The 56,536-nt window shown below is 71.1% G+C and carries 48 protein-coding genes (2 of these 48 running past the window's edge); 17 read left to right on the top strand and 31 right to left on the bottom strand.

Going from position 1 to position 56,536, the window contains the following annotated elements:
- Window positions 1–635, bottom strand: the 5' end (the start) of a protein-coding gene (locus tag O4J56_RS02335; RefSeq protein ID WP_270683436.1) for a PQQ-binding-like beta-propeller repeat protein. Its footprint begins 1,276 nt before the window's first position; the window shows 635 of its 1,911 coding nt (coding positions 1–635); the start codon lies at window positions 633–635; its stop codon lies beyond the left edge, outside the window.
- A gap of 211 nt (window positions 636–846) precedes the next feature.
- Between O4J56_RS02335 and O4J56_RS02340 the strand changes: the two genes are divergently transcribed.
- Window positions 847–2,157: a hypothetical protein gene (locus O4J56_RS02340; RefSeq protein WP_270683372.1), complete on the top strand. Its 1,311-nt coding sequence runs from the start codon at window positions 847–849 to the stop codon at window positions 2,155–2,157.
- 305 nt (window positions 2,158–2,462) lie between these two features.
- Here O4J56_RS02340 and O4J56_RS02345 read toward each other — a convergent pair whose 3' ends face one another.
- The 5 genes from O4J56_RS02345 to O4J56_RS02365 all read right to left on the bottom strand — a co-directional run bounded on the left by O4J56_RS02345 (window position 2,463) and on the right by O4J56_RS02365 (window position 9,631).
- A complete protein-coding gene (locus O4J56_RS02345; protein ID WP_270683373.1) occupies window positions 2,463–3,401 on the bottom strand; it encodes a type IV toxin-antitoxin system AbiEi family antitoxin domain-containing protein in 939 nt (312 codons plus the stop codon).
- 159 nt (window positions 3,402–3,560) lie between these two features.
- Window positions 3,561–5,492, bottom strand: coding sequence for an outer membrane protein assembly factor BamB family protein (locus O4J56_RS02350; protein WP_270683374.1), 1,932 nt, complete (start codon window positions 5,490–5,492; stop codon window positions 3,561–3,563).
- 690 nt (window positions 5,493–6,182) lie between these two features.
- On the bottom strand, window positions 6,183–6,716 hold the full coding sequence (locus tag O4J56_RS02355; protein WP_270683375.1) for a hypothetical protein: 534 nt from the start codon (window positions 6,714–6,716) through the stop codon (window positions 6,183–6,185).
- Window positions 6,704–9,277, bottom strand: coding sequence for a TPR repeat region-containing protein (locus tag O4J56_RS02360; protein WP_270683376.1), 2,574 nt, complete (start codon window positions 9,275–9,277; stop codon window positions 6,704–6,706). Before O4J56_RS02360 ends, O4J56_RS02355 begins: the two co-directional genes overlap by 13 nt.
- A 27-nt stretch (window positions 9,278–9,304) precedes the next feature.
- A complete protein-coding gene (locus O4J56_RS02365) occupies window positions 9,305–9,631 on the bottom strand; it encodes a hypothetical protein (protein WP_270683377.1) in 327 nt (108 codons plus the stop codon).
- 394 nt (window positions 9,632–10,025) lie between these two features.
- Between O4J56_RS02365 and O4J56_RS02370 the strand changes: the two genes are divergently transcribed.
- Complete coding sequence (locus O4J56_RS02370) at window positions 10,026–11,204, top strand: class I SAM-dependent methyltransferase (protein ID WP_270683378.1); 1,179 nt, start codon at window positions 10,026–10,028, stop codon at window positions 11,202–11,204.
- A gap of 120 nt (window positions 11,205–11,324) precedes the next feature.
- Here O4J56_RS02370 and O4J56_RS02375 read toward each other — a convergent pair whose 3' ends face one another.
- Window positions 11,325–11,696, bottom strand: a complete 372-nt coding sequence (locus O4J56_RS02375; RefSeq protein ID WP_270683379.1) for a hypothetical protein — start codon at window positions 11,694–11,696, stop codon at window positions 11,325–11,327.
- 280 nt (window positions 11,697–11,976) lie between these two features.
- On the opposite strand from O4J56_RS02375, the gene O4J56_RS02380 reads away from it, so the two are divergent.
- Both O4J56_RS02380 and O4J56_RS02385 read left to right on the top strand, forming a co-directional pair.
- Complete coding sequence (locus O4J56_RS02380) at window positions 11,977–12,678, top strand: L-2-amino-thiazoline-4-carboxylic acid hydrolase (protein ID WP_270683380.1); 702 nt, start codon at window positions 11,977–11,979, stop codon at window positions 12,676–12,678.
- 472 nt (window positions 12,679–13,150) lie between these two features.
- Window positions 13,151–14,074: an RNA polymerase sigma-70 factor gene (locus O4J56_RS02385; RefSeq protein ID WP_270683381.1), complete on the top strand. Its 924-nt coding sequence runs from the start codon at window positions 13,151–13,153 to the stop codon at window positions 14,072–14,074.
- Window positions 14,075–14,140: 66 nt separating this feature from the next.
- On the opposite strand, the gene O4J56_RS02390 is transcribed toward O4J56_RS02385, so the two are convergent.
- The 6 genes from O4J56_RS02390 to O4J56_RS02415 all read right to left on the bottom strand — a co-directional run bounded on the left by O4J56_RS02390 (window position 14,141) and on the right by O4J56_RS02415 (window position 21,314).
- Window positions 14,141–16,612 (bottom strand): DUF7933 domain-containing protein, encoded by a 2,472-nt coding sequence (locus tag O4J56_RS02390; protein WP_270683382.1) that lies wholly within the window; start codon window positions 16,610–16,612, stop codon window positions 14,141–14,143.
- 81 nt (window positions 16,613–16,693) lie between these two features.
- A complete protein-coding gene (locus tag O4J56_RS02395; protein WP_270683383.1) occupies window positions 16,694–18,688 on the bottom strand; it encodes a hypothetical protein in 1,995 nt (664 codons plus the stop codon).
- Between the two features lie 114 nt (window positions 18,689–18,802).
- Window positions 18,803–19,186, bottom strand: a complete 384-nt coding sequence (locus O4J56_RS02400) for a DoxX family protein (protein WP_270683384.1) — start codon at window positions 19,184–19,186, stop codon at window positions 18,803–18,805.
- An 87-nt stretch (window positions 19,187–19,273) separates the two neighbouring features.
- On the bottom strand, window positions 19,274–20,209 hold the full coding sequence (locus O4J56_RS02405) for a zeta toxin family protein (RefSeq protein WP_270683385.1): 936 nt from the start codon (window positions 20,207–20,209) through the stop codon (window positions 19,274–19,276).
- Between the two features lie 77 nt (window positions 20,210–20,286).
- Window positions 20,287–20,868, bottom strand: coding sequence for an SMI1/KNR4 family protein (locus tag O4J56_RS02410; protein ID WP_270683386.1), 582 nt, complete (start codon window positions 20,866–20,868; stop codon window positions 20,287–20,289).
- Between the two features lie 8 nt (window positions 20,869–20,876).
- Window positions 20,877–21,314 carry a MerR family transcriptional regulator gene (locus O4J56_RS02415; RefSeq protein ID WP_270683387.1) on the bottom strand — a complete coding sequence of 146 codons (438 nt, stop codon included), beginning with the start codon at window positions 21,312–21,314 and terminating at the stop codon, window positions 20,877–20,879.
- Between the two features lie 54 nt (window positions 21,315–21,368).
- Between O4J56_RS02415 and O4J56_RS02420 the strand changes: the two genes are divergently transcribed.
- Window positions 21,369–22,346, top strand: coding sequence for an oxidoreductase (locus tag O4J56_RS02420; protein ID WP_270683388.1), 978 nt, complete (start codon window positions 21,369–21,371; stop codon window positions 22,344–22,346).
- A 72-nt stretch (window positions 22,347–22,418) separates the two neighbouring features.
- Here O4J56_RS02420 and O4J56_RS02425 read toward each other — a convergent pair whose 3' ends face one another.
- On the bottom strand, window positions 22,419–23,189 hold the full coding sequence (locus O4J56_RS02425) for an enoyl-CoA hydratase/isomerase family protein (protein WP_270683389.1): 771 nt from the start codon (window positions 23,187–23,189) through the stop codon (window positions 22,419–22,421).
- The gene (locus tag O4J56_RS02430) at window positions 23,182–24,117 is read right to left on the bottom strand and encodes a LysR family transcriptional regulator (protein WP_270683390.1); all 936 of its coding nucleotides are present in this window, start codon (window positions 24,115–24,117) and stop codon (window positions 23,182–23,184) included. The genes O4J56_RS02425 and O4J56_RS02430 overlap by 8 nt, the downstream gene beginning before the upstream one ends.
- 70 nt (window positions 24,118–24,187) lie before the next feature.
- Between O4J56_RS02430 and O4J56_RS02435 the strand changes: the two genes are divergently transcribed.
- From O4J56_RS02435 to O4J56_RS02445, 3 genes are all read left to right on the top strand, one after another.
- Complete coding sequence (locus O4J56_RS02435) at window positions 24,188–25,135, top strand: NAD-dependent epimerase/dehydratase family protein (RefSeq protein WP_270683391.1); 948 nt, start codon at window positions 24,188–24,190, stop codon at window positions 25,133–25,135.
- A gap of 48 nt (window positions 25,136–25,183) precedes the next feature.
- Window positions 25,184–26,053: an aldo/keto reductase gene (locus O4J56_RS02440; RefSeq protein ID WP_270683392.1), complete on the top strand. Its 870-nt coding sequence runs from the start codon at window positions 25,184–25,186 to the stop codon at window positions 26,051–26,053.
- Window positions 26,054–26,178: 125 nt separating this feature from the next.
- On the top strand, window positions 26,179–28,497 hold the full coding sequence (locus O4J56_RS02445) for a rhamnogalacturonan lyase (protein ID WP_456299791.1): 2,319 nt from the start codon (window positions 26,179–26,181) through the stop codon (window positions 28,495–28,497).
- A gap of 163 nt (window positions 28,498–28,660) precedes the next feature.
- Here O4J56_RS02445 and O4J56_RS02450 read toward each other — a convergent pair whose 3' ends face one another.
- From O4J56_RS02450 to O4J56_RS02480, 7 genes are all read right to left on the bottom strand, one after another.
- Entirely contained in the window at window positions 28,661–30,313 is a 1,653-nt protein-coding gene (locus O4J56_RS02450) for a serine/threonine-protein kinase (protein WP_270683393.1), read from the bottom strand.
- Complete coding sequence (locus tag O4J56_RS02455; RefSeq protein ID WP_270683394.1) at window positions 30,310–32,136, bottom strand: serine/threonine-protein kinase; 1,827 nt, start codon at window positions 32,134–32,136, stop codon at window positions 30,310–30,312. Before O4J56_RS02455 ends, O4J56_RS02450 begins: the two co-directional genes overlap by 4 nt.
- 178 nt (window positions 32,137–32,314) lie before the next feature.
- Window positions 32,315–32,923 (bottom strand): CGNR zinc finger domain-containing protein, encoded by a 609-nt coding sequence (locus O4J56_RS02460; RefSeq protein WP_270683395.1) that lies wholly within the window; start codon window positions 32,921–32,923, stop codon window positions 32,315–32,317.
- Between the two features lie 62 nt (window positions 32,924–32,985).
- Window positions 32,986–33,918 carry a type IV toxin-antitoxin system AbiEi family antitoxin domain-containing protein gene (locus tag O4J56_RS02465; protein WP_270683396.1) on the bottom strand — a complete coding sequence of 311 codons (933 nt, stop codon included), beginning with the start codon at window positions 33,916–33,918 and terminating at the stop codon, window positions 32,986–32,988.
- 72 nt (window positions 33,919–33,990) lie between these two features.
- On the bottom strand, window positions 33,991–34,323 hold the full coding sequence (locus tag O4J56_RS02470; RefSeq protein WP_270683397.1) for a 50S ribosomal protein L7/L12: 333 nt from the start codon (window positions 34,321–34,323) through the stop codon (window positions 33,991–33,993).
- Between the two features lie 30 nt (window positions 34,324–34,353).
- Window positions 34,354–36,141: an ABC transporter ATP-binding protein gene (locus tag O4J56_RS02475; protein WP_270683398.1), complete on the bottom strand. Its 1,788-nt coding sequence runs from the start codon at window positions 36,139–36,141 to the stop codon at window positions 34,354–34,356.
- A complete protein-coding gene (locus tag O4J56_RS02480; protein WP_270683399.1) occupies window positions 36,138–37,958 on the bottom strand; it encodes an ABC transporter ATP-binding protein in 1,821 nt (606 codons plus the stop codon). Before O4J56_RS02480 ends, O4J56_RS02475 begins: the two co-directional genes overlap by 4 nt.
- A 78-nt stretch (window positions 37,959–38,036) precedes the next feature.
- On the opposite strand from O4J56_RS02480, the gene O4J56_RS02485 reads away from it, so the two are divergent.
- The 3 genes from O4J56_RS02485 (at window position 38,037) to O4J56_RS02495 (ending at window position 40,240) form a co-directional block, all read left to right on the top strand.
- Window positions 38,037–38,735, top strand: a complete 699-nt coding sequence (locus O4J56_RS02485) for a TetR/AcrR family transcriptional regulator (RefSeq protein ID WP_270683400.1) — start codon at window positions 38,037–38,039, stop codon at window positions 38,733–38,735.
- Between the two features lie 84 nt (window positions 38,736–38,819).
- Complete coding sequence (locus tag O4J56_RS02490; RefSeq protein WP_270683401.1) at window positions 38,820–39,614, top strand: hypothetical protein; 795 nt, start codon at window positions 38,820–38,822, stop codon at window positions 39,612–39,614.
- Between the two features lie 80 nt (window positions 39,615–39,694).
- The gene (locus O4J56_RS02495) at window positions 39,695–40,240 is read left to right on the top strand and encodes a hypothetical protein (protein ID WP_270683402.1); all 546 of its coding nucleotides are present in this window, start codon (window positions 39,695–39,697) and stop codon (window positions 40,238–40,240) included.
- Here the strand turns inward: O4J56_RS02495 and O4J56_RS02500 are convergent.
- The gene (locus O4J56_RS02500; RefSeq protein ID WP_270683403.1) at window positions 40,200–40,868 is read right to left on the bottom strand and encodes a TetR/AcrR family transcriptional regulator; all 669 of its coding nucleotides are present in this window, start codon (window positions 40,866–40,868) and stop codon (window positions 40,200–40,202) included. The two genes, O4J56_RS02495 and O4J56_RS02500, sit on opposite strands and share 41 nt — an antisense overlap.
- Window positions 40,869–40,942: 74 nt before the next feature.
- Here O4J56_RS02500 and O4J56_RS02505 point away from each other — a divergent pair, with 74 nt between their 5' ends.
- Window positions 40,943–42,490, top strand: coding sequence for a serine hydrolase domain-containing protein (locus O4J56_RS02505; RefSeq protein ID WP_270683404.1), 1,548 nt, complete (start codon window positions 40,943–40,945; stop codon window positions 42,488–42,490).
- Here O4J56_RS02505 and O4J56_RS02510 read toward each other — a convergent pair.
- Window positions 42,432–43,004: a CocE/NonD family hydrolase gene (locus O4J56_RS02510; RefSeq protein ID WP_270683405.1), complete on the bottom strand. Its 573-nt coding sequence runs from the start codon at window positions 43,002–43,004 to the stop codon at window positions 42,432–42,434. The genes O4J56_RS02505 and O4J56_RS02510 overlap by 59 nt on opposite strands.
- 160 nt (window positions 43,005–43,164) lie before the next feature.
- On the opposite strand from O4J56_RS02510, the gene O4J56_RS02515 reads away from it, so the two are divergent.
- The 3 genes from O4J56_RS02515 to O4J56_RS02525 all read left to right on the top strand — a co-directional run bounded on the left by O4J56_RS02515 (window position 43,165) and on the right by O4J56_RS02525 (window position 46,799).
- Window positions 43,165–44,064: a TIGR03619 family F420-dependent LLM class oxidoreductase gene (locus O4J56_RS02515; RefSeq protein ID WP_270683406.1), complete on the top strand. Its 900-nt coding sequence runs from the start codon at window positions 43,165–43,167 to the stop codon at window positions 44,062–44,064.
- Window positions 44,065–44,355: 291 nt separating this feature from the next.
- Window positions 44,356–45,573 (top strand): DUF2786 domain-containing protein, encoded by a 1,218-nt coding sequence (locus O4J56_RS02520; RefSeq protein WP_270683407.1) that lies wholly within the window; start codon window positions 44,356–44,358, stop codon window positions 45,571–45,573.
- A 137-nt stretch (window positions 45,574–45,710) separates the two neighbouring features.
- The gene (locus tag O4J56_RS02525; RefSeq protein WP_270683408.1) at window positions 45,711–46,799 is read left to right on the top strand and encodes a DUF2293 domain-containing protein; all 1,089 of its coding nucleotides are present in this window, start codon (window positions 45,711–45,713) and stop codon (window positions 46,797–46,799) included.
- Here the strand turns inward: O4J56_RS02525 and O4J56_RS02530 are convergent.
- Both O4J56_RS02530 and O4J56_RS02535 read right to left on the bottom strand, forming a co-directional pair.
- Window positions 46,771–48,165 (bottom strand): MFS transporter, encoded by a 1,395-nt coding sequence (locus tag O4J56_RS02530; protein WP_270683409.1) that lies wholly within the window; start codon window positions 48,163–48,165, stop codon window positions 46,771–46,773. The genes O4J56_RS02525 and O4J56_RS02530 overlap by 29 nt on opposite strands.
- A 612-nt stretch (window positions 48,166–48,777) precedes the next feature.
- The gene (locus O4J56_RS02535; RefSeq protein WP_270683410.1) at window positions 48,778–49,962 is read right to left on the bottom strand and encodes a hypothetical protein; all 1,185 of its coding nucleotides are present in this window, start codon (window positions 49,960–49,962) and stop codon (window positions 48,778–48,780) included.
- 188 nt (window positions 49,963–50,150) lie between these two features.
- Between O4J56_RS02535 and O4J56_RS02540 the strand changes: the two genes are divergently transcribed.
- Window positions 50,151–51,431, top strand: a complete 1,281-nt coding sequence (locus O4J56_RS02540; RefSeq protein ID WP_270683411.1) for an alpha/beta hydrolase family protein — start codon at window positions 50,151–50,153, stop codon at window positions 51,429–51,431.
- A 44-nt stretch (window positions 51,432–51,475) separates the two neighbouring features.
- Here O4J56_RS02540 and O4J56_RS02545 read toward each other — a convergent pair whose 3' ends face one another.
- Both O4J56_RS02545 and O4J56_RS02550 read right to left on the bottom strand, forming a co-directional pair.
- Entirely contained in the window at window positions 51,476–53,278 is a 1,803-nt protein-coding gene (locus O4J56_RS02545) for a hypothetical protein (protein WP_270683412.1), read from the bottom strand.
- Between the two features lie 137 nt (window positions 53,279–53,415).
- On the bottom strand, window positions 53,416–54,225 hold the full coding sequence (locus O4J56_RS02550) for a hypothetical protein (protein WP_270683413.1): 810 nt from the start codon (window positions 54,223–54,225) through the stop codon (window positions 53,416–53,418).
- Window positions 54,226–54,416: 191 nt separating this feature from the next.
- On the opposite strand from O4J56_RS02550, the gene O4J56_RS02555 reads away from it, so the two are divergent.
- A complete protein-coding gene (locus O4J56_RS02555) occupies window positions 54,417–54,833 on the top strand; it encodes a DUF6578 domain-containing protein (protein ID WP_270683414.1) in 417 nt (138 codons plus the stop codon).
- A 242-nt stretch (window positions 54,834–55,075) separates the two neighbouring features.
- On the opposite strand, the gene O4J56_RS02560 is transcribed toward O4J56_RS02555, so the two are convergent.
- The 3 genes in view from O4J56_RS02560 to O4J56_RS02570 are tightly spaced (each overlapping or abutting the next) and all read right to left on the bottom strand, a layout consistent with a single transcriptional unit that may run on beyond the window.
- Window positions 55,076–55,489: a RidA family protein gene (locus O4J56_RS02560; RefSeq protein ID WP_270683415.1), complete on the bottom strand. Its 414-nt coding sequence runs from the start codon at window positions 55,487–55,489 to the stop codon at window positions 55,076–55,078.
- Window positions 55,486–56,289, bottom strand: coding sequence for an IclR family transcriptional regulator (locus O4J56_RS02565; RefSeq protein ID WP_270683416.1), 804 nt, complete (start codon window positions 56,287–56,289; stop codon window positions 55,486–55,488). Before O4J56_RS02565 ends, O4J56_RS02560 begins: the two co-directional genes overlap by 4 nt.
- On the bottom strand, window positions 56,286–56,536 hold the 3' end of the coding sequence (locus tag O4J56_RS02570) for a sugar kinase (protein ID WP_270683417.1). Its footprint extends 766 nt past the window's final position; the window shows 251 of its 1,017 coding nt (coding positions 767–1,017); its start codon lies off the right edge, out of view — the gene reads right to left on this strand; its stop codon occupies window positions 56,286–56,288. The genes O4J56_RS02565 and O4J56_RS02570 overlap by 4 nt, the downstream gene beginning before the upstream one ends.

The following is a 56,536-nucleotide window of genomic DNA, read 5'->3' on the forward strand; positions in this document are numbered from 1 at the left end:
GGCGCCTCCCATGACCAGCCGACCTGGTTGACTTCGGTCGGCACCGCGGGGCCCACTTCCGGGACGGGGGCCGCCGCCACGTAGTCCACAGGCTGGTGCAGAGCAGCGGTGCGGAGCGCGATCTCAGCGGCCACGGCCAGGGCCAGGCCCACCGCGAGGAGCGGCAGGAAGCGTCGTGGCGCCCGGACCTGCGGCCGGTGGGGGGACGCCGCCGCGAGGAGCTCGCCCAGCATCATCACTGTGGGCGCGGCCCAGATGGACACTCTGATGGGGACGGCGGAGTACTCCTCGCCGGAGGGCGCGGTCGCCCAGAACGCGTCCGTGGGGAACCCGCTGTAGGAGGCGTACAGCGAGAGCAGGGCCACCACGCCGAGCAGCACCGCGTGCGACCAGCGCCCGTCCGGCGGCCCCTTGGCCGCTTCCTTACTCCACCTGGGTGTCACCAGTGCAGCGATCGCCCCGAGGAGCACCGCCGCCCACCAGGAGGGGAGCCCGGCAGCGGTCGTCGGCCCGTCGCTGCCCATGGCGCCGAGCCGGAACAGTGCCACGACGGCCAGGAGGACGCCGCCTGTGAGTAGGCCCCAGCCGATGGTCCCGAGCGCATCCGGAATCGGGCGAGTCCTGGTCGGCGACACTGTGTACAACCATCTCCTGAGCAAGCCCCAGTACCCGCAGGCCAGCAGCCATGCCCGGAATGGGGGGATCCGTCATGTGCGTAGCTGAGACGGTAACAGCACGTCGGGATACCAGTGCACGCAGGTGCCCGTGCAAGCGTGGTCAGGATGAAGGAGAGGCGGATCTGGCGCCCTTGGTGAGGAAGCTCGGCCTCGGCCTGTCGTGGCAACCGTGGGCGGCAACACCTATGGAGTGGAGAGGTATTCATCCTGCGTGGTGAACAGGATGGCCCCTCCTGATCAACAAAAGTGGAACCCAGCATGGGAGTGTGAGTTGGCAATACTACGAAAAAGATATGTGCTCCCAGCACTTGCGATCCTTGTGGTTGTCGCTGTGGTGGGGGGCGGCTTGTGGTACACGCGCGAGCGTGCGCCCGTGGTGCAACCCAGCGAACGCGCATCCGTTTTTGGTGCGGCAGGCCAGTACTCTGCCGACAATCTTAAGGATGTACTAGCTGCCGTCACGGCGGAAGAAGGCCGGGAACCCGATCGGTTCCTGGTGTCTTCGGGAAACCTGATCGCTGTGTACCCGGATCACTTGTCTGCGTACACGTTGGCGCGTGGGCGTGAGCAATGGTCTGTCGATGTTCCTAGCGGACCATCGGGTGTAGAACTCACGGCTCCACAAGAAGGGCAATCTGATGAAGATCACCAGCGGTTGGTGATGTCGTATACGCAGGCATCCCTGTTCAGGCAAGAACGTCGCTACATGGTAATGGATGTCGAATCCGGTGAACTGGTGTCGGACCAGGCGTTTCCTTCTGAAGCGGTGAGGATTGTCGGAACGCTTGGGGATTCTGTTGCGTTCATAGACGGATCTGCTAGTCAGGTGACCGTATCTGCCCTGTCAGAGGAGCGTGAGGGCTGGACCTCCAGTATGCCTTCTACTTGCACATTGAAGGACATGCCATCAGATGTATGGGAGTCCGCTTCCAACACCGAGACCATGGTGTTGCCCTACGAATGCGGCGGCAATGATGGCTTGATTGCGTTCGACGAAAATGGAGGTGTGCAATGGACGTACCAGGTCGATGACCTGAGCGATATGAAGGTCCGCATGGTCGATCAAAACGACATCGCGCGTTCAGAGTCTGACCCGATTTCAACAGTGGTTGACGAAGCTGGAGGGGTCTTCCTTGATATAAAGCAAGGGGAGAGTTTTACTCCTTCCCCATGGGGGAGCTTGGGCATGGAGAGGTTCGATGAGGTCGTGGACTCGCCAGTGCACGAAGATGAGTCGGATGCGAGCATCATTGTTTTAGGGAGTCGTCAGGAGATCGATCTTAGAAGTACATTGGAATCCGCAAACCGGGCACTGGAGAACGGGTGCGTGGAGGCGGGTAAGTTCCAGGATGATCTGTTCGTTGAAATCGACGGAGAAGAGAGGCTCGCGCTGACTGCTGATGAGGTTCAGCGCGAAAAGCTGTCGCCTCCGACGGCCTACATGGACGCCGTCATTAAATCATTGGAAGCATCGATATGATCATTCCGAGTAAGTCGACCTCAAGGCGGCTAGACGGCGAGCCGCTTCTGGTAGGCCGATGAGCGCTGGCGCTTGGCGAGGGGGGAGACCCCGGATTTCTCTCCGCCCTGTGTAAGAATCGACCCACCCGATGGAAGGAACCCTCGTGGTCATGCGCTCGACACGAGGGCTTTTCTACCAGGTGGGGGCTGACCTCGTCACTCTTGAGTGGTGAAATCGACACCTGATCTGCTTAAAAGCGTCGATTTCACGACGCTGGATTGGGTACGGGGGCTGCTGGTTCGGCTGCCGGCCGTGCCGAGACCTCATTGCGGGTTCAGGGCGTTCGCGATGGTCGCCACGATGGTGTTCGGGGAGGAGAGGTCCTTCCAAGAGAAGCGCAGCAGCTTGAGCCCGGGATAGGCGGCGAGCAGGGCGTTCTGCCGGTGCTGGTCATGAAAGAGCCCCGAGGGCCCCGCGTGGGAGTTGGCGCCGTCTGCTTCGACAAGGACCGGGCCCGTGTCCCACCAGAGGTCACCGAAGATGTTCTGCCCGCCGGGCAGCAGCAGAGGGTGCTGGAGGTCGTCGGGCGGTAGCCCGGCGTCGACGCACACCAGCCGGATTCGGGTTTCCAATGGGCTCTGTGCACGCCCGTCGGCAAGGCGCCACCACGGTGCGGTGCGGCGCTGGCCCATCCGCCCCTTGTTGGCCGCCTCGAGAGCGGGGAGCCGGTCGGCTCGGACCAGGCCGAGGTTGATGGCCGAGTCCATCAGAGATACGGCGATGTCCCGGTCGGTGCAGAGGACGGTGTCCCGGAGAGTGCGTTCGGGAGACGTCACCCGTACGCCGTCCTTGGACATGACGTCTTCGGGATCGAGCGTGCCTCGGAGCACCTGGACACCCGACATGTCACGCCGGCTGTGGGAGGTGGGGCGCCATACGACCAGAGTGTCTTGCTCACGGTAGGGGACGCCTTGGATCCCCCAGAGAAGCGCAGCGGTACGGCCGGCGAGGACCGTTCCAGGGCCCATGGACAGTTGCAACGCGTGCGCCCGCAGGAGGTACGACGACCGCAGGGAGACCAGCGCCGGAACGAGATAGACGCCATGGAGGCCGAAGGCCCTCGTAAGGTTGCCGCGCCTGAGATGGTGGCGGATCGCGGCCTCCTCAAGCCCGCACTCGCGGAGCTGTGCAGCCCGCACCAGCCCGTTCTGCTGAGCGGCCATGCTACGGACGCGGTCGAACCCTGTCGTGCTGTCACCCATGGAGCCAATATCGCCGGTCGCGCCTGTCGTGGGTAGGGCGTCGCAGCCGACTGTGGATGGGCTAGTAGTCAGGCGCGGCCGAGGGGTCGCACGCCGGCGGTGGGCACGGTCATCCCGGCCCCTGCTGCTCTGCCTCCCGATGCATGAGGGCCGCCTGCGTCAGGCCACCAGTCCGTACACGACCATCGGCTCGGTATCCGCGACGTAAGCGACCACCGCGCCCGGAACCGGGACTACCTGTGCGCGGTCCTCCCAAACGCCGGTAGCCCGTCTAGTGTCCGGGTGTACCGGGCCGAGTTCGATCCAGTCGACGTCGGTAACGTCGGAGCCGAAGGGCAAGGTGGCGAAGGAAAGCGCGCGTGAATCCCCTATCGATCCGCGGTGTCGGGACATGATTGAGATCGAATCGCCAAGAAGTGTGGCCGTTTCAAGCTCCCTGAAAAACAAGCTGTCGCTGGATGCGCGAATGGTTTCAATGGCACTCCCAGTATGTGGCTCCAGTTGGAATACCTCCGAAAGTTCGCGATCGAATACGCTACCGGTCTGAATGATAGTGAATTCGGAGTCGGAATAAACTAGGCGCTCGAATGATCGGTCGTGGGCAGTGAACTCTGCCAAGTCTCCAGGTAGTTCGGTGATAGGCGTGCCGTCCTTCGGATCCAGAATGATGGGAGGTGCGGTCAGGGAGCCCAAGGTGATCACAGTGTCACCTTCCCTGCTGGGCGCCGGGTGTGAGGCGGCGAGCCGAAAAATGTTCATTGGACTTCCCTGGGAGCCTTCCCAAGTGTGCTTCCAGGTCGTCCGCCCAGTGTCCGCGTCCTTAGCGACGACCTCAAGGGTGAACTCGCCTTCCTGTCTATCGAATTGATTCCAGGGGTTGCGCCTCCAAGCGTCGGCATCAGGGTCTACGTTCAGACATCCATAAAGGAAGACGACCCGGTTCTCTGCCACGAGATAATTCCTGTCGGCCGCCCATTGGTCATCCGGGGCGCAGGTGCGTCCGTCGCTGGACGGGAGTTTGAATCTCCACAGCTCTTCTCCCGTCTCCGCTGAGCGGGCACTCCATCGGAGCGACTTTCCATCCTCACTGCCGACGAACAGTCGCATGTCCGACGTTCTGCCCTTGAAGTCGAATCCGGCGTCTTCAGGGGCCGCATCGGCGACCCATCCTCCCAGTGTCGATTCTCGGGTGATCTCGCCAGTCGTGGTCGAGATCTCCGTGATGGTCTGGTCGCCGGACGGCTGCCCGTTCGGAAGGCTTGCGACGACGCCCGTGGCTCCGTCGTCGATCACCGAGACCTCTACAATGTCGCTGTAGGGCTTCCGGTAGTGCCACAACTCGTCACCGGTCGTGCCGTCTAGGGAGACAATTCCGTCTTCGAAAATAAGGAGCGGGCCGGATGGTCCGGGCTGCACAGACTCCAATCGGGCGCCCGTAGGCGCCTTCCATGACCAGCCGACCTTGTTTGCTTCGGTCGGTACCTCGAGCCCGTCGTCTTCAGGAGCGACTGTGCCGATCACATAGTCTACTGGCTCGTAAAGAGCGGCTGTACGGAGCACGAATTCAGCAGCGATGACGAGGACAAGCCCTGCCGAGAAGAGTGGCAGAAAGCGCAGTGGAGCCCTGACTCGCGGCCGTCGAGTGGAGGCAGCTGTGAGGACGGCGCCCAGGAAGATCACCACAGCGGCCCCCCATACGGACACTCTGATGGGGGCTGGGGAGTATGCCTCACTGGACGTGGCGGTCGCCCAAAAAGTATTTGCCGGGAACGCGGCGTAGCTCACATATAGCGAGGACATCCCCACCACCGCGAATAACAGCGTGTGTGCCCACCGCTGGTGTCCCTTTGATTGAGTCCCGGCCTGCTCCTCGCCCCACCTTGGCGTGATCAAAGCTGCGAGTGTTCCGAGTGCCACCGTGACCCACCATGAAGGTAGCTCGGTGACTGTCTCTAGCGCGTCGTTGCCCATGGCGCCAAGCCGGAATACCGCAACGACGGCCAGGAGGACGCCGCCTGTAAGTAGTCCCAGGCCGATGCTCCCGAGCGCATCCAGAATCGGGCGAGTCCTGGTCAACGGCACTCTGTACATCCTTGCTCCTAAGCGAACCCCGTACCTGCAGGCCAAGCAGTCATGCCCGGAATGGGGGATCCGTCATGTTCGTGGCAGAGACGGTAACAGTACGTCCGGATACCAACGCACGCAGGTGCCCGTGCAAGCGTGGTCAGGATGAAGGAGAGGCGGATCTGGCGCCCTTGGTGAGGAAGCTCGGCCTCGGCCTGTCTTGGCAGCCGTGGGCGGCAGCATCTGTGGAGTGGGGCAGCATTCCTCCTGCGTGGTGGAATCGACACCTGATCTGCTTAAAAGCGTCGATTCTGCGACGCCGGATGGGTTACTTGGGCCGCCGGTTCGGGTGCCGCCCGGGCTGAGAGCTCATTGCGGGTCTAGAGCGGTCGCGATGGTCGCCACGATGGTGTTCGGGGAGGGGAGGACCTTCCAAGAGAAGCGCAGTAGCCTGAGCCCGGGATAGGCGGCAAGCAGGGCGTTCTGCCGGTGCTGGTCATGAAGGACTCCCGAGGGCCCCGCGTGGGAGTCGGTGCCGTCGGCTTCGAACAAGGAGCAGGCATGTGTCCCACGATAGGTCGCTGAACACGGTTCGCTGGGGGAGCGCAGGGGAGAACCGGTGGGCGGACACCTAAACGGACACCCAACTCGACCATGGCGGACCGCTCAGACTTGTTTCTGTAAGACGTACTCATTCCCTCATGTAGAAGTCCAACGTCAACAGTCATTTATAAACTGATAATAGTCGTCTCTGTACTCTTCGAGTGTGTTGTATTTTCCGAAAGATTCGTCCAAATATGACTCCATGATCTCATGGGGAGAGATCTCCGTCCCGCAATGATTCATGGTGTAGGCATACTCGAAATCCGACAAGGCGCTCTTTGTCTCGTCGTATTTCGGGGCGTCGTTCACCCAAGAGTCTGGATCCTGAGGATTTAGAGTATCATTCACAGTTAGTTCTCCTTTTTCTTTCTGGATGATTCCGCGACTGCTCAAGATGTCGAAATTGCGCTCCCCGAGAGATTTTAGAAATTCTTCGCTGGCGTCTTCTTTGCGCTGTTCTGATTGTATCTTCAATGACGTCAACTGGAGTTGAGTGTAAACGTCGCCTTGTTGGATGCTGTCGCCTCTGTTCTCTCCTGTTCGGTCCGGAGGGTCTTCATTACCCATCGGTCCCCCGGAGCAGCCGAATACGAGCATAGTCGAGAGCACGGGTGCGAGTACTTTCAGGCTTCGGATCACCACGACCATCCACTCTGTGCGTCCTTCTTCTCTTTGTACTCTTCGTCGCTTACTCCGTACTTATCCTGGACGTCCTCCTTCTTCCTGTCAAAATTATCCAGGTACTGGTCAGAATAATGCCTTCCGCTGTTTGTGAAACTTCCTGCTCCTGAGTCTGGTACCTCTACCTTGACCTGAACCAAGTTGAGAGACCGGTTGATAGCCCTGTCCACGTCTTCGCGTTCCTCGGCATCTAGTTCCTGCAACTTGTTTTCGCTGAGCTCAACGTGCAGTTCGCCATCGCTGTCAGGGACGAGAATCCCTGCATCCTTGAGAGTCTCTCGGTCTTTCTCCGACATGCGTTCAATATTTTCGCTGTCGCTTTCGATTGCAGTATCAAGGACTATCAGATCAGATTGCGTCTTCATTCCTTGTCGATCAAAAATGTTCGTTTCACGCTCTGACTGGTGAGGAGCTTCCTCAACGACAGCGTCTACGATGTCCCCTGTTGCGAAGTTAATAGCCCACTTCACGCCCATACCGATAGGAGGGTAAAGTGAGGCGGTGTCTGCTACTACATTCGGCCCCATCGCAACCAGATTATCCTTTCGTTCCTTCGCCTCATCAAGATCCATATTCCGGTCCAATGCGTCATTTTGCAGAGCTGTCTCCATCATTCCGTTGAGGCGTCCCACTCTTTCACCTGCGATTCCAGGCTCCCCGCTGGCTGCACCGATGTCCATCATGATGGTTGAGTACTTGTTTGCGGTGTCCACGGTCTTGGCAGCAGTTTCAGTATCCCCCATGAGGAATTGCATGAAATCGATTGAGTTTTGTTCCTCCATTGCAATTCTAATTTGCGGGTCACCATCATATCCTTCGGAGTGTTCGAAGGCGACATCTCCCTGCCCTGTAGGAAATGCAAAACTGTCCACATACCTGACAAAAATATCACCGAGGCTAGAGGCCACTTCAGGATTGAGTGCAGTAAAGGATGCGTTCTCGTAGGTGATAGGGCCGTCAGGGGTTTGTTCTGTTACAGTTTCACCGGTGCTCACCAATTTCGCGAACATGTCTTTGCTTGTTATCTGTTCAACCAGTCCTGCGGCTGCCTCTCCAGCTCTCTCCCGCACACTAGGAAGATCACTCAGTGCGTCTTCAGAGATCCAGTCTGTAAGCCCCGAGACAGCGGCACCTTCGTCCTCCCAGGCATAGGTGAACAACCCTTCAAGCACGTCCTTGGTATCCGTCTCGTACGTCCCTCCTTCTCCGGTAAGGATTGCGTGGTTAGCTGATTTATTCCTGGTCGATACGTCTACGAGACTCTCGAGTTGTTCCTCCGAGGGAGCATGGAATTCTGGCCAAGCAGGACTTCCTGGATTATTGTCATTCATTAGTGTGTCAATGTTGGCTCCGACAGTCGCCGTGAGTTCTCGAGAGAACTTGGCGCCGCCTTGTGTTTCATCATTAGACTCGCCAAGAATCACGCTCAAGTTGCGCATATCTTCGCGCCAGTACTGCTCACCATGAACAAAGGCGAGATCTTCAGCACCTTCTTTCTCCAGATAATAAGATGATTGTGGCCCGTACAGCGCGTTCGCCACAGAATCAGGAACGTACTTGAAGTTTCCACCCAGTGTCTCGTCCGAAAGGACGAGGAGGCCTGTACCTATTCCTTCGATGAACCCCTGCCACTTATCGTCAATTTGTCCAGATTCGTCGATAGCGCCCATGGCGCTAAGGCGCTCTGGGATACTAAGGACTCCTTCTGAATAGCCTGTTCCCTCGTTAGCCGCGGTCCGTGGATCGGAATCAAGTTTTTCCAGTTCTTCGAAGAAAGACTGGAGGAAACCAATCTCCTTCTCGGAAAGATTGTCGCCGCGCTTTGCTAGCACAAGAGCGCGCGCATTAACGGCATTAAGTGCTGCAACAATCTCGTAATACCGATCGTCGATCACTTTGCCATCTTCGTCAAGGTATTTCTCCATCTCCTTCCCCATCTTTTTTCCGTCGCTGGCATCCACTGGTATCGGCATTTCTGCCCCCAGTACGTTATAGGGGAGCCATCCGATTCCTCCTTCCGCGACCAGGACCTTCATTGCTGATTCTGTGGGGCCTTGTCTTAGGAGATTCGAGCAGCCATCAGAATCTTCCACAAGGCCAGCCCACGCTTTTCCCGCACGCCCGTTTAGCTCGCGTATCTCTGCATTGTATTTGATTATTTTATCAACGTCGCTTGTCTTACCAGAGGCACCTAGGTAGCGAGTTTTGGCGTCCTCTGCCTCTGCTTTGAGATTGCTGATCGCAGTCTTATAGTCCTCCAAATGGGAGGACCATTTGTTCGCCACACCCCCAGCGTGAATAACGGCCATTGCGGCGCTCTGCCATTTCGAGGCGTTGTAAATTCCCGCCGTTTTGATTTCGGATGCGATCATGTCGGTGAACTCTGCGGCGGTGTCTGAAAATTTAGTGCCGACATCTTCCCCGGATCCGGTTATCGTGCCGAGGAGCTCGAGTATTTCATCTGCTGCAGATTTTGCGTCTTCCGAAGTGGCGTCAGGAGACTTGTAGTGAAATGATAGGAGATGCATCGTAAATCCCTTCCGTTGCTAACCGTTTTACGTGTTTACGCTGCGGCTAAGCAATCCAGCGATTCCTGAATAGTCCGCGTGTGCCTCTTCGTCTACAGTTTGAATATCGCTGGTCGATTGGTCGACGCCAAAGGCGATGGACATCGCATGCTCCTCCATGCTCTTCAACGTATTATCCCATTCTTCGGAATATCTTTCATATCCTTCAACGCCCGGAGTTTTTCCCATTTTGTCTTTGGCGTTCAACATCGCTTCGGTAAATTTTGCGGTGACTCCACTCAATTCTTCTGCTGTTTGTTTTGCGAGTTGATTCTTGTACGCCGCTTCGGCTACATTGGCGCCTATCTCATCCATTTCTTCGCCTCTAAGTCTGCTTGGTGTGGGCTCCTGGGGGCAGGGAGGCGGCTTCCTCCCTTGGAAGGGTAAAACTACACCCGGTGGGTAACCGATCGCTGACAGGGAGCCTGGTCGGTCCGCTTCCGGCCACTACCGAAGTGGAGAGACCACAGGGAGAAGACGAACGAGAGCAGGTGGGTGCGCTCCGCCTGTGTAAGAATCAACCCACCCGACGGAAGGAACCCCCGTGGTCATGGGCTTGGTGCTCTGCAGGCACCGCTCCCGTGCTTCGGTGCGGGGGACTCCCTTCCCGGGTGGGGGCTGACCTCCTCTAGCCCCCTGTCGTACTCCCGACCCCTGCATCGAAGCGCTGCTGGTCACCGGCATCTTCGATCGCGCTCTGGAGTACCTCATGGCCACCGTCACCTGGAACGAGCACGGGACCTCCTTCACCGCCCTCTGGCGGTCCGAGAGCTCCGCCCCTGCCCCCTCCCGTATCGTCGTCGCCTCTGACCGGACCACCGTGGATGCCGCCTACCGGCTCCTCCGGGCCGACATCGGGGTCCTCTGGCCCGGTGACTACGAGGGCGGGCGCCGGCTCCTCCAAGGGCTCGACCGGCGTCACCAACGGGAGGTGCAGAAGCGGTCACATAAGGGGAGGGGCGGGAAGAAGGGCACGGCGGCCCTCTTCCATGAGCACCGCACCGCCCGCGCCGACCGTGCTCGGCTACTCGGGCGGCTGCTCGTCGTCTTGGAGCCCGACTACACCCTCGGCCTGCGCCGCGCTCCGGACGTGCGGGCGGCGTGTGCGCATGCCTACGGGGACGGGAACACCGGTGCCCCCGAGCGGACGTGCGTGTCGCTGTCGGAGCTCATAGGTGTGCTCAGCGCGTATGAATGGCACCTGAAGGGCGTCGACATCCCCCAACTTGACGCGCGCATCCACCCGGCCTACAGCGTCTTCTCGCCCACGCGGAGCGAATACGTCGACCTCGTCGCCCAGGCCCCCTTCCCTGAGGGCATGGAGCATCCGGTCGTGTTCGACCTCGGCACCGGCACCGGCGTCCTCGCCGCCCTCCTCGCCCGGCGGGGCGCGCGGCAGGTGGTCGCGACCGACATCAACCCCCGCGCCGTCGCCTGCGCGCGCGCCAATGTGCAGCGCCTCGGGCTGGACGATCGAGTCGACGTGGTCGAAGCCGACCCCTGGCCGGAAGGGCACGCCGATGTCGTCGTCTGCAACCCGCCATGGCTCCCGGGCCTGCCCAGCTCGGACCTGGACCGCGCCGTCTACGACCCGGACTCCGCGATGCTGCACCGCTTCCTGACGGGCCTCGCCGACCACGTGGCCCCGATGGGGGAGGGCTGGCTCGTCCTGTCCGACTTCGCCGAGCACGTCGGGCTGAGAACCCGTGATGAACTGCTCGGCGCCATCGAGGGCGCGGGGCTCCGTGTCGCGGACCGCATCGACACGGTCCCGAACCACCCGCGCGCCGGCGACACCGCCGACCCCCTCCACGACGCCCGGCGCCGCGAGGTCACCTCCCTGTGGCGGCTGGTCCTGGACGGGGCCCCAAGGGCGACCGGGGGCTGAGCCGGCTGAGGGCTGGTCCGGAGGAAGCGGCTGAACCAACTGAGCCGGAACCCCGGCGCGGGATCGACACCTCCGTCGCGGGCCGCGAATTCAGGGTGCCGAGTTGTCATGGGGGGCCGTTCACCGGCCGATCACCGCTTCCGGTGAAGCCAGCCACGACTCCAAGGTGGCGATGAACTCCTCCAGGTCGTCCGTCTCATGCCCGATCCCCAGGTCGTCGAAGGTGTGGGCGAAGAACACCAGGCGGAAAAGGGTCCGGTACCACCCCGCATCCAGGTGGATCCGCTCCTCCTCGTCCGGCGCGGTCGGGCGGCTGGCCCAGAAGAGGTCTTCGCTGTCATTGACCTCGTACCGGCCCGACGGGAGGCGGCGGGCATCGACGGAGTTCTGGTGGATGGTCCACCACGATGGGATCCGCAGCGGGATCCACGTCCAGCGCTCGGTGATGGCGGCGGCCAGGTATGACCCCGGCGGCAGTTCGAAGTAGGGCATCCGGGGACGCTAATCCACCCGCGTCAGAGGGCTCAATCGAATTTCGGGGCGCCACCGGAGTACCGCGCGAGCAACGGGGTCGAGCGCGGGACTGACGCGAATGGACACTAGCGCCCCGTGCGTGGCACACTCCCGGCGACAGATCACATCAGCCTGTCAGCGCCCGGTCGGTGGTGGAGCGCGCTGGCGTGCTCGCTCGGTGCGGGCGCGGCCAGTCACTCCGGCGTCGAACCCGGACCGCGGTCGTGTGCGTGCCGAGCCCGTACACGGAAGGACCGCCATGTCCACCGACCGATCCGACAGTTCCGCCCCCTCCACCGGACCCGACCCGTTCGGGCTCGACGGTGACGCCTACGTCCCCGATCCCGACCGGGACACGGCGCTGCTGCTGGACGCCTTCTACCGGCGCCTCGGCGAGGAACTGGACGACCACTCCCTGACCGCCTCCATGCAGGCGCGCCAGGACGAACTCGAAGAAGCGAACCGGTCCCGGGTCGTCGACGCCCCCGCGCGCCAGAACCTCCGCATGACGATGGCGCTGGTCGCCGCCTATGAGGCCCTGCGGCCCCGGGTCGGGCGGGACGCCGCACTCGACCTCGTCCGGGCCTGCTTCAACGAGCCGTTCGCGGAGGCCGTCAAGGACGGCACCCGGGCCAGGCTGGACGGCGCCGAGGACGCCTTCGCCTCCATCGTCGAGATGAGCAAGGCCCGAGAGGAGCAGGCGTTCGGCAAGGGCTTCGTCTTCGAGCGCTCGGCCGACGACGGCGACCGCTACCACGTCGACGTCCGCCACTGCTTCTTCCACGAGGCCCTGTCGGCCAACGGGGCGCCGGAGCTGACGCCGGTCCTGTGCGCGTTCGACGCCAACTGGATCGACGCCATCGACCCCGGCGAGCACGGGTTCCGCTTCGACCGCCCCACGACCATCGGCACCGGGGGCACCCACTGCCCGTTCCACTTCGACCGGATCCGGCGAAGGTGAACACCCTTCGTTTCACTGCGGCCATCTGCGTGTTTCGAGAGTGGTCGAAGAGCGTTGTGCGGCCGGTGCCCGCACGGTGATCATGAATGTGTGGCCGGTCGCGGTGCGAGTTGAAGCGCGGCCGGTGTGGTGGCAGAGACGACGGCGCCCGACGGGGCGGCGTCGCAGGTGCGGGTCCGCCGACCTCTCCTGGGGCGGCTGATGGGGGCCGTCGACGGGGCGGCGGACCCGCCACCGGCGATTCCTGGCTCATGCTCCGGCCCCGGCGAACCGTCCTCGCCGGGGTTCACGTATTTCCGGACGGGGGGATGGGCACCTGGACCGTGTGGCCCGTCGAGCCAGCCCGCTGCGACCGATCACCGCGGCGGCGCGCCCGCGCGGATCGCCCGGACGGCCCCGGCCCGGTGTGTCACAGTCGACGGCGGAGCGGCGTCCCATGGGAAACGGCCGCGAGACGCGACAGGAGCACGCCATGCCCGAGCCCGAGGGTGACGCCTTCGGTGCCGCCGACGCCACGGTGGACGCCGCGACGGAGGCGTTCGTCGAACACCGCAACCTCCTCTTCACCGTCGCCTACGAGATGCTCGGCTCGGCGGCGGACGCCGAGGACGTCCTCCAGGAGACGTGGATGCGCTGGTCGGGCGTGGACCTCGAGTCGGTGCGGGACCGGCGCGCCTACCTCGTCACCATCACCACCCGCCAGTCCCTCACCCGCCTGCGCGCGCTCGGGCGCCGCAAGGAGAGCTACTTCGGTCCGTGGCTGCCCGAGCCGCTGCTGACCGCCCCCGACGTGGCCGAGGACGTCGAGCTCGCCGACAGCGTCTCCACGGCGATGCTGCTAGTGCTGGAGACGCTCGCGCCGACCGAGCGCGCGGTGTTCGTGCTGCGCGAGGTGTTCGACGTCGGGTACGGGGAGATCGCCGAGGCGGTCGGCAAGTCGCAGGCCGCCGTCCGGCAGATCGCCCACCGGGCCCGGGCGCACGTCGCTGAGCGGCGCCCGCGCGGCGTCGCCACGCTGAAGGAGACGCGGGAGGTGACCGCGGCCTTCCAGCGCGCGGTGGAGACGGGCGACCTGCAGGCGCTGTTGGACACCCTGGCGCCGGACGTCGTGGTGCTGGCCGACGGCGGCGGCGTGAAGCAGGCGATCTCCAAGCCCGTGGTGGGCGCGGACCGCGTGGCCCGCCTGTTCGAGCTCGGCATGAGCCGCCTCGAAGGCGAACTGCGGATCGACGCTGTTCAGGTCAACGGGTGGCCGGGACTGATGCTGCGGCTGGACGGCGAGGTCGACAGCGTGATGACGCTGCGGGTGGAGGACGGGCTGATCACCGGCATCTACAACGTCCGCAACCCGGAGAAGCTGTCCCGTTTCGGTGAGGAGACGGTCATCCGGAGGTGAGGGCGAACGTGTCGGGGGCCCACGCCCGTGGCGTGGACCCCCGGCCGCCCCGGGTGGGGCGCTGCGTCAGGCCGACCGGCGCAGTTCCGAGCGGCGCAGGTAGGACGCCCGGAGCGCGACGGCCCCGATGGCGACGAGCACCGCGCCCGCGGCCAGCAGGCCGGCGACCGCCCCGCCCGTCAGGGGCAGGTAGCCGTCGTCGTCCCCCTCGGGCGGTCCCGCCTCGTCCGGCGGCACCGGCGGCACAGGCCCGTCGTGCGACGGGGACGGCTCGGGTTCGGGCTCCGGAGTCGGCTCCGGGGTCGGGTCCGGAGTCGGCGTGGGCGTCGGTGTGGGCGTGGGCGCCGGGGCGGGCGGAAGGACGTCCACCTTGGTGCTGCAGTTGTCGGGGTCGTCGCCCTCGCAGCGGCCGTTCGGGTCGTCGGTGGTGGCCGCGTTGGCGAGCTTCCCGTCGCCGCCGTCCGGGGCGCCGACGACCGCCGTGTACGTGATCGTCACGGTCTGGCCGGGCTCCAGCGGCCCCGACCAGGTCAGCTCGGGCGCGCTGTAGGCGATCTCCCCGACGGGCGCGCCGTCGGCCGAGGCGGCCGCGTCCTCTCCGTAGGCCGCGTCGTCCAGCACACCGCTGAGGTCGTCGGTGACGACGGCCGGGTCGTTCCCGGTGTAGGCGGCGCTGCCGGTGTTGGTGGCCGTGACGGTGTAGGTGACCGTGTCGCCCGGCTGCACGGGTCCGGCCGGGTCGACCGATTTGGCGATCTCCAGGGCGCGGTCCCCGATCGTGACCGGGTGGTCCTCGACCTCGCCCCCCACGACGCGCCCGATCGGGGCGGGCGCGTCGTCGCCTTCGGCGCGGTCCGCTCCGGCCGGCGCCGCGCCCTCCGGGGCGATGCGGAAGCGGGCGTAGGTGCCGCCCTCGTCGGCCGGGGCGGGGAAGTCCAGCTCCACCGTGGTCGTCCCTGCGTCGGCTGGGACGGTGGCGGTCCGCCTCTCGTCCTCGCCGAAGGAGCCGTCCCGGTCGAGGTCGACCCACCCTGCGAGCGTCGCCGGTTCGGCGGTGTCGTTGGCCGCCTTGACGGGGACGGTGAGGTCGTGGCCGACGAGGCCGGTGATCGGGCCCACCGCGTCCTCGTCGTCGTCGGCGGGGCCGGCGTCGTCGTCACCGTCGGCGCCCGGGCCGGGGACGCCGTCGGGCTCGGCGTCGACCGTGTCGCCGAGCATCAGCGCCGCCGTGTGAGCGTCGGGCTCCTCGTCGGTGAGGAGGTGCACCGGGCCGTCGTCGGCGAGCGTCGTCTTGTAGGAGTCCGGGGCGTCGCCGAAGTCCGCGTCCGCGAAGGACACGTCCGTGTCCTCGGGCGGGTTGATGCCGACCGCGTCGCTGATCTCGCCGGGCCCGTTGGTGAAGGTGCCGGTCTGGTCCGAGGTGACGTCCAGGGCGATCGTGCAGGAGACCTCCTGGGCGGCCAGGGCGCCGTCGGTGACGGTGACGGTGCTGCCGCCGCCCTCGGCTTCGACGTCGGCCGTGCAGGTGGTGTCCAGGTTCGGGTCGTCGGCGATGCGCAGGCCGTCGGGGAGCGTGTCGGTGAAGGCCCAGCCGTTCTTGGCCGCCAGCTCGGAGGTGTTGGTGACGGCGAGCGTCAGCCGGGACGTCTCCCCGACGATGCGCACCTGCGGGTCGAACTCCTTGTCGAGCTGCGGCGTGACGTCGAGGACGGCGATGTTGTCGTAGGCGCCGTCGTTGCCGAACCGCTGGCCCTGGTCGTTGCGGAGCACGATGTCGAAGGCGCCGCCGCGCAGCAGGTACGACCCGTCGGCGGGGAAGGTGCCCGCGCGGAAGCCGGTCTCGCCGGGGATGTCGATGCCCCGCGGGTCGGAGCACACGTCGATGGCCGAGTCGGACATGGGGCGCTCGGTGCCCTGGGAGTCGATCAGGGAGAAGCGCAGCTTGGGCGGGGTCCACATGTCGGCGTACTGGCAGTTCATGGCGGCCGCGTCCACGGAGAAGGTGACGAACCTGCTCTCGACCGGAAGCGCGATCGGGGTGGCGGTGCGGAACTGGACGGCCCCGTCCGGGCCGTCGCCCTCGGTGAAGGAGGCGACGCCGGCGTTGGTGCCGGGGTCGTCGGAGCCGCGGAGCGTGCCGAGGGCCCGGGTCAGCTTCTCGAGGATGGTGAAGGCGCCCTCCTCCTGCCCGGCCGAGGTGCAGTCGTCGTCCTGCCGCTGGCTGGTCGCGTCGACGATGAAGCCGTTGCAGTCGGGGCGGTTCACCCAGTACGGGTCGGCGGTGTAGGTCTGGCCGGTCGCGCCGACGTAGTCCTGCAGGCTCGTGTTGCTGCCGTCCCCGGCCTGCTCGAAGTCCTCTTGGAAGAGGACCGGCGGGTCGCTGGGAACCCCGGGGTGGCCGGGCTCGGCGGCGGCCGCCTGGGGGTGGAGCGGCACGGCGGCGACCGCGCCGACGGCCGTCGCCGCGATGGCCGCCGTCCAGCGGCGCGTTCGGTCGCGGCGGGGTGAGCGTTCGGGTCTGTCCCCAGGCAGCGTCATCGAGTGTCCCCTCATGGCCGGGAAGTCCACTCTGATTACAGTAAGTAGTGGTCTGGGTTCGGAGGGTATGGCGCGCCGGAGTTATTTTCCCAGGTCACAGCGAGGGGCGAGGCAGTGGATGAGTGCGCCGCTCGTGAGGACTGATGGGCGGGCGTCCTCGGTGAGCCGGAGGCCCGCCTCGCCGAGGACGCCCGGGGCCTCGTCCTTGTGGAGGAGGAAGGCCGACTCCCACGAGGAGCAGTGCGCGTCCGAGCAGGCGTGGTAGAGGAGCCGGTCGCCGTCCCGGCCGACGGCGGCCACGTGGGGGCGGCCGGAGGGGTCGACGGCGACGGAGGGCGCGGGGCGGGGGAGCCACCGGCTGTGATCCGCGGTCCATGGGCCGTCCAGTTCACGCGGATCGCCGGTGTCGCACTCGGCTTCGCGGCACACCAGAAGGTGCAGGGCGTTGCCGCCCGGAGTGAGGTGGGCGATCGCGAGCGAGCTGTCGGGAGCGAAGGCGAGGTCGGCTGCCACCACGTCCGGCAGTCGGCTCACTGAAGGCGTCTCGCAGTCGAACGCGGGGCAGGCGAGGAGTGCGGCGGGCGTCTCGTCCGAGTGGTGGACGGTCGGCTCGGACGGTCCGTAGAGGAGGGCGGCGTATCCGCCGTCGGGGCTGGGGGCGAGGCGCATGCCGTAGAGCGGCAGGGGCGTGGACGACGGGGTGGGCAGGTCGGTCGTCCATGGGCCGTCGCAGTCGTCGTCCGAGCAGCGGTAGACGGCGAGAACGCTGCCGGCGTCGGGGTCGGTGCTGGGGGCGTCGGTGTCTGAGGCGGCGGTGTCGGTGTCGGGTCCCCGGCCGGAGTCGGTGCGGACCGCTCCGATGAGGAGCCGGTCGCCGTCCGCGGCGATCGCCCAGGAGTTGAGGAAGGTGCCCTCGGGCAGTGTGCCGATCTCGCGCTCGCGCGCTTGCCCGTCCGGGCAGTCGGCTTCGCAGGTGTAGAGGAGGAGGGCGTCGGTGCCGTCCCGCCAACGGTCCTGGGTGAGGGAGGCGAAGCCCGTTCCGCCGGGGACCGGTTCGAGGTCGTCCGGGGCCAGGGTGTTCGTGTCGGAGGCGGGGTCGATGGCCAGCCGAGGGACGTGGGCGAGCTCTTCGGTGTACATCCGGGTGCCGAGGAGCGGCAGGGCGACGACGGTGGCGAGCGCGGCGGCGAGAAGGACGGCCCGCTTCGGGTGTCGTCCTGTTGCTGTGGATGTGTGCCGCCCTGCCGCGCGGGGATCGCCGTGAAGGGAGTACAGGACGGGCGCGCAGGCGGTCAGGAGGGCCGCCGGGGCGATGAGGGCGAGGACGAGCCCTTCGGCCGCGACCCAGAACACCGCCTTCGTCGGGCCGTCGGTGAAGATATACGCCGCCTCGGCTGCGGCTCGGGGGAGGAACAGGAGGCCGGCCGACAGGGCGAGGCAGGCGATGTGGCGGACCCGCTCCCCTTCTCCCAGCGCCCACGAGCGCTCCACGGCCTCGCGGCCGCGCAGGTCCTCCAGGAGGGCGACGGGGAGGAGGACGGCCCACTGGGCGAGGACGGCGGGGAGGACGAACAGGGACGCCGTCACGATCAGCAGTCGGACCGGACCGGCGTAGTCGACGGGAGGCGCCAGGCCCAGGAGGATCATCGGCGCCTCGATGCCGAAGGCGACCATGCCGAAGCCGATGGCGGTGAGGAGCCACCATCCGAGCAGCAGGCCGGGGCGTCTGAGGAGCCGGACCAGAGCGGTTCGGATCGGGGTGGGCCGTCCCAGGAGGCGTCCGACGATGACGAGGGCGAGGAGCCCGTAGGCCACGGGGAGGCCGATGAAGCCGACGACGGACGCGAGCCCTTGCCGGAACGCCTCCTCCCCGGTGGGCAGGTGCACCAGGCCGCCGTCGATCCACCGGGCACCGGAGAGCAGGCGCGCCCGGGTGAGGGTCGCTGCGAGCCAGCCGAGGAGGAGCGGGACCGAGGCGAGCCCGAGCAGGAGCGCGGGGCGGCGCCGGTATTCGCCCAGGAGCAGGGCCAGCGTCGCACGGAGCGTGTGGGGCAGGGGCGGTGCGGGAGGGGCCATTGCTCGGACTCCCCGGGGCGGCGGTCGTCGGTGGTTCGACGGCCGCCGCTGGAAAGCGGTTGCACCCTGTCCGGAGGCGGGTGATGCGGGGGCGCTGCCGTGCTCCTACGCCGCTCACCCCATGAAGGACTCGGGTCCGAAACGGCCCCAGGCCACGAAGGCCGCCACCGCGAGGTAGAGGAGGTTGCCCGCGATGTTCAGCGGCTCGCGGCGGCGCGCGTGTACGAAGATCGCGCCGACCATGACGAGGACGATCCCGATGGCGGCCAGGGGGACGAACACGGTGCCGATGCCCACCAGCGGGGGCAGCACGAGACCGATGGCGGCGAGGACTTCGAGCCCGCCGATCCCCCGGACGGCGGCGGGACTCCAGTCCTCGACCCACCCGGCGAACTTGAACGCGGCGATCTTCTCTTTGGGGACGACGACCTTGGCCGCACCTCCGACCCCGAAGACGAGAGCCAGGAAAACAGCGGCGATCCACAACGCGAGGTCCATGATGCCTCCTCTGGTATTCGGGCCCTGTCCATCACAGAACCCGTCACCGAGAAGACGACCGGCGCCGGAGATGTGTGACGCGGCCGCTCAGCGCTCGGGGCGCTCGCTGTTGTAGATGACGAGGCCGTCGCGGTCGATGATGTACAGCACGTCTACGTTCGGCGATGCCTCGAGGTGTTCGGCGACCGCGGGGATGTTCTCGTGGAACTCGTCATGGAGTTCGGGGGGAACCCATCGGGCATAGCCTTCACGGTCCCGTTGGCGCTGGTAGCGGTGCAGGATGCCGAGGCGGCTGTCGGCGGCGTTCGCCGAGACGATGGCGACGGTGACGTGGTACCCGTGCCGTTTGAACCCTTCGACCCAGGAATCGGCCCATTCCCGCCTTCCCAGCGGATGGCTGGCGATGACGTCGTACTTGGTCTCACCGGCGCTCAAGTGGTCCAGGCAACGGGAATGGAAGTCCTCGGGGAGTTCGTCCGCCGCCGTCCCATGGCCGTTGTGGGGGTCATGGCGGACGATCCGCTGGAAGTCCGGGTGGAAGAGCGCGTTGTCGTCGCCGTCATAGACGGCGGTGTATTCAGGGAAGCTCAGGCGGACGACGTCCTGCATGAGCGTCTTTCCAGACCCGGGCTGGCCGCCGAGGATCAAGGCGCGGGGCGCGGCGCCGTTCGGGCGGTCGGGGGCACAGGGCGGCGTCAGGTCGCGGAGGCGCTGGTCGAGGGCCTGCTGCAGCGCGTCCTGCCCCGCAAGCCGCCGGTCGGCCGAGCCCGCCCGCTCCTCCTCGGAGGCAAATCGGCGTCTCAACCCGCCGCAGATTCCGGTGTAGTCCTTCACCGTCGCGAGCAGCGCGTCCCTGTCGAGGAAAGGGATCCGCCTTCGGGCCGCCAGATGGGTGAGCGGGTCCGCGGCGAGGGCGTTCGCCAGGGTGAAGGCGTCGGAGATCATGGCGCGCGCGTCCTCGCGGAGCTGCCAGTCGGGGAGTTCGGCCAGAGGGCGGCCCCAGATGTCGAGATCGGCGCTCATGGGACAAGGGTTCCGAGGCGTGCATCGGGGCGTCAACGGGGCGGCCACAGGTGGACGGGGTCTGTGGCCGAGGTTCCTTATTCGTGGTGGTCGTACCTGGCCGCTGTGAACGGTTCGAAGTCGGGGGACCTCTCCTGGGGGGCGTCGGGGTCCGCTTCCGGGGGTGGGAAGCCGAGCTTCTCGTGGTCGCCTATCAGCAGGGCGTACACCGCCTCGGCCAGGGTGCACGTCAGCGGTGGGCCCTGGTCGTTGTGGCGGGGCCAGAACACCAGGGGCCAGCGGTCGGGGTCGTCGCCCTCGGCCAGCCAGCCCAGGTGGTCGCCGTGGGCGGTGTCGGCGAACGGCAGCAGGCCGCCCGGTTCCGGCCAGACCGGGAGGGGGAACTCGTCCTCGTCGTCGTCCTCGCGCAGGAGGCGGTAGCCGTCGCGGGCCCGCGCGGACGTCTCCGGCATGCCGTGCCGACCCGAGCGGCCGGGCGGCGGGAAGCGCAGCCAACCGGCCCACGCTCCTGCGCCGTAGCGCTCGATGAATTCCATGTATCCGCTCGGCAGGCGGGTGCCCATCTCCTTGAAGACGGCCTCCCAACCGTTCTCACCGAGGTAAGGGGAGGCGGGAGGGGGCACCAGGTCCGTGAGCGTCGTCAGCGCGGGATCGGTCATGCCGGCGATTATTGCGGACCCGTCGGATCCCACAACCCCTCCGCCTTCCCGCGCGCGACGTGGTCGGCGTAGACCCCGACCTTCCACGCGATCACCGACCGGCACTCCTCCAAGGCCCGGATCTGCGCCTCGACCCTGCGCTGGTGGGCGTCCAGGAGTTCGAGGCGCTCGGCCTCGTTCCCCGGCCCCCGTCGGACCAGTTCGGCGAAGTGCTTGAGGTCGGCCAGCGGCATCCCGGACTCGCGCAGCTTGACGCAGATGCGCAGCCACTCGACGTCGGCCTCGGCGTACCGACGCCGTCCTCCCGCCGTGCGCTCGACCGGCCCGACCAGCAGGCCCTCGCGCTCATAGAAGCGCAGCGCGTGCACGCTCAAGCCGGTCCTGTGGGCCGTCTCGCCGATGGTCAGTGAGGCGGGGCGGGGCCGCGACGAAGGCATCGGAGGCATGGGGCGATCCTAGGGGTTGATCTAGAGTGCGCTCTAGTTCCTAAGGTCCTCGCCATGAATGAACACCAGCGGCCCCTCGGCTCGCCCTTCTCCGCGTCCTCCACCGCCGACGACGTCCTCTCCGGCCTCGACCTCACCGGCACCACGGCCGTCGTCACCGGCGGCTCCTCCGGGCTCGGCATGGTGACCGCACGCGCCCTGGCGGCCGCCGGGGCCCACGTGATCGTGCCCGCCCGACGCCCTGAGGCCGCCCGTGCCGCCCTGAAGGGCCTGGACTCCTGCGACGTCGTCCCCATGGACCTGGCCGACCTCGGGAGCGTGCGCGCCGCCGCCGAAGGGATCCGCGCGGCCGTGGACCGGGTCGACCTCCTCATGGCCGTCGCCGGGGTCATGGCCACTCCGGAGCGGCGCGTCGGCCCCGGCTGGGAGGGGCAGCTCGCCGCCAACCACTTCGGGCACTTCGCCCTGGCCTGCGAGCTCTACCCGCTGCTCGCCGCCGCCGGTGGCGCGCGCGTCGTCCTCAACAGCTCGGCCGGACACGCCCTGACCGGCATCCGCTGGCACGACCCGCACTTCCGCACCGGCTACGACAAGTGGCTCGCCTATGGCCAGTCCAAGACCGCCAACGTCCTGTTCGCCGTGCACATGGACGCCCTGGGCCGTGACGACGGTGTGCGCGCCTTCGCCCTGCACCCCGGAAAGATCATCACCGGGCTCCAGCGGGAGATGACCCGTGAGGAACAGATCGAGCGCGGCTGGATCGACGAGCACGGCAACGTCATCGGCGCCGACTTCAAGACGCCGTCCCAGGGCGCCGCCACGGGCCTTTGGGCGGCGACGTCACCGCTCCTCAAGGGGCGCGGCGGTCTGTACCTGGAGGACTGCGACGTCGCCCGCGTCGTGGACGCGGACGGGCCGATGGACGACGGCTGCGTGCGGGAGTACGCCCTCGACCCTGAGGCGGCGTCCCGGCTCTGGGAGCTGTCGGTCGCCGCGACAGGAGCCGGCCCCCTTGACAGGTCGCACGGATAGGCGAGCGGACCTACTGTTGATCTCGGGAGAACGGACGCTAAGACCGCCCTTGTAGAGGCGTTTTTCCCGAGATCAACGCGGGGAGCGGAACTCGGGGCGGCGCTTCTCCGTGAAGGCGGCGACGCCCTCGGCGAAGTCGGGGCTCGCGTACCCGTGGTCGTACAGCCCGCGCACCTCGTCGTCCTCGTCGTCGGCGCCGTCCTGGATCCGGTTCACGATCGCCTTCACCGCGCGCACCGTCACCTGGGAGCGCTCGGCGATGGTCCCCGCCAGCTCGGCGACGCGGGCGTCGAGGTCGTCGGCGACCTCGTTCACCAGGCCGATGCGCAGCGCCTGCCCGGCGTCGAGCTGCTCGCCGGTGAACAGGATCTGCTTCGCCCACGCCGGCCCCACCAGGTCCGCGAGCCGCTTGGTGGGCCGGTGGGTGTAGACCACGCCGAGCTTGGCCGGGGTGATCGCCATCCGCGCGTCCCGGGCGGCGATGCGCATGTCGCAGGCCACCGCCAGCTCGCACCCGCCGCCGATGCAGAACCCGCGCACCGCGGCGATGGTCGGCTTGGGGAACGACGCGACGGCAGCCTCGGCGGCGTCGGTGATCGCGTTGAAGCGGCGCCCGTCGGCCGGGCTCCGGAGCGCGGCCAGCTCGCCGATGTCGGCCCCCGCCGAGAAGTGCGCGCCGCCGCGCAGCACCAGGACCTTGACGCCCGTGTCGTCGGCCGCCTTGCTCAGCAGCTGCGGGATCGACGTCCACATGTCCACGGTCATGGCGTTGCGCTTGGAGGGCCGGTCGAAGGTCAGAGCCGCCACCGGGCCGTCGACGTCGAGGCGCACATGATCACTCATCCCCGACAGTATGCCGGGCGCGTTCACCGTGCGTACGGGCGGCCTCCTCCTGCAGGGCGTGCACGAGGGTCCGCACGTGGGGGAGGTCGATGTGGGCCAGCGCGGCGACGCCGAAGTGGCGGGCGGGCGCGGGTTCCGCGATCGGGACCGTGCACAGGCCCGGGATGTCCGGGGTGAGCGCGATGGACGGCACCAGCGAGATCCCCATGCCCGCGGCCACCAGAGATCGCGCGAAGAAGTAGTCCGTGGTCGATCCCCGGATCTCCGGTTCGAACCCGGCCTGCGCGGCGTAGCGGCGAAGGAAGGCCTCGGTCTTCAGGCACCCCAGCACCCACGGCTCGCCCGCCAGCTCGGCCGGGTCCAGCGCGCCGCGGCCGGCCAGCGGGTGCCCCTCGGGCAGCACGACGTGCAGCGGGTCCTCCATCAGCCCCGTCCACTCCAGTCCGTGGTCCGCCCCGACCCGGCCGGGCAGTGGGCCGTCGAAGCGGTAGGCGAGCGCCGCGTCCACCGCGCCCTGCCGGACCAGCGGCAGGCTCGCCTCCGGCTCGGCCTCGCGGATGTGCACCTCGGCGTCGGGGTGGGCGGCGGTGAGCCGCGCCAGCGCGCCCGGCAGCAGCAGGCGCCCGCCGCTGGTGAAGGTGGCGACGGTGATCCGGGTGCGGCCCCCGGCCAGCCGGTCGACCTGTCGCCGGGCGTGCTCCAGCTCCGCGGCGACCGACTCGGCGGCGCCCACCATGACCCGGCCCGCCCGGGTCAGCGTGACCCCGCGCGTGCTGCGCGCCACCACCTGTGCGCCCAGGCTCCGCTCCAGCGCGGCCACGTGCTGGGACACCGCGGAGGGGGTGAGCCGCAGCGCGGACGCCGCCCGGTTGAAGCTGCCGTGCTCGGCCACGGCCCGCAGCACGCGCAGGCGATGGACATCGATCAACAGTTCTCCTTAATACGTGACCAGTGAGCGGGCACTTCTGCTGAGGACGCTAGGCCGTGATGCTGGACCCATGCAAGAGATCTGCGTCATCGGCGGAAGCCGCTACTTCGGCAAGCTCACGGTGGAGCGCCTGCTCGGCGCCGGGCACCGGGTCACCGTGGTGAACCGGGGGTCGACGGCACCGCCCGCCGGGGCCGGGCACGTCGTCGCCGACCGGAACGACGAGCGGGCGCTCGCCGCGGCGCTCGGGGAGCGCGCCTTCGACGCCGTGATCGACCAGGTCTGCTACACGCCCGTGCAGGCCGCGATCGCAGCGCGCGTGTTCGGCGGCCGCACCCGCCGCTACGTCATGGCCTCCACGATCGAGGTGTACAACCCGGCGAGCGGGGCGGTCCCCGCCTTCTCTGAAGGCGAGCCCGTTCGGGAGGACGCCGTCGACCTCGCCACCTGGCCGGTGCACCCCGACCGCCCCTGGCACGACATGGCCTACCTGGAGCCGCACTACGGGGAGGGCAAGCGGCAGAGCGAGGCCGTCCTCAGCCATGCCGGCGGGTTCGCGTTCGCGTCCGTGCGCTGCGCCCACGTCCTGGGCGGCGGCGCGCAGGAGTTCACGGGGCGCCTGGCGCACTACGTGGAGCGCATCGCCCGGGGCGAAGAGGTCGCCGTGCACGACGGGGCGCTGCCCTCGGTCTTCATCCACTACGAGGAGATGGCCGAGCAGATGGTGTGGGCGGCGACCGCCGCCGACTTCACCGGGCCGGTCAACGCCTGCTCCGACGGGACGCTCGACGCGCGCGGTCTCGGCGCCGCCATCGGCGCCCAGGTGGGGCGGGAGCCCGTGTACAGGGTCGTGCCCCCAGGGGAGGAGGCGTCGCCGTTCTCCTTCGATCTGCACTTCGCGATGAGCAACGCGCGCGCGAAGAGGCTGGGGTTCTCGTTCTCGCACATCGACGACTGGCTGCCCGGTGCCGTCGCCGAGGCGGTCGGGGTCTACTCCGCCACCTTCTCCGCCGTCTGACCTCGCAGTCTCGCCGTCTGAGCCGCTTGAAAGATCTGAAGGAACCTCATGCGCTACCGCACCATCGGACAGCAGGCCGTCAGCGCCATCGGCCTGGGGGCGATGCCGCTGTCCATCGAGAACCGGCCGGACGAGAAGCGCGCCGTCGCCACCGTCCACGCCGCTCTGGACGCGGGGGTCACACTCATCGACACCGCTGACAGCTACCACTGGCACGCCGGGGAGACGGGGCACAACGAGCTCCTCGTGGCGCGTGCCCTCGCGCGCTACTGGGGCGACACCTCCGGCGTCCTGGTGGCGACCAAGGGGGGACGCGGGCGGCCGGGCGACGGGAGCTGGACGGTCACCGGCACGCCCGACCACCTCAAGCGCGCGGCGGAGGCGTCCCTCAAGCGCCTGGGGACCGACGCGATCGGCCTCTACCAGCTGCACAAGCCCGACCCCGAGGTGCCGTGGGCGGAGTCCGTGGGGGCGCTGCGGGACCTCCTCGACGCCGGGACCATCCGGGCGGCGGGCATCTCGAACGTGACCACGGACCAGATCACCGAGGCGCGCGGGATCCTCGGTGACGGGCTGGTGTCCGTGCAGAACCGCTACTCGCCCGCGGTGCGCGACAGCGAGGCGGAGCTGCGGCTGTGCGAGCGCCTGGGGCTGGCGTTCCTCCCCTGGAGCCCTCTGGGCGGCATCTCCCGCAGCTCCCTTGAGGGGGCGTCGGGGCCGGTCTCCGAGGGCACGGCCTTCCACGAGGTCGCGTCCGAGCGCGGGGTCAGCCCGCAGCAGGTTGCCCTGGCCTGGCTGCTCGCGCGGTCCCCGGTGGTGGTCCCGATCCCGGGGGCGGGCCGCCCGGCGTCGATCCGCGACTCGGCGAAGGCGCCGGGGCTGGAGCTGTCGGACGAGGAGCTCGCGCGGCTGGAGTGAGGGCCGGGTGGGGGCCTCGGGGCCCACGGCCGCGGTGGCCTGGGGCGCCTTCGGGCACCCCTTGGCGAGCAAGCGCTTTCCAGCTAGGGTGTGCCCTCCTTGTGTCGTGAGAGGGAGGTGCGCCCGTGACCTGCAGGGCGTGGGTGTCCCGAGGGCTCGTCGGCCTGGCCGGCGGGGTGTCCGCACTGGTGGTGCTGGGAGGTTCCGGGGTGGCGGCCGCCGCGCCGGAGCCGCCGGGACCGGGGTCCGGGGGGTGGTCCGGGCCGCGGTTGGAGGCGCTCGACCGCGGCGCCGTCGCGGTCGCCACGTCGGAAGGCGTTTTCCTGAGTTGGCGGCTGCTCGGCGACGAGGTCACCGGGCACGGCGGTGCGGGCATGGTGGGCCCAGCGTTCGACGTGTTCCGGGACGGGGAGCGGATCGCCACCGTCGAGGACAGCACCAACTACCTGGATGAGGGCGGTGCCCCCGGCGCCACCTACTCCGTCGCGCCAGCCGGAGCCGACGGTGCGGCCGGTGCGGGTGGAGCGGCCGGCGCGGGTGGGCCCGTGGGGGAGGCCGCCTCCTGGGCCGACGGCCACGGCGAGATCCCGCTGCGCACACCCGAGGGCGGGACCACCCCCGCCGGGGAGGAGTACGGGTACACCGCCAACGACGCCTCCGTCGGCGACGTGGACGGCGACGGACGGTACGAGGTCGTCGTCAAGTGGGACCCCACCAACTCCAAGGACGTCTCGCAGAAGGGCTACACCGGCCCCGTCTACGTCGACACCTACACGCTCGACGGCGAGCTGCTCCACCGCATCGACCTCGGCGTGAACATCCGCGCCGGCGCCCACTACACGCAGTTCACCGTCTACGACCTGGACGGCGACGGCCGGTCCGAGATCATGCTCAAGACCGCCCCCGGGACCAGGACGCTGTCGTACGGCGAGGACGGCCGCCGGACCGGGTCGGACTTCATCACCCTGCCGAAGAAGGACCGCAAGGCCGGGTACTCGCACGAGGACGACTACCGGTTGAGCGCCGAGGAGTACCGCGACCGCCTCGCGGAGACCTTCCTCGGCTGGCACGACCACCCCGAGGTGCGGGGCGGGGACTGGCCCGCGACGGTGGAGGAGGCGATGGGGGAGGAGCCCCGGTACGACTACCCGCTGGAGCGCGGGGACGCCGAGGCCCTCGCGGACCACTTCATCGACGACTACGCCCCCTCGCGCAGCGAGCGCAACGACCTGCGGTCGTTCGAAGGGTTCGTGCTGGACGGGCCCGAGTACCTGACCGTGTTCGACGGCGCATCGGGCAAGGAGCTGGACACCGTCCGCTACGAGCCCGGCCGGGGCGACGACGGGCTCCTGTGGGGCGACTACGCGATGTCGCGGATCGAGCCCGGGAACCGGGTCGACCGGTTCCTGTCCGGCGTGGCCTACCTGGACGGGGAGAACCCGTCGGCGGTCTTCGCCCGCGGCTACTACACGCGAGCGACCGTGGCCGCCTACGACTTCGACGGCAAGAAGATCCGCAAGCGCTGGCTCGCCGACAGTGGCCACGTGCCCATGGACAATCCGTTCGACGACGCCCCGCACGGCAAGGACGGGTCCGACCCCGAGATGGGCGCGCTGGCGAGCCAGGGCTTCCACTCCCTGAGCGCGGCCGACGTCGACGGCGACGGGCGGCAGGAGATCGTCTACGGCGCGGCGACCCTGGACGACGACGGGTCGCTGCTCTACTCCTCGACCGAGGACGGGGTGAAGTTCGGGCACGGCGACGCGATGCACGTGGGCGACTTCGACCAGAGCCGGGACGGCCTGGAGATCTGGACCGTGCACGAGGACACCTCGGCCCCGTACGGGTATGTGATGCGCGACGCGGCGACCGGGGAGGTCCTCTTCGGCGGCCGCACCGGGGCGGACACCGGCCGCGGCATGGTCGGTGATGTCGACCCGGACGTGCCCGGCGTGGAGGCGTGGTCGTCGGTCAGCTTCGACGGCGACCGGACGGGGCTGTGGAGCGCGGACGGCGAGTACCTCGGGGAGGAGACCCCGGGGACGAACATGAGCATCCGCTGGGCCGCGGACATGACAACCCAGGTCGTCGAGGGCAGGGCCACGGACGACGGCGCGGAGCCTCCCCGCATCGAGGACTGGGGGCGGGGGACGCTGCTCACCGCCGAGGGGACGCTGACCAACAACGGGACCAAGGGCAACCCGTCGCTGGTGGCCGACATCGTCGGCGACTGGCGGGAGGAGCTGCTGGTGCGGACGGAGGACAGCTCGGCGCTGCGGATCTACACCAGCACCGAGGTGACCGACCGGAAGCTGTACACGCTCATGCACGACCCGCAGTACCGCGTCGGCGTGGCCGCCCAACAGACCGCGTACAACCAGCCGGCGTACCCGTCGTTCCCACTGGCCTCGGACACCGACTGGGACCGGGTGCCGCTTCCCTAGGTCCTGTCCGGAGTTCCCCCTGACCCGGCTTCTCAGGCGTTGATCTCGACGAAAGCGCTGCCGAATTCGCCGGGATGACAGCACTTCCGTCGAGATCATCGACGAGGGGGCGCCTACGCGGCGGGGTGTCGCCGAACTCCGGACGGGATCCAGGAGCGGGCCGCTACGTGCAGTCCGCGTAGTCGGTGGAGAAGGTCCGGCCGGGGGCGTCGTAGCAGAGCCCGACGGCGGGGAAGCCGGTGATGTCCTCGCGGAACGCGGGGTCGGAGAGCGTCAGCAGCCCTTGTTCGGGGGCGTCGGCGAAGGTGACCTCGATCCGTTCGGGGGTGCCGTCCGGCTTCTGCCCGATGTCGGAGGCGTAGGGCGGCTCCGGCCGGAGGGAGGCGTCGCGGACGGCGACGCCGAACGAGGCCGGGGCCTGCGACAGGGCGCCCCGGCCGGACCTGACGACGGTGAAGGTGAGCCCGTCGCCGGTGCGCTCGGCCTTGAGGACGTCGAGATAGGCGTACTCGATGGACGATTGGGCGGTGAGGAAGCGGGCGGGCTCGTCCCACGCGCCCTCGACGCTCTCCGGGGCGCTGTCCTCGGGCCCGACTTCGACGGACGCGCTGAACCCGGCGTTATCGCCCTCCGCGGTCGCTTCCGGCGGCGGCCAGGCGGCGGTGTCCCCGCCCCCGTTCCCGTCGGCGCCGCCTCCTCCTCCGTCGTCCCCGCCTTCCCCGCCCTCCCCGGCGGCCGCGTCGGAGCCGGTCGGGGCGGGCGTCTCCCCGCCCTGCTCGGCCTGCGCCCCCGGGGGACCGTCCAGCAGCACGGAGGAGGCCACCCAGGTCCCCGCCGATCCGAGGACGAGGGCGGCCGTCGCCGCCGCACCGAGGAGCAGCGGGCGCCGGAGGCGTCGCGGCCTCGCGGTCGGTATCCGCGGTGGGGGCGCGGAGTCGAACCCGGTCCACGCCTCGGTGACGAGCACCGTGGTCAGGGCGGTGTCGTCGTCCGCGGCCGACTGCCGTTCGGGGGAGGACAGGCGCAGCGAGGCGCGGAGCGCGTCGGCGGCGGCCGGCCTCTGCTCCGGCGACTTGTGGAGCGCCGGGAGGACGAGGCCCTTGAAGGCGGGCGGCAGGCCGTCCAGGTCGGGGTCGGCCCGGGCCACCCGGTGCGCGAGCACGGCGGGGTTGCCGGTGCCGAACGGGGGGCGGCCGGTGCCCGCGTAGGCGACGAGGCCGCCCCAGGCGAAGACGTCGGAGCGGTCGGTGGCGGGGGCGCCCCGGTAGCGCTCGGGGCTGGTCCAGCCCGGGGTGCCGATGAGGCCGCCGGTGCGGGTGAGGCCGGTCTCCTCGGGGATGTGCGCGATCCCGAAGTCGAGCACCTTGGGGCCGTCGGGGGAGAGGATGACGTTGCCCGGTTTGAGGTCGCGGTGGACGACCCCGGCGTCGTGGATGGCGCGCAGCGCCTCCGCCGACGCGGACGCGAACGCCGCGAGGCGTGCGGGGTCGAGTGGGCCGTGCTCGGTGACGTGGGCGCGCAGGGTGGGGCCGGGGACGTACTCCGTCGCCAGCCAGGGTGTCGCCGCGTCCAGGTCGGCGCCGTGGAAGCGGGGGACGTACGGGCTCTGGACGCGGCGGACCAGGGCGATCTCGCGGGCGAAGCGCGCGCGGAACTCGCGGTCGTTCGCGTATTCGGGGTGGACGGTCTTGACGGCGAGGAGGGAGCCGTCGGCGGCGCGTCCGGCGTAGACGGTGCCCATGCCGCCCGCGCCGATCCGGGCGACGAGCCGGTAGGGGCCGAGGGCCTCGGGGTCGCCGGAGTCGAGCGGCTTCACGTGTCCTCCCCGGTCTCGGCCCAGGTGTGCGAGTCGGCCGGGTCGCGGTCGGGGTCACTGGAGCCGTCCAAGGCGAGGGTGGCGTCGCACATGTAGCCGCCGTGGAGGACGGTCAGCCCCCAGCCCTCCCCGTTCTCGTCGAAGCACATGGAGTACGGGAACTCCGGGACCGGGGTGAAGCCCCAGAAGTCCATTTCATCGATCGAGTAGTGGAGTTCTCCGACCGGCGGGGCGTCGGGCACGGTGAAGGAGAACTCGGCCTGAGGGGCCTCGGCGGTGACCGCGGCGAGGGGTTCGCCTTCGGCGGTCGGGTACTCGTTGTAGGAGCCGTAGAAGTCGTAGGCGTCCGCGCCCGGGTCCGTCTCGGCGGTGGCCTGGTACGCGCGGAGCCAGAGGACGCGGAAGTCGTCGGCGTGCACGGTGAAGCTGCCTTCGTCCTGGGCGAAGGTGGCCGTCCCGGTGAACCGGACCCCGTCGTCGGTCCGTTCCGCCGCGTCCATGGCGATCGTCGCGAGGATGGAGCTCTCCTCGATGTTCTCGCCCGTTCGGACCGTGAAGACGTCCGACTCCACGGAGACGTCGGCGGAGACGATGTCCCGGGTCGGCTCGGGGGCCTCCTCCACAAGGCCCGGACCGCCGTGGCCGGCGTCCTCGATGGTGAGGTCGGACGCGCCCGATGGGCCCTCCTGCCCTTCGGCGGAGCCGTCCTCCGAGGAGCCGCCCTCCGAGCCCTGACCGGACGCGGATTCCTGTCCCTGTCCCCCGGAGTCACCCTCGGAGCGCAGCATGCTCCCCGCGACCCACCCGCCGGCGACGACGAGGGCGACGGCCGACGCCGCGGCCACGGGGATGAGGAAGCGCCGCTTCTTGCGCTGGGGCGCGGGCGGCGGCGGGGCGTAGGTGGGCCAGGTGCGCGTGTCGGTCGCCGTGTGGTCCGGCAGCGGCTCCCATTCCTCGGTGAGGACCTGGGTGATGGTGGCCTGGGGCTGCTGGTCCGCCTGAGGGCCGAGCACCCACTGCAGCGCTTGGGCGGCGGTGGGCCGCCGCTCGGGGGCCTTGTCGAGGGCCCCGGAGACCAGGCCGGCCAGTGGGCCGGGGACGCCGTCGAGCTGCGGCGGCTCGCTCATGGCGCGGTAGGCCAGGACGTCGGGTGGGCCCGACCCGAACGGGGCGCTGCCCGTCGCGGCGAAGGCGACGAGCCCGCCCCAGGCGAAGACGTCGGCGGCGGGGGAGGGCGGGGCGCCCGCGTAGAGCTCGGGGGCGATCCAGCCGGGGGTGCCGAACAGGCCGCCGGTGGCCGTGATCGCGGTCTCCTCCAGGGCCCGGGCGATGCCGAAGTCGAGCACCTTGGGGCCGGTGGGGGCGAGGATGACGTTGCCGGGCTTGAGGTCGCGGTGGACGATGCCCAGGCCGTGCAGGGCCTGCAGGGCCTCGGCGACACCGGCGGCGAAGGCGCGCAGGCGGGCGCCCTGGAGCGGGCCGTGGTCGCGGACGTGGGCGCGCAGGGTGGGGCCGGGGACGTACTCGGTCGCGAGCCAGGGGCGCGCCGCGTCGGTGTCGGCGCCGAGGAAGCGCGGGATGCAGGGGCTCTGCGCGCGGCGCACCAGCGCGACCTCGCGGGCGAAGCGCGCCCGGAAGTCGGCGTCCTCGGTGAGTTCGCGGTGGACGACCTTGACGGCGGCGGGCCGGTCCTGCGGGGTGAGGGCCGCGTAGACGGTCCCCATGCCCCCGGCACCGAGGCGGCCGAGCAGCCGGAAGGGGCCGGTGGTGGAGGGATCGTTCGGTCCGAGCGGGGGGACGCCCGGTGGAGGGGTCTGGGCCACGGGGGACTCTCGTGCGGGGGTGCGGTTGACGTAGGGATGATAGGGCGACGGGGCGGCTTGGGGGCCCAGTGACCTGATTCGGCCACTTTCGGCCGTTCGCGCCCGCCATGCCCGGCCCGCTGCCCTTGGTCGGCTCCCTCCTGGTCCGTTCCCCCTTGGTCTGCTCCTCCCTGGACCGCTACGCCTGGACCGCCTGCCTGCGGGCGTAGGCGCGCGCCGCGCGGGCGCGGTCGCCGCAGCGGGTCGAGCACCAGTGCCGGCGCGGGTGGGTGCGGAGGAGGTAGCGGTCGCACGGCGGCGACCCGCAGGCGGCGAGCCGCTCGGCCTCAGGGGAGGTGAGCAGTTCGGCGGCGTTGTCGGCGAGCGCCGCGAGGGCGTGGTCGACGGCCTGGTCGATCGGGTGCGCGGCGGAGCGGTGGAGGCCGCGCTCGGAGTCCCAGGCCAGGAGCGCCGCGGAGGGCACCTTGGTCATGGCGGCGTTGACCGCGTCGAGAGCCTCGGCGGGCGCGGGGAGCCCGTCGACGCGGGCGGCGAAGAGGGCACGGATGTGCTCCCGGAGCGCGCGCATGCGCGAGGAGCACAGCTCATAGAGGACGGTGTCCGGCGGCGCGAGGCCGCGTTCGACCAGCCACCGCGCCGCATCCCTGGGCGTCCCGAGCAGGTCGACCCGCTTCCCGCCGGGAAGGCTGACAGAACTGTCCGCAAAGTCGAGCGCCGGAAACAACTCCGCACCGGGAGCGGGATCGATCTCCGCACGCACGGCGTCGACGCTCAAGGGATCTCCCATGGGGTTCATGGTAGGGCGACCGCCTGAACGTGGGGCTTACGGGAGGTCGGCGACGTCCGGCCTCACCGCAGGGCCTCGGAGATCGTCTTCACCACCTCGTCCAGGTCGGGGAGGTCCCTTCGGCTGATGCGGAGGAGGTGGGCGTCGGGGTGGGTGTCGAGGATCGCCTTGTGGCGGGCGCAGTCGGCTCGGGTCAAAGAGGACCACGGGGCCTCTACGGCCACGGGGCCACTGTTCCACCACAGGTGCGCGTAGGCCGTGTTCCCGTCGGGGAGGGGGAGCGGCCGCTGCAGGTCGTCGGGTGGGATCCCGGCGTCGGTGCATGCCAGGCGGATCCTCGTTTGCAGGGGGTTCTGGGCGCGGCCGTCGCTGAGGGGCCACCACTCGCGTGACCTCCGGCATCCGGGGCGGCCCGCGTTGGCGGCTTCCAAAGCGGGGAGATGGTCGGCGCTCACCAGGCCCAGGTGGACCGCCGAGTCCATCAAGGCCACGGCCGTGTCCCGGTCCGATTGGAGGACCGCGTCCCGCAGTGTCCGCTCCGGGACCGTGATCCGCAGGCCATGGCGGACGGTCACCTCTCGCGGGGCGATCCTCCAGGTGTTCGTCCGGATGTGTGCGGGGTTCACGGCCTTCGGCGGGTGGGGGAGGGTGAAGTGCAGAGGGTGTCCGAGGCCCTGGAGCCCCCGGAGGCCCCATAGGAGTGCGGCGGTGGTTCCGGATGCGACCGCCCTCGGGCCGAGTGCCAACTGTGCCGCCTGTGCGTGCCGGAACAGGGGCAGCAGCGGCGCACGCCGCGCTGCCGGGAACGGTGGGAACGGGTGGACGCAGTAGACCCCGGGGAGCGCGAACGCTGTTCGCCACCGGCGGGCCTCCAACAGCCGGCGGATGTCGGTGCGGGACAGCCCGCAGGCGCGGGCCTGGTCGGCCGTGATCAGGCCGTACTGGCAGGAGGCGGTCCGGTGGGCGTGGCGCAGATCCGTCCGAAGCGGTGCCATGACCGCACTGTGGACGGAAGGGAAGGACAGCGGGGAGCGGGTTCGAGGGGTGTGGACAACGGGGCGGCGCGCTCAGGAGAGGGCGTCGATGAAGCGGGCCGCCTCCGTCTCCGTCATCCCCGTCTCGGCCGCCACCGTCCGCACCGCGTCGGCGATCCGGTCCGCGTCGCGCAGCTCCCGTACCCGGTCGGCCAGGCTCCCCGGCGGGACGACGTACCCGGGGAGCGGCCGTCCCGCCTTGAGCGCGTCGGCGACCTCCTTGGCCGGTGCGAGCGGCAGCCCCGTGGCCTCCCGCAGCTCCTTGATCGCAAGGATCTGCTTGCCCTGCGCCACCAGGAGCCGCACCCGCTCCAAGGCCTCGGCCGTCAGGGGGACAGGGGTCTGCGGAGCGCGCTTGCCGAACATGGGCCGGATCGTACCGGAGCGCCCTTGGCCTCAGGTCGCGATGGCGGCGAACTGCGCCCGGTGCAGCCGCGCATAGGCGCCGCCCGCGTTGAGCAGCTCCTTGTGCGACCCCTGCTCCACGATCCGCCCCTCCTCCATCACCAGGATCACGTCCGCGTCGCGGATCGTGGACAGGCGGTGCGCGATCACGAAGCTCGTCCTCCCCTGGCGCAGCGTCGCCATGCCCTGCTGCACCAGCATCTCCGTGCGGGTGTCCACCGAACTCGTCGCCTCGTCCAGCACCAGGATCGACGGCTCGACCAGGAACGCGCGCGCGATGGTGATGAGCTGCCGCTCCCCGGCGCTCAGCCCGTCGCCCTCGTCGTCGAGCACCGTGTCGTACCCCTCGGGCAGGGTCCGGATGAGGTGGTCGGCCTGCACCGCCCGCGCCGCCGCGACGACCTCCTCGCGCGTCGCCTCCGGCCTGCCGTAGGCGATGTTCTCGGCGATCGTGCCCCCGAACAGCCAGGTGTCCTGCAGCACCATCCCGATGCGCCGCCGCAGGTCCGCCCGGGTCATGGCCGCGATGTCCGCCCCGTCCACGGTGATCGTGCCCGACCGCAGCTCGTAGAAGCGCAGCAGCAGGTTGACCAGTGTCGTCTTCCCCGCGCCCGTGGGGCCGACGATCGCCACGGTGGTGCCGGGCTCCACCTTGAGGGACAGGTCCTCGATCAGCGGCTCGTCCTCCTTGTAGCGGAACGACGCGCCGTTGAAGACCACCCGTCCGGCGTCCTCCTCGGGCTGCGCGGGGTCCTCGGTGTCGGCGCTCTGCTCGTCGGCGTCGAGCAGCCCGAACACCCGCTCGGCCGAGGCGACGGCCGACTGGATCTGCCCGGCCGTGGACGCCAGCGTCGTGACCGGCTGGTTGAACTGCATGACGTACTGGATGAACGCCTGGATCTCCCCGATGGTGAGCGCGCCGGACGCCACCCGCAGCCCTCCGACCACGGCCACGAGCACGTAGGCGACGTTCCCCAGGAACGTGGTGGCCGGGGCCATCAGGCCCGATACGAACTGTGCCTTGACCGCCGAGGTGTACAGCTCGGAGTTGTGCTCGTGGAAGGCCTGGGCCGACTCGGCATGGCGGCCGAACGCGGTCACCAGCTCGTGCCCGGTGAAGGCCTCCTCGATGTGGCCGTTCAGGTTCCCGGTGGCCGCCCACTGCCGCTTGAAGTGCGGCTGGGCGCGCCCGCCCACCCAGCGCACCGCCCACAGCGTCACCGGAACGGTCGCCAGCACCACGAGGGCCAGCAGCGGCGAGATCACCGCCATCATCACCACGGCGCCGATGAGCCCGAGCATCGAGCTCAGGAGCCGCGTCATGATGCCCTGCGCGGTCTGGGCCAGGTTGTCGATGTCGTTGGTGACGCGCGACAGCACCTCTCCGCGCGGCCGGGCGTCGAAGTACGACAGCGGCAGCCGCGCCAGCTTCGCCTCGGAGTCCTCGCGCAGCCGGAACGCCGCGCGCTGGGTGACCGCGGTCGTCGCCCGCCCCAGGAGGACCTGGCCGACGCCCGCGACGGCCGTCATCGCCGCGACCGCGCCCAGGATCCACCAGGCCGGGGACAGGGACGCCGCCTCCCCGCGGGCGAACCCGAGGAACGCGTCGGTCGCCCGCCCCAGCAGCATGGGGGTGAGCGTGGACAGGCCGGTCACCGAGACGGTCAGGACGAACACCGCGGTGAGGGGGCCGCGCTCGCGCCCCAGGCGGGCCAGGAGCCGCTTGCCCGTGGCCGCGAAGTCGGTCGCGCGCTGGCCGGGCGCCTGCTGCATGCTCATGAGGCCTCCTCGGGGACGAGCTGGGAGTCGACGATCTCGGCATAGGTGGCGCTGGAGGCGACCAGCTCGTCGTGGGTGCCGACGGCCTCCACCCGGCCGGCGTCGAGGACGACGATGCGGTCGGCCGAGCGGATCGTGGAGACCCGCTGCGCGACCACCAGGCGCGCGGTGTCGCCGAGGTGCTCGTCGAGCGCGGCGCGCACGGCCGCGTCGGTCGCGGTGTCCAGTGCCGAGAAGGCGTCGTCGAAGACGTAGATGCGGGGACGGGCGACCAGCGCGCGGGCGATGGCCAGGCGCTGGCGCTGGCCCCCGGAGACGGTGGTGCCGCCCTGGCCGATCACGGTGTCCGTCCCGTCGGGGAGCCCCCGTACGAAGTCGGCGGCCTGGGCGATCTCCAGCGCCTGCCAGAGGCGCTCGTCGTCGGCGCCGGGGTCGCCGTAGCGCAGGTTCGAGGCGATCGTCCCGGAGAACAGGTGGGCCCGCTGGGGGATCAGGCCAACGGCCTCCGCCAGGCTGCGCCGGTCCATGTCGCGCACGTCCGTGCCGTCGATGCGCACCGACCCCTCGTCGGGGGTGAGCAGCCGCGCCACCAGCTTCACGAGCGTCGTCTTCCCCGCCCCCGTGGAGCCGATGACCGCCGTCGTCTCACCGGGCCGCACGGCCAGGTCCACGCCGTGCAGGACCGGCTCCTCGGCGCCCGGGTAGGAGAAGACGACCCCGGACAGGTCCAGGCGTCCCGGCGGCCCGTCGTCCTGAGAGGGGGATGCCGCCGGTGCGTCCGCGCGCGGCGCGGGCCCGGCGGCGGCCGGCCCGGTGACCGCGCCCTCGGTGATCGCGGGCTCGGTGTCGAGCACCTCCTTGATGCGCCCCGCCGCCACACGCGCGCGCGGCGCCAGGACGAACACCGACATCGCCATCATCACGGCGATGAGGATCTGCGCGAGGTAGTTCAGGAACGCGATCATCGCCCCGGCCTGCATGTCGCCGTCGACGATGCGCGGCCCTCCGAGCGCGACGACGGCGACGGAGGCCAGCACCGACACGGTCATGGCCGAGGCCCCGAAGTAGGCCTGCAGGTGGCCGAGCCGCCGCGCGACCCCGGTCAGCGCGGTGTTGGCCGCCCCGAACCGCTCGTGCTCGCCGCGCTCGCGCACGAAGGCGCGGATCACCCGGATGCCGGTGATCTGCTCGCGCAGCACCCGGTTGACCTCGTCGATGCGGCCCTGCATGAGCTGCGAGGGCCCGGTCATCGCGGAGATGACCAGGGCGACCGCGACCACCAGCACCGGGATCGCCGCCGCCAGGACCCAGGTCAGGGCGGCGTCCTGGCGCAGCGCCATCACGATCCCCCCGACGCCCATCAGCGGCGCGGTCACCAGCAGCGTCAGCAGCATGAAGACGAGCATCTGGATCTGCTGGACGTCGTTGGTGGTGCGGGTGATCAGCGAAGGGGCGCCGAAGCGCCCGAACTCCTCGGCCGAGAACCCCTGCACCCGGGTGAACAGCGCGGCCCGCAGGTCGCGGCCCAGGCCCATGGACGTCTTCGACCCCAGGTAGACGGCCCCGGCGGCGGCGGTCACCTGCACCAGCGTCGCGGCGAGCATGAGGCCGCCCTGGCGCAGGATGTAGCCGGTGTCGCCGCGTACGACCCCGTGGTCGACGATGTCGGCGTTGAGCGCGGGCAGGAGCAGCAGCCCCAGGGCCTGGACGAGCTGCAGGGCGAGCAGGAGGGTGATCTGCGGGGCGTAGGGCCGCACGCGGCCCTTCAGGAGGGGGACGAGCGTCGGCGGCGACGCCGTCCGGGAGCGGTTCGGCATGGGCCCGAGCCTAGCCGAGGGGTTGCCCTGAGTGTAATTTTTTATCGGGGTGAATCTTCGCCTTGGTAGAGTGTCCGCGTGGACAAGCCCCAGAGCCTGCGCGAACGCAAGAAGCGAGCGACCCGGGTCACGCTCGGCCTGGCCGCTTTGGACCTCTTCGAGGAGCGGGGGTTCGACAACGTGTCCGTGGCCGAGGTCGCCGACGCCGCCGACGTCTCCAAGAAGACGGTGTTCAACTACTTCGAGGTCAAGGAGGACCTCGTCCTCGGCTTCGGGGCCCACCACATCGGCGAGCCGGCCGAGGCCGTGCGCAGCCGCAAGCCGGGGCAGACCCCGCTGGACGCCATGCGCGACTACGTGATGACCGCGCTGGAGGAGCGCCAGCCCCTGCTCGGGCTGAGCGACGACCCCATCGTCAAGCGTGTGCTGAAGCTGGTCAGGGCGACCCCCGCGCTGCAGGTGCGGCACATGGAGTACATGGAGATGACGCGGGCGCGCCTGGCGGAGGCGCTCGTCGAGGAGAAGGGGTCCCGTCTCACGGCGCGCCTCGTGGCCACGCAGCTGTACTCGACGCAGCAGGTGCTCGCGGCGGAGAACGCCCGGAGGGTGCTGGAGGGGGAGTCGCCCGACGACGTCTACCCGGACGCGGTGGCCAATGCCCGGCACGCGTTCGACTGGCTGGAGCGCGGCTTCGGGGACCTGCTGCGGCGCCCGCCGGAGGGGGAGCGGGGGAACCCCGCGGAGGGCGGGGGCGTCTCAGAGGCGCCGGTGCCGTGAGGGGGCGTGCGCGGTGCGGGCCGCGCACGCTGAGCATTCCTATTTCTCCCGTTTCGTCGGTTTTCCTGGTCTAAGGTGTCCGTCATGAACGGACCACATCCACCCCATGGGCCCCAGGGGCCACAGCCGCCCCTGCCGCCCCAGGGACCACCGCCCCAGGGGCCTCCGCAGGGGCCGCCGCCCGGGTCCTTCGGACCTCCCGGGCACCCCGGGCCGCAGGGCGGCCCGCCCCAGCCGCCGAACCGGCCGCCGAAGAAGAAGAGCAGGGTCGGCGGCTGCCTCGCCATCGGGTGCGGCGTCCTCCTCGTCCTGGTCCTGGCGGCCGGGGGCGGCGGAGCGTACTACCTCGGCTGGTTCGACAGGGACGACGGGTACGCGCGGCTGGTCGGCGTGTGCCCGATGGTCGACGAGGACAAGGGCGTCGAGCTCTCCGGCGACCCGTCGCAGGTCTACGAGTCCGACCCGTGGGAGATCCCCGGATCGGTGGTGACCGAGTACGCGTGCCACTTCCCGATCGAGTACGGCGACCGGGAGCACAACGACACCCGGGTGTCGGTCCTGCTGCACGCCACGACGAACAACGGGATCTCGCGCGCGACCGGTGAGAAGACCGCGGAGGTCTACTTCACCGAGTCGATGGTGGAGAACAACGGGCTGACGCCGACGACCTGCAGCGGCGGCCGGGAGATCCACTCGGGCTTCGACGGCGGCGGCGAGACGCGGCGCGCGATGGCGGGGGCCAGGGTGGCGAACCTGGTGTTCGAATCGGCCGTCGACCCCGCGGAGGACAGCGAGGCGGGCCTCTCCCCGGACGAGCGCAAGGCCGCCGCCGAGGAGCTGCTCTGCGGAGCGCTGGAGAACCTTCCGCCGAAGGAGTAGCGGTCGACGGTGCCGACCGCAGCCCGGCGTGGCATGGGGATGGAACGCCGGGCCGCCGCGGCGGCGTCGGAGGGGGCGTGGTGAGATTCAGGCGGATCGACAGGGATCCGGACGCTCCCGTCGCGGTGGCGGCGGTCATCATTGTGGTGTGCGGCCTGTTCGCCGCCTTCCTCTTCGCGGCCTCCGCCGACATCACCACGAACAGCGTCCGGGACGTCCGCGCGGCCTACGGGGGCCGCGGTGAGTCCGGCACGGTCACCGTCACGGACCTGCGGAAGGCGAGCGGCCGCGGCTCGGACAGGTGCATCGCCGCCTTCCGTCCCGACGCGGGCGGTCCGCCCCTCGAAGAGGTCCGAGTCCACATGGACGGGCCCTGCGAGATCGGGCGCACGGAGGAGGGCGCCCGCCTCGTCGAGGGGGAGAGGCACATCTTCTCCGCGGGCGACTACGACCGCGCCTTCGTGGACGGCAACGCCGGCGGCTCGATCACGGTCCTCATCCTCATGAACCTCTTCTGCCTGGGCCTGGGCATCCCCTTCGCGTTCTTCGCCCTGGCACTAACGGCCCAGCTCGCCACCACCCTCGTCATGAGGGCGCGTCGGCGTATTGCCGGCACTCGCCGGTGAACACCGAGGCCAGCTCGGCCTCGATGACCGACGCGCAGTGCGCGGCCGCCGCCTCCCCGCCGGCCCCGCCCCCTTCGGCACCGCCTGCGCCGTCGCGGTAGACCTGCATCGCGAGCCCTTCGGTGACGGCGGTCAGGCGCACGGCCGCGGGCCACGGGTCCAGGTCCGGATCGACCTCGCCGCACTCCTTGCCGTTGTGCACGGCGCGGGCGACGTCGCGGCGCAGCCGACGGGCGGTCTCCGCGTCGACCTCCGCCAGGGCGGGGGCGTCCAGGGCGCGCCCGGCGAAGGCGAGGGCCACGCGGTACTCGGCCCGGCGCTCCTCGTCGAGGGGGAGGAACTCGGCCATCACCTCGGCCATGACCCGGGCGATCGGGCGGCGGTGCTCGGTCCCCTGCCGGATGTGCCCCTCGGCGCGGTCGCGGATGCGGGCGCTGACGGTGGTGAACGCGTGCAGCAGCATGTCGTCCTTGGTGCGGAAGTAGTGCTGCACGAGCCCGACGGACATCCCGGCGGCCGCCGCCGTGCGGGCGACGGTGACCGCGTCGAGGCCGTGGTCGGAGATGAGCGCGCAGACGGCGTCGGCGATCTGGCGGCGGCGCTGGTCGTGGTCGGCTGTTCGCGGCACTTGATAACCGTATCAGCGTACGGTAAAAACCGTATGCATATACGGTTATCCGTTCCCCGCCTGGAGGAGCCCCCATGCGCATCCGCCTGCGCCGCACCGCGGCGGCCGCCACCGTCCTTGTGTCCTGCCTTCTGCTCGGCTCCGTCCCGGCCGCGGGGGCGGGGACGGATGCCGAGACGGATGCGGGGTCGGCCGCCGCCGGTCGGTACGGCGAGCTCGACGCCTACGTCCGCGAACGGATGGAGGCCACCGGGGTGCCCGGCCTCGGCTACGCCGTCGTCGGCCCCGACGGGCCGCTGCACCGGCGGACCTGGGGGACCGACGGCCGGGGCGACCCGGTCGACGGGCGCACCCCCTTCCTGTGGGGGTCGGTCGCCAAGCCGGTCGCCGCGACCGCGGTGATGGTGCTCGTGCAGGAGGGGCGGCTGGGGCTGGACGACCGGGTCGCCGACCACCTGCCGGCGTTCCGGTTCGGCGGTCCCGGCCACGCCTCCCGGGTCACCGTGCGCCACCTGCTGAACCAGACCGCGGGCATCCCCGCGTCGGCCGTCGGGGCCGTCGACTGCACCGACCCCGACTGCCCGCCTCCGGCCGGGCGCCTCGGCGCCCTGGACGGCGTGCGCCCGCTCGGGCCGCCGGGCACCGCCTACGCCTACTCCAGCGCCAACTACCTGGTGCTGGCGGCGGTGGTCGAGGCCGTCACCGGGCGCACCTACGCCGAGCACGTCCGCGAGGCCGTGTTCGACCCGGCGGGGATGGACGGGGCGATCGCCGGCCGGGACGAGGCCGCCGAACGGGGCCTGGCACCCGGGCACCTGCCCTTGTGGGGCGTTCCGGCGCCGGTGGCCGACGGCGTCGACGACGGCGGCGCCGCCTACGGGTACACCGGGGGCGGCCTGGACGACCTGGCGGCCTTCGCCGCCTTCCAGCTCCGCGAGGGGCGTACCGCCGACGGGGAGGAGGTCCTCACCCCGGAGTCCGTGCGGCTGATGCGGGAGGAAGGACGGCTGAGCCCGGACGGGGAGGGGACCGGGTACGGCCTGGGATGGCGGGTCGGCGGCCTGGACGCGCCGCTGGACGGCGCGGTCTGGCACACCGGTGCGGCTCCCGGCTACTCAGGGATGCTGTTCCTGATGCCGGACGGGGAGCGCGCGCTCGTCGTCGAGCAGAACATGCACGGTCTCCTGCAGGACGAGGCGGTCATGCAGGTCGGGTTCGGCGCGGCGCGCATCCTCGCCGGCGGGGAAGCGCCCGAGGAGGCCGGGGCGGCGCTCCACCACTCGGTGGTCTGGGGGACCACCGCCTTGGCGGTGCTCATGATCGCCGCCGCCGTGCGCTCGGCCGTGCTCGTCGTGCGGCCGCCCGGGGTGCGCGCGCGGCGGCGTGCGGGGGCGGCGGTGCTGTGGGGTGTGGCGGGGGCACTCCCGGGACTCGGCCTGGCCGCGCTCGTCGGGGTCATGGGGGCCAGGCTCCCCATGACCTGGGTGCCCGACGCCTGGGCCGCGCTGGTCACGGCGGCGTCGGCCGGTGCGCTGGTCGTGGTTCTGCGGTGTGTGCTCTTGTTCAGGCCGTCAGGTGCAGGGCCGACGGCCTCTCCCGGTCGGCGAACACCTCCTGGGTGACCGCCCGCATCGTGGGTCCCCGCTCGCCGGTGCCCAGGTTCCTGTCCCAGAGCGGGAAGGCACCGCTGTAGAGCGCGGAGTCGTACGCGCTTGAAGGGGCGTCCTGGATGACGGCCGCCTTCCACTCGGGTGCGCTCTGCGAGGCCAGGTCCCATTGCGTGTACCCCAGGAAATTGGCCCCCCAGGTGGCGAAGGCGCCCGGGAACCACGGGCGGGTGCGCAGCCAGGCGAGCGTGTCCTCCGCGTCGCCGGGGTCGAGGTGCCAGCCGTGGAAGCGCCCGGCCGACCCGGCCGTGCCGCGCACGCTGAGCAGGAGGACCTGGTAGCCCCGCCGGGCGAGCAGTTCCGGGAGCAGGCCGGTGTTCGCGCGTCCGTAGGGCGTCCGCATGAGCACGAGGGGCGCGCGCGGGGCGGAGGCGGGGCGGTACCGGTCGGCGAGGAGGGCGCCGCCGCGGACGGGGACGGGCAGGTCGCGCTCCACGCGGACGCGGAGGATCCGGGCGACGGCACTCATGGGGCTCCGTTCCGCGGGACGGGTTCGGGGTCGCGTCGAAGCCAACGTATCGAATCTTCAGAAATCCTTGAAGAGTGGTGGGAGGGGGCCCCGCGCTGGAAGCGCATTCCGGGGCGTAGCGTGTGGCCGAGCAAGCGACCCCCATACAGGAGGGCTCCCCATGAAACTGGGCTTCTCGCTCCCGCAGTTCGGTGCCGCCGCGCACCGTCCCCGCGACATCGCCCGCTTCGCCCGCCAGGCCGAGGAGATGGGCGCCGACAGCCTCTGGGTCGGCGACCGGCTGCTCGCCGCGGTCGACCCCGAGGTCGGCTACGCCGGGGCCGACTACATCCCCGAGCAGTTCAACGCCGCCCTCGACCCGTTCACGGTCCTCGCGGCCGCCGCGACCGCGACCGAGCGCGTGCTCCTGGGCACCAACGTCATCAACGCCCCCTGGTACCCGCCGGCGGTGCTCGCCCGCTCCTTCGCCAGTATCGACCTGCTCAGCGGCGGGCGGCTGCTGCCGGGCCTGGGAACCGGATGGTCTCCGGAGGAGTACGAGGCGGTCGGCGTGCCGATGAAGGAGCGCGGGCGCCGTCTCGACGAATGCCTCGACGCGCTCGACGCCCTGTGGGGCGAGGGGACCGTCCGGCACAGCGGCCGCCACTGGTCGATCCCGCGCAGCCACATGGACGCCAAGCCGGTCCAGAAGCCGCGCCCGCCGGTCTACCTGGGCGGGTTCGCCCCCGCCGCCCTGGAGCGCGTCGGGCGGCGGGCCGACGGGTTCCTGCCGATCGCCGTCGTGCCCGGGATGGCCGACCTCGCCCTGGCCATCGACCGGCCGCTCACCGCCGTCCGGGAGACCGCCGAGCGCAGCGGGCGGGACCCGGGCGCCCTGGACGTGGTCCTGAGGGTCAACCCCACCGCCGAGGCGTCGGTCGAGGACATCGCCACCACCGTGCTGGAGGCCGGGGAGCACGGCGTCGGCCACGCCTTCGTGGACCTCCTCTACCTGGCCGAGGACGCCGACCGGACGCTCGACCTGGCCGCGCGGATCCTGGAGAAGGTGCGCGAACGCTGATAAGCGCCCTGGAACACCCTTTCCGGTAAAAGAGTGAAATGTGCATTGTGCGGCAATCCGGGAACGGGTTCGGACGTGATGCGCTTCACTTTTTCGGCGAGCCCCGCACTTCCTGCGATTTCGCGCCTTAGGACAGGTGGAATCACCCTTGTGGGCACCGCCGGGTACGGTTAGCTTTTGCGCGGAAGACCCGTTCCGCCGGTCCCGCCCCTCGGCGCGAGGGGGCGGGGCCACCCCCGGCCCCGGCGGCGCCCGTACCGGCGGCCGGGCGGGTCCTGGCAGACTGGACGGGTGAGCGAGGCAGAGAAGGCGTCCGAGCTGATCGGTTCGGCGGTCGGCGCCGTCCGTGACGACGACGAGGCGGGCGTGGACGCCGCACTCGCGCCGCTGGCCGATTCCTCCCGCCCCGAATGGGCGCGCACCGTCGACCGCGCCCTCCTTTCCGTTCTCACCTCGCACGTCGCCCACGCCTGGCGGCGGAATTGGCAGCCCGCCGAACTGGTCCGGCACGCGGGGCGCGAACTGGGCGCGGACGCCGAGCGGACGTGCGCCGACGCCGTGCTCGCCGAGCACCGCGAGCGCCCCGGGGCCGCGCTCGACCCGCGCTGGCGCGAGCAGCTCCATTCGCTGGAGGCCGACGCGGCCGAAGGCGCGGGGGCGGTCCGGCCGGGCGCCGCGCACCTGACCCGGTTCGAGGCCGTCGAGCTCGCTCTGAGGCTCGCGGTGCTGCTGGAGGCCGTGCCGCCGCTGCAGCGGCTGTGCGCCCGCCCAGGGGAGGCGGAGGCGCCCGTCGCGGGACCGACCGGCTCGCCCAAGCTCGACCGGGTGCGCGCGCTGCTGGCCAAGGCCGAGTCGACCGAGTTCCCGGACGAGGCCGAGGCCCTCACGGCCCGCGCCCAGGCCATGATGGCCCGGCACAGCATCGATGAGGCGCTCCTCCGCGCGGGCGGCGGCCCCTCGCCGGAGACGGTCGGCGTCCGGCTCCCCGTGGACGCCCCCTACGACGAGCACAAGGCGACCCTGCTCAACGTGGTGGCCGAGGCCAACCACTGCCGCGCCGTGTGGCACCAGGAGCTCGGCCTGTGCACGGTCGTCGGGCGCCCGGCGGATGTGGAAGGGGTGGAGCTGCTGGCGGCGTCCCTGCTGGCGCAGGCCGCCTCCGCCATGGTCGCCACCGGGGCGCGGCGCGAGAAGGCCGGCCGCTCGAACCGGAAGGCGTTCCGCGCCTCCTTCTGGGCTGCCTTCGCCGACCGCATCGGGGAGCGCCTGGAGCGCAGCGCCCAGGAGGCCGAACGGGAGGCCGCCGCCGAGCACGCCGCCGAGGGGCGGGACCTCGTTCCGCTGTTCGCCGAGCGCAAGCGCGAGGTCGACGCCGCCGTGGACCGCATGTTCCAGGAGCTGACCTACTCACGCGTCCGCGGCCCCGCCGACATCGACGGCTGGCACGCCGGGAGGGCGGCGGCCGACGACGCCGCCCTGCGCGCGCGGGAGCGGCTCCGGGGCGCGTGAGGTGCCCGGCGCGGGAGGTGTGCGAGGCGCGCGCGTTGCGCCCGGGGTCCCGCCCGGCGTTGCGGGCGGTTCATCTGTCTGTACGGTGTTCGGGCGCCGAAGGTTCACCGGGAATTCGGAAATGATGTGGAGGGCGTGTGGGACCGGCTGATCTGGACACCAGGCTGGGGCGAAGGGTGGCCGAGGCCGCGGACGCGGCGGTCGCGCGCCGCGGGGCCGTCTCCGTGCTCGACGTGTTCACGTCCCTGGGCTGGCTGACCGACAAGGCCGTGGACCGGTGGCGCCGGCAGGCGGTGCCCTCTCTCCAGCACGTCGTCCAAGTCGCGCCGGACAAGCTGCGTACGGCCGTCGAACTCCTGGAGGTGTGGGCGCAGAGCAGGGGGATGGAGCGCGAGGAGGGCGAGTACCTCGCAGCCGCCCGCGAGCGGCGGGAGCTGCGCTTCCTCGACGCGCCCGAGGGCTCCGGGGGCACCGGGGACACCGGGGAGCGCGCGTTCCGCACCCACTGGATCGCGCCCGATGCCACCACCGCCCAGCGCAACCGCGAGCAGAAGCGCCGCACCAAGGCCCCCGACCTGGTCGTGCAGATGGCCTCCGACAGCTGGGAGTGCGCCGCCTGTGGGGCCGAGAACGAGCTCTTCCGGCTCATGGAGGAGTCGAAGCCCCACTGCATGGAGTGCGTCGACATGGGCCACCTGGTGATGCTGCCCTCCGGCGACGCCGCGCTCACCCGCCGCGCGAAGAAGGAGAGCAGGCTCTCCGCGGTCGTCGTCCGCTGGGTCTCCTCCCGAAAGAAGTTCCGCCGGGTGGGCCTGCTGGTCGAGGAGGGCGCCCTCGAAGAGGCCGAGCGCCAGTGCCTGGCCGACGAGGACGCCCGCGCGCGGCGGCGCGAGCGCGACGCCGAGCGCAGGGCGGTGCAGGACGTCGAGTTCCAGGAGAGGTTCGCGGCCGAGATCCTGCAGCGCTTCCCGCTGTGCCCGAAGGAGCGGGCCGAGCGCATCGCCCTGCACACGGGGGCGCGGGGCAGCGGCCGCGTGGGGCGCTCGGCGGCCGGGCGCGACCTCGACCCCGGGGCCGTGCGGCGCGCGGTCATCGCGTCGGTGCGCCACGAGGACACCCCCTACGACGACCTGCTGATGGGCGGCGTGCCGCGCGAGGAGGCCCGCGCGCGCATCGCCGCCGACATCGACCGCGTCCTCAGCGCCTGGGGCGAAGAAGGACCGTGACGCACACGGCCGCCACGGCCGCCGCCGCGCCCAGGGCGAGCGCCACGGTGTGCATCGCACCGGTGGCGCCGCTCCCCGACAGCGCGCCGCCGGTCAGGGCCGCCAGCACCGCCCCGACCGCGGCGATCGCCACGGTCTCGGAGGTGATGCGGACCGTGTTGAACAGCCCGGCCGCCGTCCCGGCCCTGTCGGGGGCGACGCTCCCGATGGCCAGCCCGTCCAGGATGCCGTTGGTCAGCCCGGCACCGGCGCCCACGAGGGCGAACGGCGCCAGCAGGGTGAGCGGGGTGCTGTCTGGGCCCATCCCGGCCAGGAGTGCGGCCCCGCCGCCGGACAGCAGCACCGCGCCGGTGACCGTCACCCCGGCGGGCAGCCGCTTGGCCAGCGCGGTGCCGACGGCGGGCAGCGCCACGGTGGGCACGGTCAGCATCAGCAGCCACGCCCCCGCCCGGCCGGGCTCCAGGCCCACCACCGCGATGAGGTAGGTCGGCAGGTACACCAGCAGCGGCACCAGGACGGCCATGATCGCCCCCGCCGCCAGGGCGAAGGCCAGGAACCGGCGGTTGGCGAGCAGCGGCAGGTCGAGCAGCGGGGCCGCGGCGCGGCGCTCGGCGAGGGGCAGCAGGGCCGCCGCCACCGCCGCCGCGACGGCGGCGCCCAGCACGGGAGGCGAGCCGAAACCGCGCTCGGGCCCTTCGACGAGCACGGTGATCAGCAGCAGGAGCGCGGTGGTGAACAGTCCGGCCCCCGCCCAGTCGACCCTGCGCCCGGGGACGCCCGGCGACGGCGGGAAGAACAGGCCGAGCAGCACCACCGCCCCGGCGACGGCGGCGGGGACGGCGAACACCGCCCGCCACCCGGCCAGGTCGACCAGCAGACCGGCGACCGTCGGGCCGAACGCGGTGCCCGCGCCCAGCACCGTGCCGAGCGCACCGAACGCCCGTGCGCGGGCGGGGCCGTCGAAGACCTCCGAGAGGATCGAGGAGCCGCCGGTGAGGGCGGCCGCCGCGCCGATCCCCGCCAGCGCGCGGGAGGCGTCCAGCACGAGGATGCCGGGGGCCAGGGCGCTCAGGGCGCCCGCGGCGCAGAAGAGCCCGGCCCCGCCGAGGAAGACGCGCCGTTTGCCCAGCACGTCGGCGAGGGCGCCGGACAGCACCAGGAAGGCGGCGAAACAGGCGTTGTAGGCGTTGACCACCCACTGCGTCGACGCCAGGGAGGCGTCGAGGCCGCTCCGGATGTCCGGAAGCGCCAGCGAGGCACCGGTGATGGTCAGGGGGAAGGCGAGTGTGGACAGCAGGACGGAGATGAGGACGACCCTCTTGCGCGCGTTCGTGAGCGCGTGGGCCGTCGGAGAAACGGTCTGCACGGGATCTCGGCTCCGAGGTCGATGGTGGAGCCGGGCAGCATGAGGCGCCGCACCGGCGATCGGCTCTGGTGCGGCGGAGCGAGTCCTGGAGTACGCGCCGCCGCTAAGGGCGGCGCACTCTGTCCGAGATGGGCATCGCTGGAACGCTAACGCGGGGTGGCCTCAGAAGGCCACACGTTTTCCGGCCGTCGGCACGGTCCACAGGAGCGAGAGATGAGGGCGCGTCCGCTGGAACGATGGAGCGTTCGTCTTCTGCGGCCGTCCGTTTCCTGGGGCGCCGTGGTCGGGTGATCGGGTTCGGGTTCCATCCCCATCGGCGGGCCCACACCGCCCCAGGGTGTGCGCGGTGGTGCAGGTCAGCTGGCTCTTTCGCGGCCCCGGTATGCGGGGCGGCTCGGCAGGTGCCCCGCATATGGGCCCCGGCCGAGCGGCGGGACTCTGGGGTGCGGCGTTCAGGACGGCGACGAGGGCGGGTCGGCGGCCTTTCCGACAGTGCCGGATGGGCCGTCGGCTTCCTCGTCGCTGCTCAGCGGGGTGACCACGCACACGCCGGGCGGCCGGCGACGTCTGTCTGCGTCGTTGCTGCTCCGGCCCTGGGGTGGTGGGCGGGTGTCAGCTGTTCGGGGGCGACGGCGGGGGGTCCGCGCCGCCACCCGAGGGGCGGAGGCCCATCGCTCGGCGGGTGAGGCCGGGGAGGACGCTCCGCTTCCGCGGTGGTTCCTCGGCGGGGGCGGGCGATGGCGCGGACCATGCGGCGGCGGCCATCGCCGCGGTGCCGGCAGCCTCCGCGATGTCGTTGGAGCCCGGCGGGTCCGGGTCCTCGTCGGGGACGTAGGCCAGCTCCTCCGGGGAGCCCACCACCAAGGCGCCGCTCGCGCGCAGGTCGTCGATGTCCTCGGCGCTCCACGCGGCCACCTGGTCGCGGAAGCGCGGAGGGACCGCCACGCGCGGACCCCGGTCCTCCCGGGCACGGAACGCGTCGACGATCTCGTCCCGGAGGAGGGCCCCCTCCTCGTGGGACCACCCCTGTGCGGCCAGGCGGCCGTTGAGGGCGCGGAGCACCTCGGCCTCAGCGGCCGTCACCCCGCCGTGCACGGTCGTCCCCTCGGTCGGGGCCGGAACGCGCTCCGCCTCTTCGGAGAGCCCGGCCGCCTCCATGAAGCGGTGCCAGAGCCGCCCCGACCCGGACCCCGGGTTGCAGACGACGGCGACCCGGTCGGGCCCGACCAGCGACGCCCATCTCCCGGCCAGCCTTCCGAGCCCGAACGCGCGCCACATGTGGGCGTCGGGCTCCTTCTCGATGCTCTCCCAGCCCCGCGCGCGCTGCGCGGCCAGTCCGTTGACGAATCGCGGGAACCCCGCCGTGCGCCCGTTGCGCACGTGCTGCTGCCAGGACGACGGGAGCAGACGGCCCAGGCCGCGCGCCGTGACCACCACCCGCACCTCGTCGGCGCCGAGTTCGTCGATCACCCTCTGCGCCGCGTCGGACCTCACCACCGCGAGGGCCTCGGCGGAGACCACCGCCGTCCCCGCGCACGAGCGCACCTGGTCGCGCAGCCGCTGCCACCAGGCCTCCTCGGCGGCCGCCCTGCGCGCCCCGACCCACGGGTACTCCGCGCCGAGCAGGCCGTAGGTGGCCGCCTCGTGCGCGTTCACCCGCACCGGGCCCTCGCCCTCCGGCAGCGGGTAGACCACCCCCAGTGCCTCCAGTGCGTCCGTGCGCTCCTCCAGCATCCGCTGCAGGTAGGTCGTGCCCGACTTCTGGACGCCGATGTGCAGGACGAGGCGCTGCGCCACGGCCGGTCACTCCCATCGGTGGTGGACGTACGGGGTCGCCGCGAACCTACCTGCGGCCGGGCGACGCACAGGCGAACGGAGGGCGAATTCCGCTGCCACGCACGGGGCGCACGGGGGTGGTGGCACTACCGGGAGCGACGTGGTCGCCTACTGGAGCGGAAAGCGTCTGCCGCATAACATCTTCCCCCATGGACTCCCTCCTCACCCCCCGCTTCCCGGACGCGGTGGCCGTGGGCGCCGTGGCCGCGGGAGCGGTCGTCGCCTTCACCGCGCTGCCCGCGGCCGCCTCACCCGCGGAACCCCCTGCCCCCGAATCGGTCACGTTCGACCTGCCCGACCCCACCGGCCCCTACGACGTGGGCACCGCCGAACTCCGGCTGGTCGACGAGGACCGCACCACCCCGTGGACCGACGACGTGCGCGAGCTGGCGGTGAGCGTCTGGTACCCCGCCAGGCACGGACCGGGCGACGAGCCCGCGCCCTACGCCGACCAGCGGGTCGGCGACCTGTTCACCGAGTACCAGGTGGGGCAGCGGTTCGAGGGCGTCGACTGGGAGAGCGCGGCCGGGTCCGCCGTCCCCGGCGCCCGCGTCGACCGCAGGGCGGGCCGGCTCCCGGTGCTGCTCTACTCCCCGGGCGCCGCCGTGCCCCGGGTCTTCGGCACGAGCATGGCTCAGGACCTCGCCTCGCACGGGTACGCCGTGGTGGCCGTCGACCACACCGGGGAGGCGCCGGTCCGCTTCCCGGACGGGCGCTTCGACGACGGGGACCGGCACTGGGCGGACGAGCCGAACCTCATCACCGGGTTCACCAAGGCGCGCGTGCCCGACACCCGCTTCGTCCTGGACAGCGTGGAGGCCGCGACGCGGAAGGGGTGGACCGACGCCGACGGGCGCAGGCTGCCCGGCGGACTGGCCAAGGCGCTCGACCCCTCCACCGTGGGCATGTTCGGCATGTCCCTCGGCGGCGCGACCACCGTGCACGGCATGGGCGCCGACGAGCGCATCGACGCCGGGATCGACATGGACGGAAGCGTCGACTACACCTCCGACCCGGAGTTCGCCGAGCTCTTCCCCACCGCCGACGAGGGCCTGGACCGGCCGTTCATGTTCATGGGCGGCAGCCGGGTCCAGGACGGGGAACTCCTGCCCAACACCCACCACACCTTCGAGGACTGGGGGCGGCTGTGGGACAACTCCACCGGCTGGAAGCGCGACGTGGGCTTCGCCGAGGCGCGCCACTACTCCTTCACCGACTTCCAGGTGATCATGCCGCAGATCGCCGACGGCCTCGGCCTGTCGGAGGAGCAGGTGCAGGGGACGATCGGAACCGCCGACGACCCGCTGCGGCTGGAGGCCTCCCAGCGCGCCTACGTGCGGGCCTTCTTCGACCACCACCTGCGGGGTGAGCCGCGCCCCATCCTGGACGCCGACTCGCCCGAGCACCCCGACGCACGCCTGGTCGACTGACGAGGGGGAGGGAACGGAGAGAGGGGCCGGGGAGGGAGGATGCGCTACCCGTCCTCCCCGGCCTCCTCGCGGAGGACGTCCTCGGCCAGGCCGAGGACGTCGGCGTCCATGCCCGGGACCGACCGGACCAGGTGGGCCAGCGACTCCAGCAGGGTCACCGGGCGCGAACGCGCCGCCTCCATGGCCAGCAGGAACCGCCAGGCGACCAGTTCGGCGACGTCCTGCCGGGCCTCGGGGTGCACCCAGGCGGTGGCGGCCAGCGAGAGCAGGGCCGCCTCGGCGGCCCAGTCCTCCGGGCCGTAGGCCAGGTCGACCAGGACGGCCCGGCGGTCCGACCCTTCCCAGGGCTGGTCGCCGCGGTGGTGGGCGATGCCCAGGCAGGCCCACGCCTGCACGCGCCGGATCCAGGCCGGCCACACGGCGGAGGGGCCGCTGGGCGGGGCGGGCGGGTGCACCATGGCGCCGAGCAGGTCCTCCAGCGGCAGCCCCGACAGCCGCACCGCCTCGTCGTAGGCGGCGGGCAGGTGCCGCCACGGGTACGCGGCCAGGATGCCCAGGGCCTCGGCGGCCTCGGCGGAGGGCGGCGGCACCGCCGGTTCGGCGTCGGCCCCCCGGTACCGCCACAGCCGGAGTCCGACCTCGCGGACCGGGCCGCGCGAGGACACCTCGGGCACGGTCAGGCGCGGGTCGGGCTCGGGGACCTCGGCCACCGAGATCGTGCACTCGGGCGCGGCCAGGCGCATCGCCAGCAGCGCGCTGGGCGGCTCAGGGGCGGAGACGGTCAGCGAGAGCGCGGACGTCGACGGGTCGACGCCCTGGTCGTGCATCTGGTGCAGCACGTTCACCACCGCCTCGGTGGCGGAGGGGATGGGCCCCAGCCAGAAGCGGGTCTGCGAGCTCTGGGTGAGGACCCGGTCGGCGTGCTCGCCGCCGGGGCGGTCGCGCAGGTGGTCGGCGAGGGCGACCAGGTGGTCCAGCCGCCCGTCGAGGGAGAAGCGCATGCCGCACGCGGTGGGGAAGGCGCTGGCGTCCTCGGGGTCCTGCTCCAGCGCGCGCTCCACCCAGGCCAGGCCGTCGTGCGGCCGCCCCGCCTTGGCGAGCAGCTCGCCGATGTCGGTGTACAGGGCGAGGTTGCCCGGGTCGAACTCCAGGGCCCGCAGCCACGCCGCCTCGGCCTCGTCCCAGCGCTGCTCGGCCCGGTAGGCGTACCCGGCGGCCATGGCGGCGTGGAAGGACGGCTCGGCGGCCTCGGAGCGCAGGGCGAGCGCGACGGCGTCCTGGGCGCGCCCGCAGCGGCGCAGCAGCATCGAGGCCGACCACAGCAGCGCCGGGTCGTCGGGCCGGGCCGCAAGGCAGCCGTCGAGCAGGGCCAGGAACGGGCGCAGCGCCCCCAGCACATCCTCGGGGACCGGGTCGTCCAGCGCGCCCACCAGCCGCAGCAGGCTGGTGCGCACCAGGTCGGGGTCGAGGCCTTCGGCGACCCGCCGGTCGTACATCCAGGCGGCGTCGGCCCAGGCGCCGTCGGGGCGGTGGCACTGGGCCGTCACGAGCAGCGGGAGCGCCTGGTCGGGGCGGCCGAGCACGGCCAGCGTGTGCGCCCGCGCGACCACGTCGCCCAGGTAGACGGGCTGCTCAACCGGGTACAGCTCGGGGCCGCCTCCGGGTTGGACGGCCAGGCGCGCCAGGAGTTCGTGGGCTTCGGGCAGCCGGGGGTCGAAGACCAGGGCGCGGGCGACGTGGCCGGCGGCGTGCTTCAGGTCCCCGCCCTCCAGCGCCAGGCGCGCCATGCTCAGTTCGCCCTCGGCCTCAAGCCGCGGATCGGCGGTCCCCTCGTGGCCCTCGGCCATGTTCCCTCCCGCATGGTGCGATGCCGCAGACATTGCCACAAACCGAGGACAGGGGGCGAATCCCCGTGTGTCACGACAGGTCAGGGGGCGGGTGGCGGCGGTGGTGCCGCGTGCGCGCCCCGTGTGCGCCGTGAGCGTCATGCCGGGTCGGGGGCGGGCAGCAGCGGTGCCACGTCCGCGCGCGCGAACCGGCCGTAGCGCCCGGGCTCCAGCCCGGCCCGCTCGGCGGTCACCTCGAAGCGGCCGACCGACCACCCGGCCTCGCGGGCCGCCTCCTCGGGGGTGAGGCTGGCGGCGAGCCAGGCCTCCCGCTCGGCGACGACGCGGGCGACGGCGTCGCGGGGCAGGGCGTCGAGGTCGGCCCGGGCGAACATCGGGTGGCCGCGGAAGGCGCCCGCCGGGACGAGCAGGCCGCTCTCGCGCAGGTCCAGCACGTCGTCGCGGCGCACGTCCAGGCCGGTGCGCTCGGCCAGCACCTCGGCGGCCCGCACCGAGCCGTGCCCGGGGTGGTCGCCGACGGCGGCGCGCAGCTCGGACGCCCGGTCGCGGAGGGCGGCCGCGGCCCGCCGCGACCACTTGCCGTCGTCGGTGTCGGGCGCGGGGACCAGGCCGCGGTCGACGGCGCGCTCCATCTGCCAGCGCTCCAGGCCGATGAAGCGCGCGAGCTGCACGGGCCCGAGCGGTCGGCCCTTGGAGCGGCCGGGCCCGTGGTCCTGCGCGCCGTCGGCGCCGTCCGCCCCGCTGTCCGGCGCGGTGCGTTCGGCCAGTTCGGCCTGGATCTCCTCGACGCGGTCGGGGAGGGTCTTGGCCAGGGCCTCGGACCAGTGGGTGCCGCGCACGTCGGGCGGCGGGACGAGGGCGAGCATGCAGGCGCGCTGGAAGTCGCCGTAGCGCATGCCCAGCCACCTGGAGAGCTGGACGGGGCCGAATTCGCGTCGGGACGCCATGGAGGACTCCTCCCGGGACGGTGGCACGGGCCTCGACGCTAAGCCGGTCGGGGAGCCGCCGGGGGAGGGATCTCCGCGCCTGTGGACGAACGCGCCCGGCGCCCGCGATCCGTGGGAGCGCCGAGGGGGCCCAGAGCGTCGAAGAGCCGTGGACGGGGAGGGGCCGACGAGTATGGACGAGGAGCGAACGGATGCGCACGGACACCGCGAGGAGGACTGCGGTGGTGTGGGTGGAGAACCGGGGGCTGCAGTGCTGCGGCGACCCGTTCTCGGTCGGGATGGAGGTCGAGTGGTTCCTGCTGCCCGCCGGGGGAGCGGACCGCGCCTGGATGGGCGAGATCCTGGACCCCGGCACCGCGGAGGGCGTCACGCACCTCCAGGAGCACCACGCGGGAAGTGAGGAGCCGGTGGCGGTGGCGGGCACGGTCCGCAGGATCCGCATCGTCCGCTGCCGGTACGCCGAGGTGCGCGGGAGCGTCCCGCGCTCCCTGCGCCCCGTGCCCCGCAGCACGGAGCTGACCGAGGCCCCCTCCGCCCACGGGTGGGAGTCCTCGGCGGGAGGGGCCCAGGTGGCCGGGTACCTGGTGGACCTGGAGACGGCCCGGTGACCCCGGGGCCCGCCCCGGACTCGGCGCGAGTCCGGCGCGGGCCCCGGGGACGTTCCCTCGGCCCTGTTCGGCGGTGCCCCGCCCCTGCGCCGTTGACCTCGGGAAAAGCGCCCCTGAGAGCGGCCCGGAAGCGTCATTTGTCCCGAGATCAACGCCGAGTGCACGCGCCCGTCCGCGCGGGCGCCCACGCGGCCGTTTCGAGCCCGACGTCCCCGGGGCCGAAGGCGGGCGGGGACGCCCGGCTAGCCGAGGACGGCCAGGGCGTCGGCCTCGACCAGCAGGCCGGCGGGCAGGCCCACGTACACGGTGGTGCGCGCGGGCGGGGCCTCCTTCAGGTCCGCGAAGTACTCGTCGTAGATCCGGTTGAACTCGGCGAAGTGGCCGGTGTCGGTGAGGTACACCCGGACCATCATCACGTCCTCCCAGGAGGCCCCGCCCTCCTGGAGGACCGCCTCGACGTTGGCGAAGGTCTGCAGGGTCTGCTCGCGCAGGCCCGGGCCGACCGGGCGGGGCGCCTCGCCCTCCGCGGCCGGGCCGAACCCGACCTGCCCGGCGACCTGCAGGATGTTCCCCTTGCGGACCCCGTGGGAGAACCGCGCGGGCGGGGTGGTGTGGGTCGCGGGGGTCAGGGCGGTCTTGGGGCTGGACGCGCTCATGGTCTCTCCTCGTGCTCGTCGGAGTGCTCGTCGGGTCCGGCGGTCCGGTCCGGTTCGGTGCGGCGCCCGCAGTACTCGGCGGAGACCGCCTCGGCGGTGCGGCGCACCTGCGGCAGGAGCCCCACCAGCGCGTCGGCGCCCACGACCACGTTGGGCGCGGACAGCGACATCGCCGCCGCCACGCGCCCGTCGGGGCCCCTGACGGGCGCGGCGACGCAGTTGATGGACTCCTCGTGGCCACCCAGGTCGGTGGCCCACCCCTGCTCGCGCACCCGGGCGAGCTCGGCCAGGAAGGCCGGTGCGTCGGGCGTCGAGTGGGGCGTGTACTTGGGGTAGTCGAGCCGCTCGGCGAGCGCGCGCCGCTCGTCCTCGGGCAGGTCGGCCAGGAGCAGCTTGGCCACGGCGGCGACGGTGATGGCGACCGGCCTGCCGATGCGCGAGTACATCCGCACCGGGTAGCGGCTGTCGACCTTGTCGATGTAGACGACCTCGTCCTCCTCGTACACCGCCAGGTGCACGGTGTGCCCGGTCTCGGCGTTGAGCCGGAGCAGGTGCGGGTGGGCGATCTCGCGCACGTCCAGCGACTCCATCGCCTCCTGGGCCAGGGAGAACAACCGCGCGCCCAGCCGGTAGCGCTGGTCGGGGCGCCGGTAGACCAGTCCGTGGTCGCACAGCGGCCGCAGCAGCCGCAGCGCCGTGGACTTGTGCACCCCCAGGCGCCGGGCCACCTGGTCGAGCGTGGCGGGGCCCTCGGCCAGCAGGGGCAGGACGGTCAGCGCGCGGTCGACGGTCTGGCTCATGGTGTCGCGGCCCTCTCTGCGCACGGTCGGGCCCCGTCGGTCCAGTCGGGGCCGAGACGCAGTGTGCCCCACTCCTCGTCGGGCAGCGCCGCCAGCGCGTCGGCGCGTCCCCGGTCGGGGGGCGGGGCCAGGTCGCCAGGGGCGGTGAGGGCGGCCGCGGCGGTGAGGTGTCCGTGGCGCAGGCGCGACACCAGCGGCAGGCCGCGCAGGGTGGACGAGAGGAACCCGGCGGCGAAGGCGTCCCCGG

Source organism: Nocardiopsis endophytica (assembly GCF_027706725.1).
GTDB classification, from domain to species: Bacteria; Actinomycetota; Actinomycetes; order Streptosporangiales; family Streptosporangiaceae; genus Nocardiopsis_A; species Nocardiopsis_A endophytica.

Bases quoted from the DNA above. Each gene is read 5' to 3' on its own strand.
- O4J56_RS02345 (WP_270683373.1), bottom strand. From the start codon at position 3,401: ATGGGTGACAGCACGACAGGGTTCGACCGCGTCCGTAGCATGGCCGCT.
- O4J56_RS02350 (WP_270683374.1), bottom strand. From the start codon at position 5,492: ATGTACAGAGTGCCGTTGACCAGGACTCGCCCGATTCTGGATGCGCTC.
- O4J56_RS02355 (WP_270683375.1), bottom strand. From the start codon at position 6,716: ATGGTCGTGGTGATCCGAAGCCTGAAAGTACTCGCACCCGTGCTCTCG.
- O4J56_RS02360 (WP_270683376.1), bottom strand. From the start codon at position 9,277: ATGCATCTCCTATCATTTCACTACAAGTCTCCTGACGCCACTTCGGAA.
- O4J56_RS02365 (WP_270683377.1), bottom strand. From the start codon at position 9,631: ATGGATGAGATAGGCGCCAATGTAGCCGAAGCGGCGTACAAGAATCAA.
- O4J56_RS02370 (WP_270683378.1), top strand. From the start codon at position 10,026: ATGGCCACCGTCACCTGGAACGAGCACGGGACCTCCTTCACCGCCCTC.
- O4J56_RS02375 (WP_270683379.1), bottom strand. From the start codon at position 11,696: ATGCCCTACTTCGAACTGCCGCCGGGGTCATACCTGGCCGCCGCCATC.
- O4J56_RS02380 (WP_270683380.1), top strand. From the start codon at position 11,977: ATGTCCACCGACCGATCCGACAGTTCCGCCCCCTCCACCGGACCCGAC.
- O4J56_RS02385 (WP_270683381.1), top strand. From the start codon at position 13,151: ATGCCCGAGCCCGAGGGTGACGCCTTCGGTGCCGCCGACGCCACGGTG.
- O4J56_RS02390 (WP_270683382.1), bottom strand. From the start codon at position 16,612: ATGACGCTGCCTGGGGACAGACCCGAACGCTCACCCCGCCGCGACCGA.
- O4J56_RS02395 (WP_270683383.1), bottom strand. From the start codon at position 18,688: ATGGCCCCTCCCGCACCGCCCCTGCCCCACACGCTCCGTGCGACGCTG.
- O4J56_RS02400 (WP_270683384.1), bottom strand. From the start codon at position 19,186: ATGGACCTCGCGTTGTGGATCGCCGCTGTTTTCCTGGCTCTCGTCTTC.
- O4J56_RS02405 (WP_270683385.1), bottom strand. From the start codon at position 20,209: ATGAGCGCCGATCTCGACATCTGGGGCCGCCCTCTGGCCGAACTCCCC.
- O4J56_RS02410 (WP_270683386.1), bottom strand. From the start codon at position 20,868: ATGACCGATCCCGCGCTGACGACGCTCACGGACCTGGTGCCCCCTCCC.
- O4J56_RS02415 (WP_270683387.1), bottom strand. From the start codon at position 21,314: ATGCCTCCGATGCCTTCGTCGCGGCCCCGCCCCGCCTCACTGACCATC.
- O4J56_RS02420 (WP_270683388.1), top strand. From the start codon at position 21,369: ATGAATGAACACCAGCGGCCCCTCGGCTCGCCCTTCTCCGCGTCCTCC.
- O4J56_RS02425 (WP_270683389.1), bottom strand. From the start codon at position 23,189: ATGAGTGATCATGTGCGCCTCGACGTCGACGGCCCGGTGGCGGCTCTG.
- O4J56_RS02435 (WP_270683391.1), top strand. From the start codon at position 24,188: ATGCAAGAGATCTGCGTCATCGGCGGAAGCCGCTACTTCGGCAAGCTC.
- O4J56_RS02440 (WP_270683392.1), top strand. From the start codon at position 25,184: ATGCGCTACCGCACCATCGGACAGCAGGCCGTCAGCGCCATCGGCCTG.
- O4J56_RS02460 (WP_270683395.1), bottom strand. From the start codon at position 32,923: ATGGGAGATCCCTTGAGCGTCGACGCCGTGCGTGCGGAGATCGATCCC.
- O4J56_RS02465 (WP_270683396.1), bottom strand. From the start codon at position 33,918: ATGGCACCGCTTCGGACGGATCTGCGCCACGCCCACCGGACCGCCTCC.
- O4J56_RS02470 (WP_270683397.1), bottom strand. From the start codon at position 34,323: ATGTTCGGCAAGCGCGCTCCGCAGACCCCTGTCCCCCTGACGGCCGAG.
- O4J56_RS02475 (WP_270683398.1), bottom strand. From the start codon at position 36,141: ATGAGCATGCAGCAGGCGCCCGGCCAGCGCGCGACCGACTTCGCGGCC.
- O4J56_RS02480 (WP_270683399.1), bottom strand. From the start codon at position 37,958: ATGCCGAACCGCTCCCGGACGGCGTCGCCGCCGACGCTCGTCCCCCTC.
- O4J56_RS02490 (WP_270683401.1), top strand. From the start codon at position 38,820: ATGAACGGACCACATCCACCCCATGGGCCCCAGGGGCCACAGCCGCCC.
- O4J56_RS02505 (WP_270683404.1), top strand. From the start codon at position 40,943: ATGCGCATCCGCCTGCGCCGCACCGCGGCGGCCGCCACCGTCCTTGTG.
- O4J56_RS02510 (WP_270683405.1), bottom strand. From the start codon at position 43,004: ATGAGTGCCGTCGCCCGGATCCTCCGCGTCCGCGTGGAGCGCGACCTG.
- O4J56_RS02515 (WP_270683406.1), top strand. From the start codon at position 43,165: ATGAAACTGGGCTTCTCGCTCCCGCAGTTCGGTGCCGCCGCGCACCGT.
- O4J56_RS02540 (WP_270683411.1), top strand. From the start codon at position 50,151: ATGGACTCCCTCCTCACCCCCCGCTTCCCGGACGCGGTGGCCGTGGGC.
- O4J56_RS02545 (WP_270683412.1), bottom strand. From the start codon at position 53,278: ATGGCCGAGGGCCACGAGGGGACCGCCGATCCGCGGCTTGAGGCCGAG.
- O4J56_RS02550 (WP_270683413.1), bottom strand. From the start codon at position 54,225: ATGGCGTCCCGACGCGAATTCGGCCCCGTCCAGCTCTCCAGGTGGCTG.
- O4J56_RS02555 (WP_270683414.1), top strand. From the start codon at position 54,417: ATGCGCACGGACACCGCGAGGAGGACTGCGGTGGTGTGGGTGGAGAAC.
- O4J56_RS02560 (WP_270683415.1), bottom strand. From the start codon at position 55,489: ATGAGCGCGTCCAGCCCCAAGACCGCCCTGACCCCCGCGACCCACACC.
- O4J56_RS02565 (WP_270683416.1), bottom strand. From the start codon at position 56,289: ATGAGCCAGACCGTCGACCGCGCGCTGACCGTCCTGCCCCTGCTGGCC.